The sequence below is a fragment of the Parabacteroides sp. AF27-14 genome (genome assembly GCF_003635425.1).
In the GTDB taxonomy this organism is placed as follows: domain Bacteria; phylum Bacteroidota; class Bacteroidia; order Bacteroidales; family Tannerellaceae; genus Parabacteroides; species Parabacteroides distasonis.
Window position 1 is genome coordinate 57,672 of sequence record NZ_QTLZ01000014.1, and the last position, 47,879, is coordinate 105,550.

At 45.0% G+C, this 47,879-nt stretch carries 36 protein-coding genes, 3 tRNA genes and 1 riboswitch (1 of these 40 only partly in view); of the genes, 24 read left to right on the forward strand and 15 right to left on the reverse strand.

Annotated features, from left to right (window positions below):
- From DWY79_RS14440 to DWY79_RS14465, 6 genes are all read left to right on the forward strand, one after another.
- Nucleotides 1-591, forward strand: partial view of a sulfatase gene (locus DWY79_RS14440; RefSeq protein ID WP_048927510.1) — the final stretch only. The gene continues 768 nt to the left of window position 1, outside the view; the window shows 591 of its 1,359 coding nt (coding positions 769-1,359); its start codon lies off the left edge, out of view; it ends in the stop codon at nt 589-591.
- Nucleotides 592-732: 141 nt separating this feature from the next.
- Nucleotides 733-1,281: an RNA polymerase sigma factor gene (locus DWY79_RS14445; RefSeq protein WP_122369567.1), complete on the forward strand. Its 549-nt coding sequence runs from the start codon at nt 733-735 to the stop codon at nt 1,279-1,281.
- Nucleotides 1,282-1,546: 265 nt separating this feature from the next.
- The gene (locus tag DWY79_RS14450) at nt 1,547-2,626 is read left to right on the forward strand and encodes a FecR family protein (protein WP_199705239.1); all 1,080 of its coding nucleotides are present in this window, start codon (nt 1,547-1,549) and stop codon (nt 2,624-2,626) included.
- A gap of 134 nt (nt 2,627-2,760) precedes the next feature.
- Nucleotides 2,761-6,138 carry a SusC/RagA family TonB-linked outer membrane protein gene (locus tag DWY79_RS14455; RefSeq protein ID WP_122369584.1) on the forward strand — a complete coding sequence of 1,126 codons (3,378 nt, stop codon included), beginning with the start codon at nt 2,761-2,763 and terminating at the stop codon, nt 6,136-6,138.
- 11 nt (nt 6,139-6,149) lie between these two features.
- Complete coding sequence (locus tag DWY79_RS14460; protein ID WP_122369569.1) at nt 6,150-7,682, forward strand: SusD/RagB family nutrient-binding outer membrane lipoprotein; 1,533 nt, start codon at nt 6,150-6,152, stop codon at nt 7,680-7,682.
- A gap of 90 nt (nt 7,683-7,772) precedes the next feature.
- Complete coding sequence (locus DWY79_RS14465) at nt 7,773-8,816, forward strand: SPOR domain-containing protein (protein WP_005867201.1); 1,044 nt, start codon at nt 7,773-7,775, stop codon at nt 8,814-8,816.
- Nucleotides 8,817-8,847: 31 nt separating this feature from the next.
- On the opposite strand, the gene DWY79_RS14470 is transcribed toward DWY79_RS14465, so the two are convergent.
- Together DWY79_RS14470 and DWY79_RS14475 are read right to left on the reverse strand one after the other, a co-directional pair.
- The gene (locus DWY79_RS14470; protein WP_122369570.1) at nt 8,848-9,048 is read right to left on the reverse strand and encodes an Arc family DNA-binding protein; all 201 of its coding nucleotides are present in this window, start codon (nt 9,046-9,048) and stop codon (nt 8,848-8,850) included.
- 28 nt (nt 9,049-9,076) lie between these two features.
- Complete coding sequence (locus tag DWY79_RS14475) at nt 9,077-10,027, reverse strand: SPFH domain-containing protein (protein WP_122369571.1); 951 nt, start codon at nt 10,025-10,027, stop codon at nt 9,077-9,079.
- Nucleotides 10,028-10,162: 135 nt separating this feature from the next.
- On the opposite strand from DWY79_RS14475, the gene DWY79_RS14480 reads away from it, so the two are divergent.
- Nucleotides 10,163-12,166 carry a tetratricopeptide repeat protein gene (locus tag DWY79_RS14480; RefSeq protein ID WP_122369572.1) on the forward strand — a complete coding sequence of 668 codons (2,004 nt, stop codon included), beginning with the start codon at nt 10,163-10,165 and terminating at the stop codon, nt 12,164-12,166.
- A 60-nt stretch (nt 12,167-12,226) separates the two neighbouring features.
- Here DWY79_RS14480 and DWY79_RS14485 read toward each other — a convergent pair whose 3' ends face one another.
- Nucleotides 12,227-12,577, reverse strand: coding sequence for a hypothetical protein (locus tag DWY79_RS14485; protein WP_233563989.1), 351 nt, complete (start codon nt 12,575-12,577; stop codon nt 12,227-12,229).
- 509 nt (nt 12,578-13,086) lie between these two features.
- Between DWY79_RS14485 and DWY79_RS14490 the strand changes: the two genes are divergently transcribed.
- Nucleotides 13,087-14,283: a M12 family metallopeptidase gene (locus DWY79_RS14490; RefSeq protein WP_158593851.1), complete on the forward strand. Its 1,197-nt coding sequence runs from the start codon at nt 13,087-13,089 to the stop codon at nt 14,281-14,283.
- A gap of 201 nt (nt 14,284-14,484) precedes the next feature.
- On the opposite strand, the gene DWY79_RS14495 is transcribed toward DWY79_RS14490, so the two are convergent.
- The gene (locus DWY79_RS14495) at nt 14,485-17,748 is read right to left on the reverse strand and encodes a TonB-dependent siderophore receptor (protein WP_122369574.1); all 3,264 of its coding nucleotides are present in this window, start codon (nt 17,746-17,748) and stop codon (nt 14,485-14,487) included.
- Nucleotides 17,749-17,914: 166 nt separating this feature from the next.
- Here DWY79_RS14495 and DWY79_RS14500 point away from each other — a divergent pair, with 166 nt between their 5' ends.
- A complete protein-coding gene (locus DWY79_RS14500; protein ID WP_233563990.1) occupies nt 17,915-19,111 on the forward strand; it encodes an ectonucleotide pyrophosphatase/phosphodiesterase in 1,197 nt (398 codons plus the stop codon).
- An 87-nt stretch (nt 19,112-19,198) separates the two neighbouring features.
- Here the strand turns inward: DWY79_RS14500 and DWY79_RS14505 are convergent, their stop codons facing one another.
- The 4 genes from DWY79_RS14505 to DWY79_RS14520 all read right to left on the reverse strand — a co-directional run bounded on the left by DWY79_RS14505 (nt 19,199) and on the right by DWY79_RS14520 (nt 22,154).
- Nucleotides 19,199-20,047 (reverse strand): sugar phosphate isomerase/epimerase, encoded by an 849-nt coding sequence (locus DWY79_RS14505; RefSeq protein ID WP_122369575.1) that lies wholly within the window; start codon nt 20,045-20,047, stop codon nt 19,199-19,201.
- Nucleotides 20,048-20,152: 105 nt separating this feature from the next.
- Nucleotides 20,153-20,368 (reverse strand): winged helix-turn-helix domain-containing protein, encoded by a 216-nt coding sequence (locus tag DWY79_RS14510; protein WP_005854120.1) that lies wholly within the window; start codon nt 20,366-20,368, stop codon nt 20,153-20,155.
- A 126-nt stretch (nt 20,369-20,494) separates the two neighbouring features.
- Nucleotides 20,495-21,988 (reverse strand): NAD(P)-dependent oxidoreductase, encoded by a 1,494-nt coding sequence (locus tag DWY79_RS14515; protein ID WP_122369576.1) that lies wholly within the window; start codon nt 21,986-21,988, stop codon nt 20,495-20,497.
- Nucleotides 21,989-22,082: 94 nt separating this feature from the next.
- Nucleotides 22,083-22,154 (reverse strand) — tRNA-Glu (locus tag DWY79_RS14520).
- A gap of 271 nt (nt 22,155-22,425) precedes the next feature.
- Here DWY79_RS14520 and mutA point away from each other — a divergent pair.
- From mutA to DWY79_RS14550, 6 genes are all read left to right on the forward strand, one after another.
- Nucleotides 22,426-24,285, forward strand: coding sequence for a methylmalonyl-CoA mutase small subunit (mutA, locus tag DWY79_RS14525; RefSeq protein ID WP_048927514.1), 1,860 nt, complete (start codon nt 22,426-22,428; stop codon nt 24,283-24,285).
- A 12-nt stretch (nt 24,286-24,297) separates the two neighbouring features.
- Nucleotides 24,298-26,445 carry a methylmalonyl-CoA mutase gene (gene scpA, locus DWY79_RS14530; protein WP_048927515.1) on the forward strand — a complete coding sequence of 716 codons (2,148 nt, stop codon included), beginning with the start codon at nt 24,298-24,300 and terminating at the stop codon, nt 26,443-26,445.
- A gap of 129 nt (nt 26,446-26,574) precedes the next feature.
- On the forward strand, nt 26,575-27,429 hold the full coding sequence (gene coaW, locus DWY79_RS14535) for a type II pantothenate kinase (protein ID WP_008773692.1): 855 nt from the start codon (nt 26,575-26,577) through the stop codon (nt 27,427-27,429).
- Nucleotides 27,430-27,448: 19 nt separating this feature from the next.
- Nucleotides 27,449-27,652: riboswitch (cobalamin riboswitch) on the forward strand.
- 291 nt (nt 27,653-27,943) lie between these two features.
- Entirely contained in the window at nt 27,944-28,552 is a 609-nt protein-coding gene (locus DWY79_RS14540) for a porin family protein (RefSeq protein ID WP_005867222.1), read from the forward strand.
- Nucleotides 28,553-28,639: 87 nt separating this feature from the next.
- Nucleotides 28,640-31,102: a primosomal protein N' gene (gene priA, locus DWY79_RS14545; RefSeq protein WP_005867224.1), complete on the forward strand. Its 2,463-nt coding sequence runs from the start codon at nt 28,640-28,642 to the stop codon at nt 31,100-31,102.
- 59 nt (nt 31,103-31,161) lie between these two features.
- On the forward strand, nt 31,162-31,653 hold the full coding sequence (locus tag DWY79_RS14550; protein ID WP_122369577.1) for a low molecular weight protein-tyrosine-phosphatase: 492 nt from the start codon (nt 31,162-31,164) through the stop codon (nt 31,651-31,653).
- A 106-nt stretch (nt 31,654-31,759) separates the two neighbouring features.
- Here DWY79_RS14550 and DWY79_RS14555 read toward each other — a convergent pair whose 3' ends face one another.
- Nucleotides 31,760-33,799 carry an HD family phosphohydrolase gene (locus DWY79_RS14555; protein ID WP_122369578.1) on the reverse strand — a complete coding sequence of 680 codons (2,040 nt, stop codon included), beginning with the start codon at nt 33,797-33,799 and terminating at the stop codon, nt 31,760-31,762.
- A 95-nt stretch (nt 33,800-33,894) separates the two neighbouring features.
- Here DWY79_RS14555 and gltX point away from each other — a divergent pair, with 95 nt between their 5' ends.
- The gene (gene gltX / locus DWY79_RS14560) at nt 33,895-35,412 is read left to right on the forward strand and encodes a glutamate--tRNA ligase (RefSeq protein ID WP_005867230.1); all 1,518 of its coding nucleotides are present in this window, start codon (nt 33,895-33,897) and stop codon (nt 35,410-35,412) included.
- Nucleotides 35,413-35,414: 2 nt separating this feature from the next.
- Nucleotides 35,415-36,650 carry a 3-deoxy-D-manno-octulosonic acid transferase gene (locus tag DWY79_RS14565; protein WP_008778706.1) on the forward strand — a complete coding sequence of 412 codons (1,236 nt, stop codon included), beginning with the start codon at nt 35,415-35,417 and terminating at the stop codon, nt 36,648-36,650.
- 134 nt (nt 36,651-36,784) lie between these two features.
- Here the strand turns inward: DWY79_RS14565 and DWY79_RS14570 are convergent, their stop codons facing one another.
- The 6 genes from DWY79_RS14570 to DWY79_RS14595 all read right to left on the reverse strand — a co-directional run bounded on the left by DWY79_RS14570 (nt 36,785) and on the right by DWY79_RS14595 (nt 43,715).
- Entirely contained in the window at nt 36,785-38,188 is a 1,404-nt protein-coding gene (locus tag DWY79_RS14570) for a C1 family peptidase (protein ID WP_005867233.1), read from the reverse strand.
- Nucleotides 38,189-38,215: 27 nt separating this feature from the next.
- Nucleotides 38,216-39,334, reverse strand: coding sequence for a carbohydrate-binding family 9-like protein (locus DWY79_RS14575; RefSeq protein WP_005867234.1), 1,119 nt, complete (start codon nt 39,332-39,334; stop codon nt 38,216-38,218).
- A 36-nt stretch (nt 39,335-39,370) separates the two neighbouring features.
- Complete coding sequence (locus DWY79_RS14580) at nt 39,371-40,564, reverse strand: serine hydrolase (protein WP_005867235.1); 1,194 nt, start codon at nt 40,562-40,564, stop codon at nt 39,371-39,373.
- Between the two features lie 157 nt (nt 40,565-40,721).
- Nucleotides 40,722-41,237: a gamma carbonic anhydrase family protein gene (locus tag DWY79_RS14585; protein ID WP_005854163.1), complete on the reverse strand. Its 516-nt coding sequence runs from the start codon at nt 41,235-41,237 to the stop codon at nt 40,722-40,724.
- Nucleotides 41,238-41,247: 10 nt separating this feature from the next.
- Complete coding sequence (locus DWY79_RS14590) at nt 41,248-43,035, reverse strand: aminopeptidase P family protein (protein ID WP_005867236.1); 1,788 nt, start codon at nt 43,033-43,035, stop codon at nt 41,248-41,250.
- 44 nt (nt 43,036-43,079) lie between these two features.
- On the reverse strand, nt 43,080-43,715 hold the full coding sequence (locus DWY79_RS14595; protein WP_005867237.1) for an HU family DNA-binding protein: 636 nt from the start codon (nt 43,713-43,715) through the stop codon (nt 43,080-43,082).
- A gap of 401 nt (nt 43,716-44,116) precedes the next feature.
- On the opposite strand from DWY79_RS14595, the gene DWY79_RS14600 reads away from it, so the two are divergent.
- From DWY79_RS14600 to DWY79_RS14630, 7 genes are all read left to right on the forward strand, one after another.
- Nucleotides 44,117-44,974, forward strand: coding sequence for a hypothetical protein (locus DWY79_RS14600; RefSeq protein ID WP_122369579.1), 858 nt, complete (start codon nt 44,117-44,119; stop codon nt 44,972-44,974).
- A 14-nt stretch (nt 44,975-44,988) separates the two neighbouring features.
- A complete protein-coding gene (gene mtnA, locus DWY79_RS14605) occupies nt 44,989-46,026 on the forward strand; it encodes an S-methyl-5-thioribose-1-phosphate isomerase (RefSeq protein ID WP_122369580.1) in 1,038 nt (345 codons plus the stop codon).
- An 84-nt stretch (nt 46,027-46,110) separates the two neighbouring features.
- Nucleotides 46,111-46,302 (forward strand): 30S ribosomal protein S21, encoded by a 192-nt coding sequence (gene rpsU, locus DWY79_RS14610; RefSeq protein WP_005854174.1) that lies wholly within the window; start codon nt 46,111-46,113, stop codon nt 46,300-46,302.
- Between the two features lie 73 nt (nt 46,303-46,375).
- Complete coding sequence (locus DWY79_RS14615; protein ID WP_005854176.1) at nt 46,376-47,284, forward strand: tyrosine-type recombinase/integrase; 909 nt, start codon at nt 46,376-46,378, stop codon at nt 47,282-47,284.
- Complete coding sequence (hpf, locus tag DWY79_RS14620) at nt 47,274-47,573, forward strand: ribosome hibernation-promoting factor, HPF/YfiA family (RefSeq protein ID WP_008778704.1); 300 nt, start codon at nt 47,274-47,276, stop codon at nt 47,571-47,573. Before DWY79_RS14615 ends, hpf begins: the two co-directional genes overlap by 11 nt.
- 93 nt (nt 47,574-47,666) lie before the next feature.
- A tRNA-Thr gene (locus tag DWY79_RS14625) sits at nt 47,667-47,740 on the forward strand.
- 19 nt (nt 47,741-47,759) lie between these two features.
- Nucleotides 47,760-47,842 (forward strand) — tRNA-Tyr (locus DWY79_RS14630).
- The last annotated feature ends 37 nt before the right edge of the window (nt 47,843-47,879 follow it).

The following is a 47,879-nucleotide window of genomic DNA, read 5'->3' on the forward strand; positions in this document are numbered from 1 at the left end:
GTCGGACGTGTGTATGAGGCCTTGGAACAGAATGGCCAGTTGGAGAATACGATCATTATATTTACCTCTGATAATGGAGGGCAGGACGATGCGGGTGCGAATAACGGCCCGTTCAGAGGCGCGAAGCAGGATATGTATGAGGGAGGGATCCGGGTAGCCGGAGGTATTTATTGGAAGAACCAGATCCGTCCGGCGGTACGTGATAATTTCGTCATGCTTTCGGATATGTTTCCGACCTTATGCGATCTGACAGCCGTGCCTGTATCGCATGAGATCGACGGTATCAGTATCTTGCCTCTTTTGCGGGGTGAGGAACAAGATACCGGAGATCGAATGGTGCATTGGGTACGAAGGGAAGGTAATTCCCGATATGGAGGTCAGGCATATTACGCATCTCAATACCGGGATTTCAAGATTTTACAAAATACTCCTTGGGAGCCTATCCAATTCTTTAATATAAAGGAAGATCCGAAGGAACAAAGTCCGATCGGGGAACGATCTTCGGATACGTATAAAAACTTGTTCAATGGCTTGATGGAGCATATCCGTCAGACGGGTATGATACCGTGGCAAGGCAAACGGTATAAGTGATTTTCCCATGTGATTTTTTAGAAGCACGTACATCGTTATTCATGGTGGTGTACGTGCTTTTTTGTATTTTTTTATTGCTCTTAACTGAAATTGAATGTTTTTTGTGTATGTTTGCGGGAAATCTTCGGGAGTTTTATTTATATGGAAATATCCGATGAGAAGCTATGGGAATCGTGTCTGAAGGGAGATAAGGAAGCCTTCCGTGAGCTTTATTGCCGATTTTACGCATTGCTGCGCAATTATGGAATCAAGTTATTTCCCGACAAGAACTTGGTGGAAGATTGCGTACAGGATATTTTTATCAATTTGATTCAAAACCATACCTCCCTCTCTCCGACGGCGAATGTCAGAGGATATCTGCTTAAGGCTTTAAGACATAAGCTGTATGATACGATCGAGAAAAACAGGAAAATGGAGGATGTCTCCTTATATGAGGACGTGTTTCAAGTGGATGAGTTATTCTCCCGTATCGCATTGGATACGACAGATGCGGACGACCGGGTTAAACTTTTGATGAAAGCCTTGACAAAACTTTCTCCCCATCAGCGAGAGATCATTTATCTTTATTATGTAAATGAATTGGGGCATAATGAGATAGCTGGTATTTTAGGCATAAATTACCAATCCAGTAAAAATTTATTGTCTAGAACACTCCGTAAGTTAAGGCGGTGGTTCTCGTTGGAGCTTTAATGTATTCTTGGACTCTCTTTATGTCGCAGTATATCAAAGATATATTGTGCCAATAATTTTCACCTTGATGGCACAGTCGTGCCATCCAAGTGGCACAGCTGTGCCATCGGTGTGGCATAGTTGTGCCATCAAGGTGGCACAGCCGTGCCCTAGGGATGGCAAAAGAGGTTGTAAGAATGAAAAAAATGGCGGATTCGCTATTTTTCCCGGTAAAAAGTGAGTACCAAAACGAATTCCATCCGTAATAAGAGTAAACAGGTATCTCGTGAATAAGAAACAGGACATGGTTGAGAAGGATTCATTTCGGCAAGCCGGAGAAGATTTGTTGCGTAAAGTTCGTGAAGAGGAGCGAGTGGATTCGCGACTGGCACTTTCTTCTTGGCAGAAGCTGGAGGAACGTTTGAATGCTCCCCGTAAGACCTCTGTTTTACGTATACGCTATCTTGTTTCTTCCGTAGCGGCCGCCGTCATGTTGCTTCTTGCCGTGGGATGTTATTTTTGGATGATGGGACATGATAAATCTTCATTGCCTTTGGCCTTGTTGGAGGAAAAGAATGTTGGCGCCTTGCCGGGGGATGAGATTGTCTTGGTGAAGGATCAAGGTTGGGTTCAACTGAAAGATGAAGCTACGGTAATTTATGATACGGTAGGCAAATCAAATGTAGAGGAACACCAAATAGAAAAGAATGAGCAAGAAACTAAAATTGATGAGCCGGATCAAATAATAGTACCGAAAGGACGGCGTGCGAATATCGTATTTTCAGATGGAACTAAAATGTATATTAATGCAGAGACCCGGGTGATTTTTCCTACGGTTTTTGCTAAAGATAAGCGGGAGATATTAGTGGATGGAGAGGTCTATTTGGAAGTTGCTGCGGACCCTTCTCGCCCTTTTATTGTTAAAACGAGTACGATCGAGGTAAAAGTGCTTGGCACTCGATTCAATGTGTGTGCTTATCGGGATGAACCTGCGGCTTCCGTTGTATTAGTGGAAGGACAGGTCGAGGTGAAAAATGGCGATAATGGTAAGAATGTGCTGAGCCCTGATGATATGCTTGAGTTAAAGGGTAAAGAGATATCGATCAAAAAGGTAGATGTCTTTGAACATATTTGTTGGAAAGATAACTTGATGCTGTTAAATGATCGTAAGGTTGGAGAGGTCTTAAATCGGTTGTCTCGTTATTATGGCCGGACTATTTTATTTGGCAAAGAGATAGGTGAAATACCTATTTCAGGAAAATTGGACCTGAGAGAGAACTTGGAGGAAGTTGTTGAGATTATTTGTCAATCTCTTTTTCTACGCCAAGAGAGAGATGGGGAGAATAATATAATTTTATTAAAATAATTTGCCTATGGGAAAGGAATGATCTGTAAGCGTGTTTGCATTTACAAGAGAGCCAGAAGATACTGCCATATCTTCCGGCTCAAGAGCTTTGTTTAATCAATAATTACGTACTAAAGAAAAAACATTACAAAGGTATGAAGAAAAAAGAAGATTTCTGCCGAGGATCAAATCATTTTCTCAAAAGTCTTGGTTTAGCCTTATGTCTGGTAAGTTTTGGAGGATCTGCGATATATGCGTCTTCCCTATATGCGCAACGGACTATGCTAAGCATTCAAATGAATGATCGTACGGTAGAAGATGTATTTGAATACATTGAGAAAAACAGTGAGTTTATTTTTGTGTATCATGGTTCTAACATTGATTTGCATAGGAAAGTTAATCTGGATGTTCGGGATCAGTCTGTAGAGATAATATTAGATAAATTATTCAGCGGAACGGATATTGAGTATATTATTAATAATCGTCAAATAATCGTACGTCGAGACACGAAAAAAGAGGATTTACCGATTGCTAATCAACAGACGAAAAAGGTAAAAATAACAGGTGTCGTGAAAGATGCTCACGGGGATCCAGTGATTGGTGCGAATGTAGTAGAAAAAGGAACGACTAACGGCACTATTAGTGATCTGGACGGAAACTTTTCCTTGGATGTTTCCGCTGGGAATGTGCTAATGGTATCTTATGTCGGTTTTCAAGAAAAAGAGGTTCCTGTTGGGGATAAAAAAGTTCTCCAGATAGTGCTTGATGAAGATTCAAAAGCCTTGGAGGAAGTTGTCGTTACCGCTTTGGGTATTACTCGTTCAGAGAAAGCGTTAGGTTATGCTACACAAAAGTTCAAGGGAGATGAATTGGAGAAAGTTAAGGGCGTGAATATCGCGACGAGTTTAAGTGGTAGGATCTCGGGCATGCGAGTGTATAATTCTACGGAATTTGGGGTCGCTCCTAAGATAAAATTACGTGGAGAGGAGCCTTTGGTCGTCGTGGATGGCGTTCCTACAAATCAAGCGTTTAGTGATTTCAACCAGGATGTGATTGAGAATATTACTGTGTTGAAAGGGGCTACGGCCTCTGCGTTGTATGGTTCCCGAGGAGGTAATGGAGCGATCATGATTACCACTAAGAAAGGGGGTGATAAGGGCTTTTCTATAGAGGTAAATACCAGTAATATGTTTAATGCCGGACAGTTAAAAATACCGGAGGTGCAGACGGCTTATAGCGCCGGGTCTGGAGGTAAATTTGATAATATAGATTATGTCTGGGGCGATAAGTTGGATATTGGTCGTGTTTATACGCAATGGGATCCTATTAAGAAAGAGTATCGGGAAATGGAGTTGACTTCGAGGGGTAAGAATAATTTTAAGAATTTCTTGGAGTTTAGTATGATCAGTAATACTACGGTCAGTGTATCCTCTTCTGGTAAGAATGGAAGCATCCGCACTTCTTTGTCTTATTTGTATGATAAGAATCAATATCCGAATTCACGTAAGAATAAATTCTGGTATAATATTGGTGGAGAGCTGAAACTAGGCAATAAGGCGAGCGTGGAAGGTAGTATGAACTTTACGCAGGAATCTGCGCCGAATACGGCTGGGTATGGATATGGTACCGGATATATGTACAATATTTTATTATGGACTGGTCCGGAGTATGATCTGCGGGATTACAAGGATTATTGGCTTGTCCCAAATGAAAAGCAAAATTGGCATTATACGGATTGGTATGATAATCCTTATTTTGAGGCTTATGAGAAGATTAAGTCGATAAATAATTTTACGACGAATGGTTCATTGTCTTTTAAGTACGAGATACTCCCTTGGATGAAATTGCAATTGCGTGCGGGAGGAGTCGCTTATGCGAATAATAATGTGACTCGTTCTTCGGTGGGAACGATCTCTAAAGGCCGTGGTGGCTGGGAAGACGGAGCGCTGGGTTATTATAAAGAGGGCAAGAAGACTGGTTTTACCATGAATTATGATTTCTTCTTGCTGTTTAATAAGAAGCTGAGTGATTTTAGTGTTGACGGTTTATTGGGAGGTTCTCTTTATTATACGAAAACAAAGAATCTGGAAGCTTCCACGAAGAATGGCTTGTCTGTTCCCGGTTTTTATTCGATAAAAGCTTCCGTAGAAAGTCCGATCGTGGATGCGGAGACTAAGACGAAAAAAGTGAATAGTCTGTTCGGCACGTTGACATTGGGGTATAAGGATACTTATTATCTGGAGGCTACTGGGCGTAATGACTGGTCTTCTACTTTGCCTTCAAATGATAAATCATATTTTTATCCTTCCGTGGGAGTGAGTATTATTCCTTCTAATATAATAAGCTTGCCGGATTGGATACCCTTCTGGAAATTGAGAGGATCGTGGACTGTCTCTAAAACCGATTTAGCTATTTATGATTTAGATCGGGCCTATACGATTAAACAGAATGTTTGGGATGGCTTGAATACGGCTAGTTATCCGGATTATTTGCGTGGCGACGTAAAGCCTATCACGAATCGTACATGGGAAATAGGTACGGGCATTCATTTCTTGCAAGGACATCGCTTGAAATTAGATGTGAGTTATTTCAATAAGTTGACTTATAATAATACGATCAGCCAAAGGATATCTTCCGCTACGGGATATAAATCGAGATTGATGAATATTGACGAAGAATATGTTCGTCGGGGGGTGGAGATTTCTATTGACGCTACTCCGGTGCAAGTCCGTGATTTCTCATGGGATGTGTCGTTGAATCTTTCGACGAGCAAGAGGTATTACGCTAAATTGGATGAGAGCTTCAGCCCGGATAATTTGTGGACATACGTGGGCGCTCGTACGGATTCTTATTCATATAAAGGCTATGACAAAGATCCGGATGGTAATTATATTATTAATACGAATGGCTTGATGTCTAGGAGCCAATATAGCTCTTTGATAGGTTATACGGATCCGGATTTAGAGTATGGTCTAGCAAATGTATTCAAGTATAAGAACTTTACGCTGACACTCAATTTTGATGGCCGTATTGGTGGAAAATCATGGTCGAATACGGAATTCCACATGTTGGAAACCGGCGCTCATCCGGATACGGACAATCAATGGAGATATGATGAGGTGGTGAATGGCAAGAAAAATTATGTGGGTGAAGGTGTCAAGATTGTATCAGGCGAGGTCAAATATGATCAATATGGCAGGATTACATCAGATACGCGGGTATTCGCTCCGAATGATATCGAGACTTCTTATGAGGATTTTGTAAGAAGCAGCCATAATAATCCAGATAAATTAGTTCAGAAAAAGACGTTCTTGAAATTGAGGGAAATGTCAATCGGATATAATTTGCCGAAGAAGTTTATTAGTAAGTTAAGTATGAATAGCTGTTATGTAGGCTTTATCGGACAGAACTTATTTGTGTTGACCAAAGATTTTAGATTCTCGGATCCGGATGGCTTTGAGGATATTGAGGGCGAGGATATATCTTCTCCATCTATAAGGTATGTAGGTGTAAACTTAAAAGTTGAATTTTAAAAGCTAAACGTATGAAAATTAAAAATATATTGATATGCGGACTGGTTTTGTTGGGTATGGTTGGATGTGATGATTTCGAAAGCGTAAATACAAATCCCGACTCAACTAACAAAGTAACATCTGCGATGTTGGCAACAGAACTGTTACGTGATATTACCACCTATAAAAATGGGAATGGAAAGGATTTTATCCGGGATGAATTGTTAGCTAAGTATTTGTCGTGGACAGAGGCTAATGATATAGATCTGGCATTCAATTTGTTGGGTGGAGCGAATTATGATGCTTTGAGAGATTTGCGGAATGCCTCGAAGATGATTGATTTTGCGACGAATGATGAGTTGAAAAACTCCTATACGGCATTGTCTCATTTCGTACGGGTTTTCTTTTTCTTCAATTTGACAATGCAAGTGGGGGACATACCTTATTCTGAAGCTTTAAGAGCTGAGGATGAAGAGGTGTATTTCCCGAAATATGACTCTCAAAAAGATGTTTTTCTCGGGTTATTGAATGAATTGGATGAGGCGGACCGTCTCTTTAGTGCTGGCACTAATTTTGAGGGTGATTATATTTATGGAGGGGATGTGACGAAATGGCGTAAGGCTGTGAATGTTATGCAATTGAAGTTGCTTCTTAATTTGTATAAAAAGGTCGATGATCCGGATTTAAAGGTTCGGGAAAGAATCAATGAGATTATCAATAACAGACCTGTTTTTGAGTCGAGTGCGGATAATTTCCAAGTTGTGTACTCTAATAAGGCTGGACAGAAATATCCTTATTTTAAGGAAATTAATAGTTTTGTGAATAATGACAGGATGACTAATCTTTTTGTTGATAAATTGAAAGCCTTGAAAGATTATCGTTTATTTTATTATGCGAAACCGACACCGAGCTCAGAAGAGGCCAAGTTGGATCCCTCGGAATGGGATGCTTATGGTGGAGTTGACCCGACCTTACCGGAGTCTGAGATCTTGACTTTTGTGAGTGGGGGAACTGTTTCTCAAATAAATGATCGCTACGAGGAACTGCCGGAGGGCGAGCCTGTATTTTTCTTGAGTTATCAAGAACAAAATTTTATACTGGCTGAGATGGCTCTGAGAGGTTTTATCTCAAAAAGTCCCAAAGAGTATTATGAGGAAGGCGTTCGTTCTTCAATGCGGTTTGTGGCGGATAATACCCCCGATGATGTTATGTTCCATCATAATCGAAAAATAACAGATGCCTATATTCAAGAATATCTCGGAAACCAAGGCGTTAAGTTCGCTAGTGCTTTTCAAGAACAGTTGAGTCAGATTATTTGGCAAAAGTACATATTGACGTTTCTTCAAACACCTTACAATGCTTTCTTTGAATATCGTAGGACAGGTGTACCGAATATTCCGATAAATCCGAAATCGAATAGGAATATACCTTCTGATAAAATGCCGTTAAGATGGATGTATCCATCGGAAGAGTTGGATTACAATATGGATAATGTCTCAAAATCAATTAGCGACCAGTATGGAGGGTCGGATGACTATATGGGTGTCATGTGGATTTTGAAATGAGAATGTCATGCATATAATTTTCCGGGTCATTTCAAAGGAAAAAAGTGCTCTTTTTTTGTTATTTCTATAAAGATATTTACCTTTGTCTCTATGTTAAGGATAATAACACATATTGAACGCTTGTTGCTGACGCACGATTGTGTGATCTTGCCGAAGTTTGGTGGTTTCGTGCTGCAAACTTTGCCGGCGACGTATCAGGAAGAGGAACATTTGTTCCGGCCGATGCGTAAAGAGGTTATGTTTAATGTCACGCTACAGCATACAGACGGCTTGCTCTCCGAGTCATATATGCAGACGTATGGCGTTGATTACCGGAAAGCTCAGTTGATGCTGGAAGAGGATATCGAGGCTTTGAATGTTTCTTTGGAACAAGACAAGCGGATAACATTGGGGCGAATCGGGACTTTCTCTATAGGAGAGGAAGGGCAGACCATTTTTACGCCGGGCGATTCTGGGGTATTCAATGCGGATTCGTATGGTTTACCATCGTTTCATTTTCCGGTTTTGCGATCATTGGAGGAGGAGCGGGAAGAGGTTGCTTTACTTGCGGGTAAGAAAAAGAAAGATGTGTTCTATATCCCGGTTAGTCGTAAGTTGATCCGGGTTGTCGCGGCATCAGCTGCTGCTGTCGCATTATTCTTTGTGGTTTCAACTCCGGTGAAAGAAGTAAACCTGTCCGCTTATACAGCTAGTTTTGTTCCTACGGAGATGATAAATTATAGGTTCGAGGAACCTATTTCTCAGCCGGAGGAAATTCAAATATCTCAAGTGGACGAGATGGTAGCGGAGGTAACTCCCAAAATAGAAGCGACTAAGGAGACTGAGATTGCCAAAGCGCCTTCTGCCCCTGAGGTAAGGAAAGAAGTCGCTGTCCCCGCTCCGAAAGCGGAACTCGTGGCGACGAAAAAGATGTATCATATCGTAATAGCGAGTTTCCCGACAGAGGAGCAGGCGAATGAGTATATATCCGGTGTAGACCGCACGCAATGTAAGAATGTAAGCAAGGTGGTTCGTGATGGTAAATATCGTATTTATGCGGATAAGTTTAATAACCGAGCGGATGCCGAGAGCTACATGGCGACACTTCGAAAAATAGAAAAGTATAAAGATGCTTGGCTGTTTATTAGCCGTTAATAAAAAAGCCTGATCGAAAGATCAGGCTTTTTTATGACTTGTCGTCGTTTTGTGGCCGGGGCAGTCTTTTCTTCTTCAACCGTCCTGCCTTTCGTAAGGCTTGGTCCAGAATGTACTGGATTTGGCCATTGGTGCTGCGAAATTCGTCCGCAGCCCAAGCTTCGATAGCTTCCATCATATCAGCGTCCACCCGAAGGATGAAGCTTTTGATAGTATTATCTTTTTTGGCCATATACTAGTATTAATATTAAATTCTTACATTAATGATGTAGGGTCCCGGTATTTACGACAGGTTGCGCTGCCTCGTCAGCGCAAAGGACCACCAACAGGTTGCTAACCATCGCAGCCTTTCGTTCCTCATCCAATTCCACAACATTGTCTTGATCCAGTTTGTTCAAGGCGAGTCGAACCATGCTGACCGCTCCCTCCACGATCCGTTCTCTTGCGGCGATAATGGCTTCCGCTTGCTGGCGGCGTAACATGACTCCGGCGATCTCGGAAGCATACGCTAAGTAATTGATACGAGCTTCCAATACCTCAATGCCTGCTATCGCCAAACGACTGTTTAATTCCTCCTCCAGTTTTTGGGCGACCTCCCCGTCATCGGATCGTAAGGTGACGGGATCTTTGCTCTCGTTATAATCATAGGCATACATGCCAGCTATCTTACGGATGGCGGCGTCACTTTGTATCTGCACGAAATTCTCATAATTCTGCATTCGTTGGGATAATTCAGAGGATTCTCCCATTGATATGAATGATTTATTCGAGGAGATACTAATGGACGAAGAATCGATGTCGAACATCGCTTTATAAGTATCCTTGACTTTCCATACCATCACGGCCCCGATCATAACCGGATTACCGACCTTATCGTTAACCTTGATAGGAGGGACATCTAAGTTACGGGCACGTAACGTGATTTTCTTTTTGCTGTAAAGTGGATTGACCCAGAAAAATCCGTTATCAGTAGTTGTCCCTTTATATTTTCCGAAAAAGAGCATTACTCGGGCATTGTTGGGCTCGATTTCCATGAATCCCAATAAACAAACCACTAACAGGCAGAGTCCGACGATGCCGGTGATTACGCTCCAAGTCTCGTTGGTGCCTGCGATTAAATAGCAGCAGAGACCCGATAGAGCCAATAGGAGAAAAAGGGCAATAAACCCCGAGATTCTCAGTCCGTTGAATGTCTTTTCGGTTGCTTTCATAATAATTTGTTTTTGATATTAATTTGATATCACAAAATAAGTGATTTTTATGGAGACTGCCAAATATTTTGAGGGATATTATTAGAGTGATCTGTAAATATTTTCATAGCTTTGTCTCATCTAAAAATTATATACTTGGACTTTCAGTTAGACACGAACAATAAGGAGTTTCAGGATGCCTTGCAACTGATCACCCACACTCGCCAGTCTGTTTTCCTGACAGGGAAAGCAGGGACCGGCAAGTCTACTTTTTTGAAGTATATTTGCAATCATACGAAGAAAAAGTATGTGGTGCTGGCTCCTACCGGAATAGCGGCCATAAATGCGGGCGGCGTTACCTTGCATTCCTTTTTCAAGCTCCCTTTTCGGCCGATGTTGCCGGATGATCCGGATTTAAGTTTGTCGCATGGTCGTATCTTTGAGTTTTTCAAGTATCCGAAGGAGAAACGGAAAATTATTGCGGAGGTCGATTTGATCATCATTGACGAGATATCGATGGTGAGGGCGGATATTATTGATTGTGTAGATCGTATCTTGAGGGTCTATTCCGGTAATATGCGATTGCCTTTTGGCGGAAAGCAGCTATTGTTCGTGGGAGATGTCTTCCAGTTGGAACCGGTTGTTCCGTCGGATCAAAAAGAGATATTGAGTTTGTTCTATGCGAGCCCTTTCTTTTTCTCGGCTCGTGTGTTCAAGGACATTAATTTAGTGCCGATCGAGTTGCAAAAAGTGTATCGCCAGACCGATTCTGTTTTTATCAATATATTGGATCGGATTCGTAATAATGCCGCTAGAAAACAGGAGTTGGATACGTTGAACGGTCGTTATTTTCCGTCTTTCGAGCCTCAGAATGAGGATATGTATATCACGTTGGCCACTCGCCGGGATCAGGTTGATTTTATCAATGAGAAGAAGTTGGCCGAGCTTCCCGGAGAAGAGTACGTCTCCGTGGGAAAGATCGAGGGGGATTTTCCGGAATCCTCACTACCTACCCAGCTGAATTTATCCATCAAGGAACAGGCGCAGGTTATTTTTATCGATAATGATTATGAGCGTCGTTGGGTGAACGGGACGATCGGTATGGTATCGGGTATCGATGAGAATGGAAATGTTTATGTCTTGCTGGAGAGCGGTGTAGAGCATTTGGTCGAACCTACCTCATGGCGAAATTATAAATACAAATATAACGAGAAAGAGAAACGGATCGAGGAAGAGATTGTCGGTACGTTCGAACAATTGCCGATTCGTTTGGCTTGGGCGATCACGGTGCATAAGAGTCAAGGCTTGACTTTTAGCCGGGTGGTAGTTGATTTGACCGGAGGGGTATTCGCCGGGGGACAAACCTATGTGGCGTTGAGTCGTTGTACTTCATTGGAAGGATTGGTGCTAAAAAGCAAGATCTCTTCCCGGGATATCTTTATCCGGAAAGAGATCGTAGAATTCAGCCAAATATTCAATAACCAAGCATTAATAGAGAAAAGTATCAAAGAGAGCGAGGCGGAATTGCAATATGGTCGGGCGGCTCAGGGTTTTCGGCAGGGTAATATGAAAGAGGCGGTCGAGGCTTTTGCCGCCGCCGTATCTAAACGGAATGAATTGGATAATCCGATGGTACAACGGCTGCTTCGTTTGAAATTGCAAGCCTTGAATAGTCAAAAGGCACAGATTAAGGCTTTGAGGGAAGAATTGCATTCGCTTCGTGAGACCCAGAAAGAGTATGCGCATGAATATTACTTGATGGGTAACGAGTGCATAACGAAGGCCCATGACGCGAATGCCGCTATTCGTTGTTTTGATAAAGCCTTGAATTTGAATCCGAATTATGTGGAAGCTTGGGTACGCAAAGGGGTTACTTTATTGGATATAGGTGAGGACTACGACGCTCTGGTTTGTTTAAACAAAGCGGTAAAATTAAGTCCGAAATCTTTTAAGGCCCGCTATAACCGTGGAAAATGCCTATTGAAGCTCAAATATTACGATGAAGCTATTCTGGATTTCCAGCAGGCGGTAAGTATCAAACCTAAACATGCGGCTTCCCACGAATATCTGGCGGAGGGTTTCCGGGCGATCGGAGAGGACGAATTAGCCCAGCGGCATCAAGATATAGCGGATGCCTTGCGAGGAGGAGAGGATATATGATGAAATAGAAAAGGCGGGAAAATTTGTTCCCCGCCTTTTTTATGGAGTTATATCTCTTGATTAATTAAAGATGTAACGGATACCAACCTGCATTTTCCAGCATTCAGTATAGATACGGTTATAAGAATAAGTCTCGGTCGGATATTCACCATTGATCTTATACATGGAGAAAATTGGAGTCTTGTTATCATCCATACCTTCATATTTCAAGATACGGCAACCGTTGGAAGAAGATGCGTTCTTTATTACACCCCATTTCGAGTTGATCATATTACCGATATTCATGAAATCAAGGCTCAATTGGAAATGATGTTCGGTTTTACCTGCAGGGTAATGTTGGACTGAACGGTAGATCGATAACCTACGCCAGAAATCATAACTTTGTATGGACTTCTTGTGCGCATACCTCATAGAGACAAACGTTCGTGATCGTACTATAATCTGTTCCTGAAGGTTCATGAACCGCCAGAAAGATCACATCAATAACTTGAAACATGACTTCTACTCATACTGACTATTGTTACCTGCACTTGTGTCGGGATGACAAACAAGAAATTCAGTACAGCTAAAAAGAATAGTGTCTGTAAATGTCTGCTCGCAATTTAAAATGGTAAGGTAAGTGACTTGCTCTTAGTATTTATAATTCTTTAATTTCCACAGTAATATGTTTTTTATGATATGAGGTATAATTTATGTTAAATATTAGACGTATTTTTTTTATTTGTAAATATTATGCAAAAATAAACTATACTTTTATAGAAAAACTATTTATACTGTTCTGCTTCGCTTAATTTTGGATTGGATCGTTTTTAGATTTGGATAAGGATGTTATTTGGAAATTAAGTCGTTTTTCTCTTATTCTTGTTGATTTGATGATGAATAGGAAGTGTGACAATTTTATTAACTAAATAATGAATGTTATGAAACAATTTGATTTTTTAGTATTGCTAATAGGCTCTATTGCTTGTTTTTCTTGTAGTGATGATATTTCTACTTGTGAAAATTCTTTTAAAAATAATTCTTGTCAAGATCAAGGAGAGATAGAGATAGCTTTGCCTAATAAGCCAAAAGACATTATTACGTTATCTAATGGTGTGCAGCTCGCAAAATGTGATAGTATTTATATTTTAGATGGAGATATAATTTTGTCTAAAGAGCAACTAGCTTCATTAAATTCAGTTCCTCAAACTAAATCGGCATATATAACGGCATTATCAAAACGGTGGCCGGGTAATGTCATTTTTTATACGATGTCTTCTGGATTTTATGATACTAATACTGTTCAGCGTGCTATAAACCATATAGAGACGAATACTAGCATTCGTTTTTGGACAAAGGTTGATGGCATTTCTGACTATGTTAGTTTTGTAAATGGCGATGGTAATTTTTCTTATGTGGGAAAGATGGGAGGAATGCAGTTAATAACAATATATAAAAATAGTGGTATGGGGACAGTGGTTCATGAAATAGGGCATGCTTTAGGTTTGTTTCATGAGCATAATAGAGCTGATAGAGATAGTTATGTGACAATAAATTGGGGAAATATCAAGAAAGAGTGGCAGTATGCTTATAAAAAATATACAGATGAAGGCTATCAAGGTTCTGATCTAGGTTCGTTTGATTTTAATTCGATAATGCTTTATTCTTCTATAAATTCGTTTGCAGTGGATATTAGCAAACCGACTATGACAAGAAAAAATGGAACCACTTTTTCAGGCCAAAGAGATGGATTATCTAATGGAGATATTGCTGGTGTCAATCGTATGTATGGTACAACAGCACCGAATGATATAATATATTTTACAAGAGAATGGGATGAAAATTCTAGTAATATGGGGAGAGCTTATCTGAAAAAATATGTGGAATATACATTTGTGACACGTCTACCAGTTCAGAAGGATGAAATTATTTATATTTCTTTATATGAGGAAGGTAATGGTAGTGGGCAAGAGTATTATCCACCATATGAACATACAGAGCAAGTTAAAATGCTTAAAGGATCTAGAGTTATAAAATATACTGTTATGACAGAAAGTGGATGGCAGAATTCTTCGGATTGGTATAAAGATATTAAGACTGTTACAGGAATCAGATTACCATTTACCCGTCAGAGTTAATCGACATGTTTTTATCTAAATTGATGATTTTACTTAAACGAGTTTAATAACTAAGTGTTTTATAATGTATTTACATAGTGGATGCTATTCTTTCTGCCTAAGTTTTTGAAGGATAGAATATAAGAGAAGATGAACCCCGGACGTTTTTTTAAAACTTTTGAGGTTCACCTTCGTTTTTCTGATTTGGAAATATTTATTTGTCTAGTTAAAGATATAACGAATGCCTACCTGTAATTGCCAGCAATTGGAAGAATCATTGTAATTAGCGAATGATTCGGTTGGAAGAGCGTTTTCAGCTTTATTATAGTATAAGGAGTATGTTGGGACCATTTGGTCATTGACTCCTTCGTAATTTAGGATTCTACCATTATTAGCTGGTGCTGCATTTTTTGTTACTCCCCAAGAGTGATTTAATAAATTGCCTACATTTAAAATATCAAAGCTAATTTGTAAGATGTTTGTAGATTTTCCTGCCTTTATCTTAAAATCTTCAGAAATCTTGATATCGAAACGATTTATCCATGGCATTTTTGCAGCATATGCTTCTGCATATTCACCTTTATGTTTTTTCAAATATGGATCTTGATTAATAAAATTCCAGAAAGCATCAGCCTGCTGAGAGGCAGTAAAGCCATTTTTGTCAACGAATGTTAACTCGTCTTTCGATTTCGGGATATAGATAAGGTCATTAGTCTGACCATCTTGATTCATGTCATTATTATAAGTATAGCTATATAATCCTGAATTATATCCGGAATAGTATAATCCGAAGTTTAACGCTGCAGATTTACATAAATCTAAACTGTAGGTTATAGAGGCAATAACTCTATTAGGGGTTAAATACTGTGAGTTATGCAAACCTAGCAAATTCGGGCCATCTACAGACGGAAGATTCTGCCATGCTGAATAAGCTTGTGATCCAGGGTTACCGGAGATTTCTTTTGCGATAGTGTGTGTATAAGAGGCCATCAAGAATAAGTTCTTAACAGGCTCTGAATTAGCAGTAAAGTTCAAGGTCGCTCCATAGCCTTTATGTGTGTTGGTTAATACCATGGCACCTCCGGTTACATTGGACGCAACAGCTGCATTTTTGCTACTTTCGTAATAATAACGATTGTCTGGCCCATTAAATCGACCTAGCAAAGAAGGGTCTTTTACATTGTAATTCTCTTGGCATACGGCATTTATGTCTTTATTGTACATAGCTTCTACTGTTAATGCCAATGGGAATGATACCGGTAATTGGTAATCTACGGCCAAAGCGGTTTTCCATACTTGTGGTAATTTGAAATTGGGATCAATGCCGACAATAGCAGCTCCTTTTATATCTTCTTTTGTTTGATAATTCGGGGTATTGGGTAAACCTAATGTATTGATCATTTGATTTACATCTGTGATGACACCACCTTTTAAAGCTTCGAGCTGTTTGCTATCTGTTATTTGTACGGTATTCTGTAGCATTCCTGCATTAGTAGGCATGTTTGTGAAGAACACCAAAGGAATGCGTCCCGTGAAAATACCTGTACCTCCACGAAGTTTCAAACTCTGATCGCCTTTGATATCCCAATTAAATCCGATACGCGGAGAGAACAATACATTTGCTTTTGGCCATTTACCGGTATCAATATGGCGTCCATTGAAATCGATATCCAGATAACCTTTATTCGTCTCTAGACTATTGAGGTAATTCAACATATCTAAACGGATTCCGTAAGTTAATTTGAAGCGATCTGAAATGTTCCATTCGTCTTGACCATAAATCCCTGATTGTGCGAAAGAAACCGATGCCTCTGGATTGGCTTCTCCATTATAACCGTATGTCAATCCAAATGCAATGGGGGCGGATCCGTTTTTGAAATCGTCAAAGGATGCGTATTTATAATAACCTGTACCAAAGCGCATGAAATTATTAAGAGCTTTTTGATATTCGAAAGATATACCTGCTGTGATCCTGTGATCTCCCAATATGATATTTAAATTGTCGTTAACATTGAATATCTTGTTTTGTACTTTATTATTCCAAGAGAACAACTCATATCCTGCGCTCATAAATGCTTGTCCATCCCCATCCCAAATGTCAATATGGGGAAACGGACTGGAATTTGAACTACGGACATCTTCTATATTAGAGTAAGTTAATAATAGCTTGTTTGAGATCTTATCGTTGAATCTACTATTTAAATCAGCCGTAAAGGACATCACATTATTGTCCATCATGTAGCAATTATTTTTAAAAGCCATTGCATACTCTGAGATACGGCCAGCGGTTGTTCTTGTTCCTACTGTAGAAGAAGCATTAGTTCCTAAATCTTGTGAGTTTGTTGTGTAATTATAGCGAAGACTTAATTTATGGGCATCGTTTATATTCCAATCTATACGTGCTAAGACTTTATAATTCTTTGTTCCCCCATCATAGTTTGTATATGAACCCGGTTCATATCCATATTTATCTCTTAAAATGGAGGCGAAGTTTTCCATGTCTTGTGCAGTGACACGGGATATATTTTCTTCTTTGTTTCCAACACCATCATCAGAAAGTCTGAATTTTGTAATGGGTGATGGGGAATTCTCGTATTCGCCATTAACGAAGAAAAATAATTTATCTTTAATAATTGGACCTCCAAGTGTCACACCGTAAGTCGTTGTGGATTCTGGTGCACGAAGTCCTAAATCATAATCTCCAACTTTATTCCCTCGCATGTTTTGATTACGAAGAAAAGCGTAAGCAGATCCTCGAAACGAATTTGTTCCACTTTTAGTAATAGCGTTGATACCACCGCCAATAAAGTTCGATTGGCGAACATCAAATGGGGCAACTACTACTTGTACTTCTTCAATTGCATCTAATGAAACAGGGTTACCTCCACCGGGAAGATTGGAAGATAAACCGAAATTGTTGTTTAGATTGGCTCCGTCAATCGTAAAAGAGCTCATACGACCATCACGGCCGCTAAAAGCGTTTCCACTACCTGCATATGGCGAAAGGCGGGTGAAATCTGTAAGACTACGGTTAATTGAAGGTAACATTTTTAGTTGGGTATTGTTGATGTTTGTCACAGCCCCGGTTTTCTCTCCTGAAAATTTAGATTTGGATGCAACCACTACTACTTCGTCTAAAGCCGCAGATGACTCTTGCATTGTTACATCTAGTATATAATTTTCCCCAAGTTTTAGTGTGATATCTCTGTAAATAGCCGTTTGATAACCGACATATGAGATAGTCACATTATAGGGACCTCCAGTGCGCATACCTTCGAGCGAGTAACGCCCGTCAATATTGGTAATGGTTCCATACTTCGTACCGGAAGGTTCATGGACTGCCAAGATGGTTGCTCCAATGACTGGTTCATCTTGAAATACGACTTTTCCGCTCATACTGGCTGTTGTCATTTGAGCATTGACCGAAAGAGTGAATAGGAAACTCAATACAGCCAAAAAGAATAGCGTCTGTAAATGTCTGTTCATAATTAAAATAGTTTAATGTAATAAAAACTTTTGCAAAGTTATGGTTTGTTTTTCAATAATATGTTACATACTTGTTGCTTTTTGCATCCTACATCGAATTTTAACAGGTTCTTAAATAAAAAGTGTTTTTTAGTTTATATCTTTGTAGTCGTTAAAAAGATCCTAAATGAAGAATATCTATATTAGCTATCTAGCAAGTCTGTTGTGTTTTTTGTTGGTGAGTTGTAGGGCTTCTGTTGATTCTAGAGATCGTTATGTCGTAGTTTTATCAATGGACGGTTTCCGCTCTGATTATCCGTCACGTGCTCATACTCCGACGTTGGATTCTTTGGCGAATGTGGGGGTTCGCTCCACGTTTCGCCCGTGTTATCCCAGCGTGACTTTCCCGAATCATTATAGCATGGCTACCGGATTGCATCCGGATCACCATGGTTTGGTAAATAATTTCTTTTATGACGCGGAGCTTGACAGCTCATACCGGATGGGAAATCTTGATCCGCAATTTTATGGTGGAGAACCTATTTGGAATACGGCGGAACGCCAAGGGGTTCGTACCGCCTCGTTCTATTGGGTAGGTAGTGAGGTGCCTTTAGAGAGTGGCCAGCCTTCAATATGGAAGCCGTTTGATAAATCGGTTCCTTTTTCAGATCGTGCTGATTCCGTGATCTCTTGGCTGAAGTTGCCGGAAGATGTGCGTCCTCATTTGATTATGTGGTATATGGAAGAACCGGATGCGATAGGTCATTCCGCTACCCCGGATTCGTCGGCGACCTTGGATGTGGTGGAGAACTTGGATAAAGTCTTGAATCATTTTTTCACGGAAGCCCGTCAGTTGGATATTTTCGATAAGATCGATTTTATCGTTCTTTCGGATCATGGAATGGCCACCTATTATCCCGAGAAATATGTGAACTTGAATGATTATCTACCCCGGGATAGTTTCGATTGTGTTTTTGATGGCGTTCCTACATTATTATATCCCAAGAAAACCTATGTGGATACTGCCTATGCGATTTTACAGAAAGTGCCGAATATAACCGTATGGAAGAAAAACGAGATTCCTGAGAAATTTGTTTACGGAAAGAATCCTCGAGTTAGTGACTTAGTTGTTTCTCCACATATTGGAACGTATGTAGAATTCCGAGAGAAATCATCTCCCCGTTATGCGGCGACACATGGTTACGATAATTTTACGCCGGAGATGGAGGCCATATTCTATGCGGCAGGTCCCTCGTTCAAGAGACATGCGGAGGTCCCGCAAATGGCGAACGTGAACCTTTACTTGATGATTGCCCGTTTATTGAATATACAACCTGCTCCGAATGACGGGGATAGCGCTGTCGTTCAGCAGCTATTTAAATGATAAGATTGATGCTACCATCTCATTTGACATGACATTACTGCAACCGCCGTGCGGTAATACTGCGGCGGTCTTGCGGTAATTGATGCTTTATTGATATTTGCGTGCCATCTTACGCATGAAGGCGAGACTGCCTTTGGCTAAGGCATCGGCATTGTATTTAGACGGACGCCACAAAGATACGGCTTCCGCCATACCGGGAACAGAATTGGAGAAATTCTCCAAAACTAAATTCCCATTGAAATCGATTTCCTGTAGTCCCCGGAACAAATCATCCCAGCGTACGTTTCCCTCACCCAGCATTCCCCGGTCACTTTCAGTCATGTGAATATGGCGAAGCCGGCTGCCAGCCGCAATAACCGGTTCATAAAAACTCGTCTCTTCTATATTCATATGGAAAGTATCCAGATGCAAAGACAAATTCGGTGCGTTTACGCATTTGATAAAGCGCAAGACTTCCTCCGCAGAGGTACACATATAACTTTCATAGCGATTGATCGGCTCGATACCGATCGTGATTCCAGATCGGGCGGCGTATTCGGCAACCTCTGCCCATACCTCACAAAGTGTATTTTCTTCTTCTTGTGTTCGCTGTTTGCCGGAAAAGACCCCGATACCGGAATGTAAGACACCTCCCAAGTAATCAACCTCCAGTTCGCTCGCTTTATCCAGTGCCTCCTTGATCAGACAAGTCGCTTTCTTGGGATAAAAAGGAATATGCGCTTCTTTGGGAAGATTGAGAGAACAAGTCGCCTTCAATCCGTGTTGTTTCAATTGTCGCTTTACGGTTGGAGCATCGAACTCCATGGAAGGAGGCAATAAAATTTCCAGTAAATCAAAACCGGCGGCAGATGCTTGCTGGATAGCGAAAAGACCGGCTTCTGGTGTCCACATAGGTGGTATCCAAGAAAGAATGGAAGCTCCGAAAGTAGGATTCATAATCGTATTGTTTTTATTTCGTTAGGGTTACAAAGTAAGTGTTTTTTTGAAGATTTCATTGCGAAGAAAGTGAAATCCTTCGCAATGAAATATCATAAATGTCATTTAAAAATAAAAGTTGGTACCCGGACAGAAGATAGGGTGGCTGCTGGTATTATCAATTTCAATCTTATTTTCTCTAGCGAGCCAACCGATAGCGGACCATAGATCCGCATCTGTTAGAGCGGATTTTGCTCTCAACGCCTCAAAACTCCAATGTTGGCCATCTGAAAGCAAATTCCAGATAGCTCCTGCATTTAATCCGATCGATCCTTTTGTCATGATAAAATCTGTTTTTATGTTTATGGTATATAGTGCTTATATTGTTATAACAGATAATATCCGGTAAAAGTATGTTGCGTTGAGATAAATAATCTAAAAAACAAAAATCTCTTGATGCGTTGAATTTTATTCCTTGAAGTCAGTGAATATGGATTCATCATATACATTGTGTTCCTTTTTATCGTGGAATGGATACCATACTTGGGCAAAGAATGGATTTCCTTTAGCGATCTCGTCGTAATTCCAAGGGAGAGGTAAACATTCCGGGCACCAATGGCCTCCTAATAATACTAATGTGGGAGAGGCCTTAAAACGGTGACCGAATTGGCATTCCCAATCGAGTGGAGTCGATAAATCTCCTTTTGTCATGGCCGGTGACAAGCATTTTCCTCCCCTGAATTCCGCGGCTTTACGCATATCCTCGATATCCCATTCCGATTTAGGCTTACTTTCATCATAACCATGATCCAGAAAGACGGGTGTTTCGGAGGGGCGTTCTGTCCGGATCTTATCCCAACCCGGGATTGCTAGCCAATCCTCATACGAGCCAAAATATGCGGATATACGATCTTGGTGTTTGTTCTTGATCCAGTTACGAGTACCCAGTCCCGGCTTTTTAGCGATGGCTCCCATACCCAGTTTTATGAAGATAGGGGGGACGATCTTTGCTAGGTGGAAATACCAAGGGACTTGGCTGGCCATCCATTTAAAATAATCGTCGCAAGTTTGGTTACTGCGGAAATGCAGATATCCTTCCAATAGATCTGAATCGGTATACCATTGTCCGTGGAAATTACGGATAGCGAACCAGTTCGGTTCGAATATTTTCTCTGGGGCGGGACAGCCAATCGCTTTTAACAATTTACTCTCAAACTCATAATTCGTCAGGCGGAAAGACGGGCCGCTACTAATATTATAGAAACGGTTCCAAAACTCATCCGGCACCTCCTTCTCGCATACATTCGCTAGTAAGCGACCGGAATCCTCGGCGGTAGCCCATTCCAGCACGCCGTCTAGCGGTACGTGGAATGTGATTGGGTCCGAACCCTTGAATAATAATTCGGGGCATAAGATACCGGTTTGGCGAAGGCACGCCCAATGTTTAATACCCGACTCCACGAAAATACGTTCGGCTATTGTCTTTGAGATGGCATAATGATCATAGACACTTATATTGATCGGATCTCCCGTACGTCCCCAATGAACAGGTGCGTTACGGTGGCCGGTTTGCGCCACGGAGCCGATATAGACTACCTTGATCCGGTCTGAGTTCGGTTGTGCTTTTACGGCATCCACGATATATTGGGCGGCGGTCGTGTTTACTTTCAAGGTTTTTTTAGGGAAATAATCCGCTGCCGGGGAAACCATTCCACCTACATGCAATACGTAGTCTGCCCCCATTACTCCATTTAAGACATCTTGATAATTTGTCAAGTCTCCCCAAACGATACGGATCCCTGCCATGGCCTCATATGCGGCTAATTTCTCTTTATTGATTTTGCTTGGGCGAGCCAAAAGTGTTATATTAAAACGATCTAGCCGCTTGGACAACTCGACCAATCCGGCATGCCCCATCGTCCCGGTGGCTCCGGTCAGAAAGACGGTCTTTTTACTTTTCATGATATAATTTAGTGTATAATAAAAGACTTAGGATACTATCGGGTAGCGAAGGTATATAAAAAAAAACTCCCAACCAATAGATTGAGAGCTTTTGTAGTGGATACGAGAATCGAACTCGTATTACATGCGTGAGAGGCATGTGTCCTAACCGTTAGACGAATCCACCATTTAGGTGTCATTGTTTTTGTTTGACGATGCAAAGGTAGATATATTTTTTAATTCTGCAATAGTTGAACCGAGTTTTTTTGAAGAAAAAGTGTGTTTTTTATCAAAATGCCAAGAAAACGGGGAGAATACCACTAAAAGGCGTTAAAAGTAGTTGCGATTTCATTGTTTTTTCATTGTCGGTACTGTTTATTTATTCTACCTTTGCCATCTGTAATTGAACAAAATAGTATTGAACATTACTAATACCAGTTTAATAAACAACTAATATTATGGCAGAACTTAAAGAAAAACTTTTCTCAGAATTCGCTCCTGTGTCTACTGAAGAGTGGATGGCGAAGATAACGGCCGACCTGAAAGGGGTACCGTTTGAGAAAAAGCTTGTTTGGAAGACAGGCGAAGGATTTAATGTAAATCCTTTCTATCGTGCAGAAGACATCGAGGGTTTAAAGACTACAGAGTCTCTTCCCGGTGAATTCCCTTATGTTCGTGGAACGAAGAAAGACAACGATTGGAAGGTACGCCAGAACATTGAAGTTTGCTGCTTCAAGGGTGCTAACGAGAAAGCACTTGACCTTTTGACGAAAGGTGTTACTTCTCTTGGGTTCATCATCAAAGGTGATGAGGTGAACGAGGAGAATATAGCTACTTTATTAGAAGGTATTTGTCCGGCTTCCGTAGAATTGAACTTCAACACTTGCAACTGCAAAGCGGAGAAGTTGATCGGTATCTTGGCTGACTACTTCAAAGGCAAGGGTGTCGACGCAGAGAAGTGCTACGGTTCTGTAAACTATGACGCTTTCAAGAAACCTTTAGTAAAAGGTAAAGAAAACAGTGAGTGGGTAGAAGGTGCCGCAGCTGTGCTCAAAGCTGGACAGGCTTTGCCTAACTACCGTGTATTGGCTGTAAATGCGTTCCTTTTCAACAATGCTGGCGCTTACATTTCTCAGGAATTAGGTTACGCCTTGGCTTGGGGTAACGAATTGATGGCAAAACTTACCGAGGCTGGTTTCACCGCTGACGAGGTTGCCAAGAAAATCAAATTCAATTTTGGTATCAGCTCTAACTACTTCATGGAAATCGCTAAGCTCCGTGCGGCTCGTTGGTTGTGGGCCGAGATCGTAGCCGCTTATAAGCCGGCCTGCGAATGCGCTTGCAAGATGGTTGCTCACGCACAGACTTCAGAGTGGAACATGACGGTTTACGATGCTCACGTAAACTTGCTTCGTTCTCAAACTGAGGCTATGTCTGCCGCTCTTGCCGGCGTAGACTCTATCACGGTTCGCCCGTTTGATAAGATTTACCAGACTCCAGACGATTTCTCTGAGCGTATCGCACGTAACCAACAATTATTATTGAAGGAAGAGTGCCACTTGGATAAGGTCGTTGACCCGTCTGCCGGTTCTTATTATGTAGAGGTATTGACGAATTCCTTGGCTGATGTCGCTTGGAAGTTGTTCTTGGAGGTTGAGGAAAAAGGAGGATTCTCCGTTGCCGTGAACGCAGGTGAGATCCAAAATGCCGTTAACGCTTCGAATGTAGCTCGTAAGAAAGCGGTTGCTACCCGTCGTGAGATATTGTTGGGTTCTAACCAGTATCCTAACTTCACGGAAGTAGCTGCCGATAAGATTCAAGAAAAAGGTTCTTGCTGTTGTGGCGGTGGTCATTGCGGTGAGGCAACGATCCCGGCTCTAGATTTCTCTCGCGGCGCTTCTGAATTCGAGGCTTTGCGTATGACGACAGAGAAGAGTGGCAAGACTCCGAAGGTATTTATGTTGACGATAGGTAACTTGGCGATGCGTTTGGCTCGTTCACAGTTCTCCGCTAACTTCTTCGCTTGTGCCGGATATAAGATAATTGATAACTTAGGCTTCGATACGGTTGAGGCTGGTGTTGAGGCTGCTGTCAAGGCGGGTGCCGAGATCGTGGTTCTTTGCTCTAGTGATGACGAGTATGCAGAATTCGCTCCTGCCGCTTACAAGGCTTTGGCCGGACGTGCCGAATTCGTTGTAGCCGGAGCTCCTGCTTGCGCGGACGACTTGAAGGCTCAAGGTATCGACCAGTTCGTAAATGTAAAGAGCAATGTGCTTGAGACATTGAAAGCATTCAACGCTAAATTAGGAATCGCTTAAGTATAAACAATTATGAGACCAGATTTTAAAAACATAGATATAAAGAATGCCGGATTCGCAGCTACAAACGCTGCCGAATGGGCAAAAGCCAATGGCATCGAGCCCAATTGGAAAACACCCGAGCATATCGAGGTGAAACCTGTATATACAAAAGAAGACTTGGAGGGTATGGAGCACTTGAACTATGCTTCCGGTTTGCCTCCTTATCTACGTGGCCCGTACAGCGGTATGTACGCTATGCGTCCTTGGACAATCCGTCAGTACGCAGGTTTCTCTACCGCTGAGGAGTCTAACGCTTTCTATCGCCGTAACTTGGCTTCCGGTCAGAAAGGTTTGTCCGTTGCGTTCGACCTTCCGACTCACCGTGGTTACGATGCCGACAACGAACGTGTGGTTGGTGATGTAGGTAAAGCGGGTGTATCTATCTGTTCCTTGGAGAACATGAAAGTGTTGTTCGATGGTATTCCTTTGAACAAGATGTCTGTTTCCATGACCATGAATGGTGGTGTGCTTCCGGTATTGGCATTCTATATCAACGCAGGTTTGGAGCAAGGAGCTAAGTTGGAGGAAATGGCCGGTACGATCCAGAACGATATCTTGAAAGAGTTCATGGTACGTAATACCTATATCTATCCGCCTGAGTTCTCCATGAAGATTATCGCTGATATCTTCGAGTACACCTCTCAGAAGATGCCGAAGTTCAACTCTATCTCTATCTCCGGTTATCATATGCAGGAGGCTGGTGCTACGGCTGATATCGAGATGGCTTATACGTTGTGCGACGGTATGGAATATCTTCGTGCCGGTATCAACGCCGGTATCGATGTGGATGCGTTCGCTCCCCGTTTGTCATTCTTCTGGGCTATCGGTGTAAATCACTTCATGGAGATCGCCAAGATGCGTGCGGCTCGTATGTTGTGGGCGAAGATCGTGAAGAGCTTCGGCGCTAAGAACCCGAAATCATTGGCATTGCGTACACATAGCCAGACTTCCGGTTGGTCATTGACCGAGCAAGATCCGTTCAATAACGTAGGACGTACTTGTATCGAGGCTATGGCCGCTACATTAGGACATACACAATCTTTGCATACGAACGCATTGGATGAGGCGATCGCTTTGCCGACCGACTTCTCTGCTCGTATCGCTCGTAATACACAGATTTACATTCAGGAAGAGACTAAGATCTGTAAGGAGATCGACCCGTGGGCTGGTTCTTACTATGTAGAGTCTTTGACGAATGAGTTGGTACATAAAGGTTGGGCATTGATCCAAGAGATCGAGAGCATGGGTGGTATGGCGAAAGCCATCGAGACAGGTCTTCCTAAGATGCGTATCGAGGAAGCTGCCGCTCGTACACAGGCTCGTATCGACTCTGGTGTTCAGACCATCGTTGGTGTTAACAAATATCGTTTGCCGAAGGAAGATCCGATCGATATCCTTGAGATCGATAATACAGCCGTACGTAACGAGCAGATCGCCGCTTTGAAGGAGTTGCGTGCTAACCGTGACGAAGCCGCTGTTCAAAAAGCTTTGGCTGATATCACGGAGTGCGTGAAGACGAAGAAGGGCAACTTATTAGAGTTGGCTGTTAAGGCTGCCGGCTTGCGTGCGTCATTGGGAGAGATCTCCGATGCTTGCGAGGTGGTTGTAGGTCGTTATAAAGCAATCATTAGAACTATTTCAGGCGTGTATTCATCAGAAACTAAGAAAGACGCAGACTTCCAGAAAGCTTGCGAGCTTTGCGAGCAATTCGCTAAGAAAGAAGGCCGTCAGCCTCGTATCATGATCGCTAAGATGGGTCAGGACGGACACGACCGTGGCGCTAAGGTTGTCGCTACTGGTTATGCGGACTGTGGTTTCGACGTAGATATGGGACCGTTGTTCCAGACTCCGGCCGAGGCTGCCCGTCAAGCTGTGGAGAACGACGTTCACGTAATGGGCGTTTCTTCTTTGGCCGCTGGTCATAAGACGTTGGTTCCGCAGGTTATCGAGGAGTTGAAGAAACTAGGTCGTGAGGACATCATCGTTATTGCTGGAGGTGTAATCCCGGCTCAAGACTATGATTTCTTGTATAAGGCTGGCGTTGCCGCTATCTTTGGCCCGGGTACTTCCGTATCGAAGGCAGCTTGCCAGATCCTTGAGATCTTGTTAGGCGAATAAATGGAGTTTAGACCTTACGGTTTTTAAATAAAGAGAGGCTGGACAATTGATTTTGTCCGGCCTTTTTTAGTATTGTATGCGGGTTTATGTACTTTTGTAGCGATTATTCAATTAAAAAGGGAAAGAATCATGGGAATCGTTATAGGTATAGATGTGGGAGGTAGCACGACCAAGATCGTCGGCGTGGAGGATAAGAAGATCAAGAACCCGATGTTCGTGAAAGCTACCGATCCGGTAACCTCTTTATTCGGGGCCTTCGGTAAATATATTTATGATAATAACATCTCGCTCTCGAATATAGAGAAAGTGATCTTGACAGGTGTAGGTAGTGCTTATATCGATCAACCTTTATATGGCTTACCAACTGCGAAGACGGATGAGTTCCTTGCGAATGGGCTAGGGGCGCAATATAATACGGGACTGGACAGTCTATTGGTGGTCAGCATGGGAACGGGTACCTCCTTTGTCAAGGTACAAGGCTCCACGATCGAGCATATCGGGGGATTGGGTATCGGTGGCGGAACAATCCTCGGCTTGTCTAAGCTATTATTGAAAACGCATGACTTTCACCAAATAGCGTCTTTGGCCGAGCACGGTTCCTTGAATGATATCGACTTGCATATCCGGGATATTACGCCGCATCCGCTACCCGGCCTGCCGCTGGACGTGACAGCCTCTATTTTCGGAAAAGCGGACGCGAACGCTAAGGTTGAGGATATCGCTCTCGGTATCGTTCATATGGTCTTGCAGACCATCGGACAAGGAGCTGTTTTCGCCTCGTTAAATGGCGATATCAAGAATATCGTATTGATCGGTAACCTGACTCGCTTGCCACAATGCCCGGATATTTTCCCCCGTCTGGAGGAGATGTGCGATGTCCATTTCAAGATACCGGAGTATGCCGAGTATCGCACGGCTATCGGGGCGGCTTTATGCTATATCAGGAACCGGGAATATAAGGATATTTTTTGTGGAAAGTGTTAGGCTACATCAAAACTTTATGTATCTTTGCTACATGCTTTGTTCCCTTTCGGCAATCGCCGGATAGGGATTAAAAGGGAATCGGGTGAGAATCCCGGACAGTCCCGCTGCTGTAAGCTTCATAAACGGGTTGAGCAATACTGTTGCCACTGTTCATTCAAGTGAATGGGAAGGCGCTTAAGACCGGAAGTAAGTCAGAAGACCTGCAAGGCGTGTATATTTTCGACGGCTTCGAGGAAAGGCCGGAAGAGAACGCAAGAACCGTATCCGGTTTTTACTATTCTTTATCCAAGGTTTTCTTATCAAGTCGTCTCATGGTTTCGGATAATTATTTTGCCATAATAATTAGGGAAAGAAGCATGAATCTGACCGACGGGATGAGCTCCGTGTGTAAGATGCATGCTTTCTTTGCGTTTAAAGGACTGGGGTATTCCGTGAACACTCTATAGAGAATATTTGTTTATTATTAGAAAAGTGCGTTTATTTGCAACGAGTAATTAACAAAAGAAGTATGAATATGAAGAAAATTGTGGGACTTGTTATGGTTGCCTTGCTAGCGTTGATGGCGCTTCCGGCGAACGCTCAGCTTAAATTCGGTATCAAGGGAGGTGTGAATATATCGTCTGTTCATTTCAACTCGGACGTGTTGAAAGCGGATAACGTAACCGGCTTTCAAGTGGGTCCGATGATCGAGACGACCTTACCGTTGGTCGGTGTCGGGATCGATGCGGCGGTGTTGTATTCGCAAAAAGGTTTGGAGACGACCTCGGCTGGCGGGGTTAAGACTTCGATGAAGACGGATTATATCGATGTTCCGGTCAACTTGAAATGGAAATTCGGTTTACCGATCGTCAAGGCGTATTTGGCAGCCGGTCCGTATATCGGTTTCCGTGTAGGCGGTGATAAGTTTTGGGATATCCCGGGTTCCGTAGCGGATCAGGTGAAGGCGAAGAATTTCAGCGCAGGTCTTAACTTCGGTGCCGGCGTGGAACTGATCAGCCACTTGCAGGTGGGTTTCAATTATGGTCTGGGACTGACTGATAACTATAGTATTGAGAAGGTGAACCTCTCCGACGGTGCCGGAAAGAACCGTGGATGGTCTATCACGGCAGCGATCTTGTTCTAAATAGGTGAAAATAAAATGAGAGAGGCTGGGCTTTAGAAGTCCGGCCTTTTTTGTTATTTTTGGGCTCGTAATGAAACACCTGTTTGAATGAAATACGCGGACGTCATACTTCCCCTTCCTTTGGAGAATAGCTATACCTATCGGATACCCGAAGATCTGGAGAGAGCCGTGACTCCCGGTTGCCGGGTGATCGTGCATTTCGGGAAGAAACGATATTATACGGCTATCGTCATGGAGGTACACGACCGGGAACCGGTATCCGATTTTGAGACGAAGGAGATCTACGCTTTGCTGGATGCCACGCCGGTGCTCCGCCGTCCGCAACTCCGTTTCTGGAAATGGATATCTTCTTATTATATATGTAAGCTGGGCGACGTGTATAAGGCGGCCTTGCCTTCCGGCTTAAAGTTGGAAAGCGAGACGGCGGTTACTTATAATGAGGATTTCGAGGCCACCGCCCCCTTGCGCCCGAACGAGCAAGCGGTACTGGATGCTTTTAGCGGGGTTTTGAAATTGACGATCTCGGAGTTGGAGAAGAAGACCGGTCTTCGAAATGTTGTCCCGATCGTCTCTTCCTTGATGGTGAAAGGGGCGGTCGAGGTGAGCGAGGAGCTAAAGCGAGGATTCGTTCCCAAGACACAGGCGTTTATCCGTTTGGCCGAGGCTTACCGGGATGAGACGAAATTACAGGCGGTGTTCGAGGATTTGAAACGAGCGAAGAAGCAAGAGCTTCTGCTGGTCAGCTTCTTGGATTTAAGCCATACCTTGAATCCCGCTTTATCGAAGGAGCTTTCCAAGAAAGAGCTATTGGAACGCAGTGGTTATACCTCTGCGGTATTGGAGGGGCTGCTGAAACGGGGTATCTTGGAGAGTTACGAGAAAGAGGTGGGTCGTTTGCAAGTATCTGTCTGCCGCTTGCAAGAGCCGAATCCGCTCAGTCCGGCGCAAGAGAAAGCCTATGGAGAGATCCATGAGGCTTTCAAGACGAAAGAGGTCTGCTTGCTTCATGGCGTGACTTCCAGTGGTAAGACCGAGATATACGTCCGTTTGATCCATGAGGTCTTGCGGCTGGGGCGGCAGGTTTTATATATGTTGCCGGAGATCGCTATCACGACCCAGATCACGGAACGGCTGGCGAAATTATTCGGGGATAAGCTATTGGTCTACCACTCTAAGTTCTCGGATAACGAGCGGGTGGAAGTTTGGAATAAGCTATTGCATAACGACGAGCCTATGCTGGTATTGGGGGTCCGTTCGTCCCTCTTCCTTCCGTTTAAGGACTTGGGCTTGATTATCGTGGACGAGGAGCATGAGAATACGTATAAGCAGCAGGACCCGGCACCCCGTTACCATGCCCGTAACGCTGCCATCGTCTTGGCGGGTATGCACGGCGGTAAGACCTTATTGGGTTCCGCCACTCCCTCCATCGATTCTTATTTCAACGCTACGGCGGGGAAATACGGTCTGGTTGAGTTATCTACCCGCTACGGTGATTGCTTGATGCCGGAGATTATTACGGTGGACGTGAAGGAGCTAAAGCGCAAGAAGATCATGAAAGATACCCTTTTCTCCCCTCTGTTGGTGGAGAAGGTGCGGGAGGCCCTATCCCGGGGCGAGCAGGCGATCCTATTCCAGAACCGCCGGGGATTCGCCCCGATGATCGAGTGCCGAGGGTGCGGGTGGGTGCCTCGTTGCGTGAATTGCGACGTTAGCCTTACCTACCACAAGGCGCATAATCAGCTGGTTTGCCATTATTGCGGTTATACCTACCGCTTGCCGCAGGTATGTCCCGAGTGTAAGGGGACGGAGTTCAAGATGCAAGGCTTCGGTACGGAGAAGGTAGAGGAGGAGATCGCTGGGCAATTCCCAGCGGCGAAGGTGGAGCGGCTGGATTTCGATACGGCCCGTACCCGCACGGCTTACGAGCGGATCATCTCGGATTTCGAGAAGGGGAAGACACAAATCTTGATTGGTACCCAGATGTTGTCGAAGGGATTGGATTTCGGGAATGTCAGCGTGGTCGGAATCCTGAGTGCCGATAGCCTGATGAATTTCCCTGACTTCCGGGCGCACGAGCGGGCTTATCAATTGATGGTACAGGTTAGCGGACGTGCCGGACGACGGGATAAGCGGGGTACGGTGATCTTGCAGACTACTCAGCCGGAGCATCCTTTGATCCGTATGGTGCAGCATTTTGCTTATAAGGAAATGGTGAGCTTGCAATTGAGCGAGCGTAGTATGTTCCGTTACCCGCCTTACTACCGTTTGATCGTCTTGATCCTTCGAAGTCGGAATGAGGAGGCTTTGCAGGAAATGTCTGCTTTATACGCCGAGAAACTTCGTGCTCGTTTGGGTGAGCGGGTGTTGGGGCCGGTTACGCCGCCTATCACTCGGGTACAGACGCTTCATATCAAGAAGATCGTCTTGAAGATCGAGATATCCGCCGGGATCGCTCCGCTTCGTGAGATATTGGAGGGGATTCATGCGGAGATGCAGGGATATGCGCTATTTAAGCAGTTGTTGGTTCATTATGATGTGGACCCGGCTTGAGAATTGAAAATGGAGAATTGAGAATTGAAAATTGAAAATTAAAGGAAAGGAGCTTAGGGATGAAGGAGGAAAAGATACGGTTGTTGTTTGTGTGTTTGGGAAATATATGCCGTTCCCCTTCGGCGGAGGCGGTAATGAAGAAGTTGGTGAAGGATGCGGGGCTGGAAGCTCGGATCGAGATCGATTCCGCCGGGATCACCGGCTATCATGAGGGAGACTGGGCAGATTCAAGGATGCGGGCGCATGCGGCTCGCAGGGGATATTCGTTGGATTCGATCTCCCGTCCGGTACGTCAGTGGGACTTCCATGACTTCGATTTGATTATCGGCATGGACGACCAAAATATAACGGATTTGAAACGGATGGCTCCCGATCTGGAATCCGTAGCTAAGATACATCGGATGACCGAGTTCTCCCGGAATAAGTTGTACGATCACGTCCCGGATCCTTATTATAGCGGTGCCGAGGGCTTTGAGCTGGTCTTGGATCTATTGGAAGACGCTTGCGCCGGGTTGTTGGAATATTGCCGATTATTACGATGCCCATCGTAAGGTTGCTAGAATGCCCATTGTAAGATGCTTATAACTGCGATTATAAGAACCTTACAATAGGCATTATGGTTCTGTGCCGATGGCTGTATGCCTATCTGCTTGATAATTATTGTTTTTTCAAGTCCGGATAGCTGATTCGGGTATGGAACATGGTTTTCAGTTTGTCTACGAATACGCTCTTTATGGTCTCCACGTCCTTGAAGGTCAGCGGAGCGCTCTTTAGCAAGCCGTCGGCGATCTGCCCGTCGATGATCTTGTTCACCAAGGCGCTGATACTCTCTTCGGTATGTTCCTTCAAGCTGCGGGAGGCGGCTTCCACGGAATCGGCCATCATCAGTACGGCGGTCTCCTTCGAGAAGGGATTCGGGCCGGGGTAGGTGAATAGCTCGTCGTTAATCGGCTTGTCCGGGTATTGGTTCTTGAAAGAGTTGTAAAAATACTTCGCCTTGCCACGCCCGTGGTGCGTACGGATGAAGCTGATAACCGCCTTGGGTAACAGGGCCTTCTCGGCGATCTTCACGCCCTCGGTGACGTGGCTGATGATGATCTGCGCGCTTTGGTCGAATGCCAGCTGGTTATGCGGGTTCACGCTTGTCTGGTTCTCGGTGAAGAAGACTGGGTTGCTCATCTTTCCGATGTCATGGTAAAGGGCGCCGGTACGGACCAATTGCGAGTTCGCACCGATCTTGGCAGCCGCCTCGGAGGCTAGGATGGATACCTGTAAGGAGTGCTGGAACGTACCCGGGCAAGTCTCGCTAAGCTTCTTCAAGATCGGGTTGTTGATGTTGGACAGTTCCACCAGCGTGATGCTGGACACGTATCCGAACGTCTTCTCCAACATATATACCAATACGTAGGTGAACATCAGCAGGATGAAGTTGATACCGAAATAAAGCATCATCATCCAGTTGATCTTGTTTAAGTTCGCCTCTTGATACAACGTGAGACTGAGGTAGCAGGCGGCGTAGGAGAGGAAGATGAAGACGGCGCAACGGATCAGTTGCGAACGTTCGCTCAACTCCTTCAAGCTGAACGTCACTACCATACCCGCCACGATTTGCAACAACAGGAACTCATGCGGGAAAGGTACCATCAACGAGCAGATCAGCACGATGATAAGGTGCGTGAAAAGCGCCGTCCGGGAATCGAAGAAGGTACGTACTACGATCGGTACGATGGCGAACGGCAATATATATACGTTGAATAATGCGTAGGTAACACATAGTTCCGTAAGGATGCAACTCACGAATATGCAGAGGATCAAGAATAGTACGTTCTTCCGGTTGTGGAATATCTTCAAGCGGAAAGACCATAGGTAGAGCCAGAAACAGAACATTAGCCCGAAGACGAGCACGAATTGTCCGGCCAATATGATGCCTTGCGTCTGCGTGCCCCCGGTCTTAGCCTCGTGTATGGCCTTTAGGGAACGGAGCACGTTGTAGGTATGGTTGTCAATGATCTCGCCCCGGTCTACGATACGTTCTCCGGCTTGTACCATGCCGTTGGCGATCGATACGCCCTGTAGCATATCCTCCTTGATCTTGTCGGACATGTCAGCGGCATAGGATATGTTCTCGGTGAGGTAGTTATTGATGTCACACGATTGCAGGATGGATTTGTCCAGCCGTGACGGGCAGTTGTTGATAATGAACTCGTAGGCGGTGCGCACGGTGAAGAAGTCGCTCACGTAGTGGGGCTGTGCGACGGCGTTCTCCAAGAGGTTGACACGTGAGTATTCCTCTTTCCGTAGCTCGTCCAGATCCTGCGATGAGATGATACCGTTCTTGTATAAGTTAATTAGACTGCTCTCGATGTACTGCATGTAAGCGGGGGATACTTTGCTTCGCAGGCTATTGTCGTTATTGTAGTTGGCGCGCAGTTTCTCGATCTCTTCCTTTTGGATGCCGGGGTTTATGCGGTAATAAGGCTCGAACTTACGGAGTACGCTGTCTTTCTCCGCTTTTACCTCGTCGTCGGTCTTGTAGATCGGGAAATCGCTCGGGGCGGTGAGCAATCCGTACCTCCAAGGCTTGCCTTCATAGAACTGATAACGGAATTTTCCCTCCCGGGGGAAGAAGTAGGCGATAAGTAATGCGGTCACCACGAAGTAGACCACGGTCGGTATATTGTAATTCTTTTGTTTCATATAGATTCCTTTTAGCGTCCGAAATATACGTAAAAAACTTCACTAAGCGGAAAAAAAGGCGTACTTTTGCCGCATTATTATAGAATGTAAGTATTATGACTCAAAGAAAAGTAAGAGTACGCTTTGCGCCTAGTCCTACGGGGGCGCTGCATATCGGAGGTGTCCGCACGGCTTTATACAACTATTTATTCGCTAAACAGAATGGCGGTGATATGATTCTCCGTATCGAGGATACGGATTCTCAACGCTTCGTTCCCGGGGCGGAAGACTATATCATCGAGGCCTTGACTTGGCTAGGTATCAAGTTCGACGAGGGCGTGAGCTTCGGCGGCAACTACGGCCCGTATCGCCAGAGCGAGCGTCGTGAGATCTACAAGAAGTATGTCGATCAATTGCTGAACGATGGCCATGCTTATATAGCGTTCGATACGCCTGCCGAGTTGGAGGAGAAACGGAAGGAGATCGCCAATTTCCAATACGACGCCTCTACCCGTTCGCTAATGCGCAACTCGTTGACACTTTCCCCTGAAGAGGTTCAGAACCTAATCGAGTCCGGTCATCAGTATGTGGTTCGTGCTAAGATCGAGCCGAATGAGGATATCCATGTGAATGACTTGATCCGTGGCGAGGTCGTTATCAACTCCTCTATCTTGGATGATAAAGTATTATATAAATCGGCTGACCAATTGCCTACTTACCACTTGGCGAATATCGTTGACGACCATTTAATGGAGGTTACCCATGTGATCCGTGGTGAGGAGTGGTTGCCGAGCGCGCCGCTTCACGTATTATTATATCGTTTCTTCGGTTGGGAAGATACGATGCCTAGTTTCGCCCACCTGTCGTTGCTGTTGAAACCGGAAGGTAATGGTAAGTTGAGCAAGCGTGACGGCGATCGTCTGGGCTTCCCTGTATTCCCCTTGGAATGGCACGATCCGAAGACGGGTGATGTTTCATCGGGCTATCGTGAGAGTGGCTACTTCCCCGAGGCTGTCGTAAACTTCCTTGCTTTGCTGGGTTGGAATCCGGGTAATGATCAAGAGGTGATGAGCATGGATGATTTGATCCGTTTGTTCGACCTGTCTCGTTGCAGCAAGAGCGGTGCTAAGTTCGATTATGAGAAAGGCAGATGGTTTAACCATCACTATTTGCTGGAGAAGAGTAATACGGAGATCGCTGACCTATTCTTGCCGATCGTGGAAAGCCACGGTATCCAGACTACCCATGCTTATGTAGAGAAAGTAGTCGGTATGATGAAAGGCCGTGTCAATTTCGTGAGTGAGTTATGGGATCTTTGCTCTTTCTTCTTTATCGCCCCGACGGAGTACGATGAGAAGACTCGCAAGAAACGCTGGAAGGAAGATTCGGCTGTTCAATTGGGTGAGTTTATCGAGCAATTGCGTGCCCGTGAGCCGTTCGACGTAGAAGGTACCGAGAACGAGTGCAAGGCTTGGATCGAGAGCAAGGGATATCATTTGGGGAATATCATGAACGCCGCCCGTCTGGCCTTGGTTGGCGAGGGCAAGGGCCCCGGCATCTTTGATATCACCGAGGCTTTAGGTAAAGAGGAGTCTATCCGCCGTATCCAACGGGCTATCGAGATATTAAAATAATCATGTACAGTTTAGCAATACATCTCTACGCTTTTGTAGTCGCTTTGATCTCGCCTTTCCATAAAAAGGCGAGACTGATGCGATTCGGGCAATGGAAAACAAATTCCATACTTCGTGAGAAGATCGACCGGAACGCTAAATACATCTGGTTCCATGCCTCCTCGCTGGGCGAGTTCGAGCAAGGGCGCCCTATGATCGAGAAGATCAAGGCGGAACATCCGGAGTATAAGGTGTTGCTGACTTTCTTTTCTCCCTCTGGCTATGAGGTACGGAAGAATTACAAGGGAGCGGACGTGATCTGCTACCTTCCTTTCGATACGCCTTTCCGGGTGAAGAAGTTCCTGAATTTGGCGAACCCGGCGATCGCCATATTTATCAAGTACGAGTTTTGGGGGAACTATTTGCGTGAGTTGCGGAAGCGGGGAATACCGGTTTATATCATTTCCGCTATATTCCGCCCCGACCAGCTATTTTTCCAATGGTTCGGAAAGCCGTACCGGAAGATGCTATCTTATTTTAATCATCTTTTTGTTCAGGACGAGCGTTCGATGAAACTCTTGAACGAGTTCGGTATCACGAATGTGACGGTGACCGGCGATACCCGTTTTGATCGGGTGTTGGATGTCCGTAAGCAAGCTCGTGAGCTTCCGTTTATCAAACGTTTCTTGGAAAGCAAGGAGGGTAAGAGGCCGATCGTGATGGTGGCCGGCAGTTCATGGCCTCAAGACGAGGCGATCTTTATCCCTTATTTCCATGAGCATCCGGAGATGAAGTTGATTATCGCCCCGCATGAGATTCACCGGGAACATCTCCTTTCTATCGAGGCGATGCTAAAACGTCCGTCCGTCCGTCTATCGGAGGCGCATGAGGATGATCTGGCCGATAAGGATTGCTTGATCATCGACAGTTTCGGACTCTTATCTTCCATTTATCGCTATGGACAGATCGCTTATATCGGTGGTGGTTTCGGAGCGGGTATCCACAACACGTTGGAAGCCGCCGTTTATGGGATGCCGGTCTTATTCGGCCCGAGATACCATAAGTTTAAGGAGGCGAAGGATCTGATCGCCGTAGGTGGTGGTTTCTCCATCACAGACGATTCCTCTTTCCGAACGAAGATGGACGAGTTATTGACCGACCCGACAGCCTTGGAAACCTCCGGGCAAGCTGCCGGTGATTTTGTGAAAAACAGTGTAGGAGCGACGGATCAAATCTTGCGGCAAATCCATATCCGTTAATAGATAAAGCCGGGTTTGCTATTCGAGTGATTGTATGCCCAGACTCTTTTGATATAGCAATGGAATACGGATGAGATAGATGTACGGATTGGTAATTGAACGATTCGCGTTGTCTATCTCATCCGTATTTTATTTTAATCCTCTTCAGCGAACATCGGGTCCCAAGCGGGAAGGCGAGTCGGTGTTTGTTTCAAGATCTCTTTTACTTGATCCGTGATGTACTTCTTGTTGACTACCAGACGGAACATATACTCATTAAACCATTGGTCTGTCATGATGAGGTGGCCGGCGTTCGCTCCGGGGCCCCAACTATTCTCAACCATCCATTTCTTCGGCTTTCCATTTGCGTCGAGGTCAACAGCCATCAAGGTCATGGCGTGTGAGGAACCGCTGGCGAATGTTTGGATACGTTGTTTCTTATCCATGCCGAAAGTCGTACCCATCAGTGAACCGTAATCGTAGAAGTTTACATCCAGAATACCTCTGTCACGATCGAAGAACTTGCCCACGTCGCAAGAGAAATACATCATGGTGCTGTCCTTGATGGAAGCGATAGCCATTTGTTTGATATCCTCGATCGGAAGGTTTACGTACGTCCAGTTCTTGCCATCGTAAGCGTGGCGGTCGTAATCGATCTCATACAGCTTATAATAATCGCGGCTCGGATCGTTCATCAACATGACATAGTTGTTTTTCAAATCGTCCCCGATATATTCTTGGAAGAAGGACTGAGGCGTATATTCCTTCGTCTCTACCGGATTCCCTTTAGCGTCTTTGCGAGTCCACGTGAATTTCGTAGGCGGCTCTCCCAAGTTCAATACGAGCATACGGTAAATCGTACCTAGCATCTCTGTTTTCTTTTTCTCCAGATCCGCTACGGTCGTGCCTTTGGTCGTAGACAGGTCGCGAAGTTGCAAGCCGTATTCTTTCAGCTTTAATCCGATCAGGTTGCTCATGCGTCCGGTACTGTTGCTACTGTTGGTCTCTACCATGACCTCGGCGGGAACCACGCCATACTTGGTCAAGATATCGGAGACACCCGTGAACTGCCCTCCGTCTCCGATCGGGTTCTTGAATAACCATTCCACCATCTTGTCGTCCATCGGTTTCAGACGAGTATCGATGATGCCCTGTAAGAAAAGGTTCGCTTTCTCCAATTGATCCCAGAAGAAAGAATAATTCTGGGAGAATTGGAATTCACCCATGTCGTATTTATGGATCGCCTGCGCACGGAATACGTTCAATCCCGTGAAAAGCCAGCAACGGCCCGAGGAACGTTGGTTGGAGATCCCTTTGCTCTCTACCTTATTGGAGAAGTAAGTATCCAAATTGTTCTTGCTCTCCCCATTAACGGCAAGCTTGTTGATGTCGTTATTGGTGATTGCGTTACGGATCGCCTTATCGGCCGGCGTTCCCTGATAAGACTGTTTGATTTGCTGCAACATCGTGGGTGAGATGCCTCCACCGCTTTGTTGTCCGTGAGCCGATAGCGTGATGCCTAAAGCCAAGGCCGCTATCCATAAATTCTTTTGCTTCATGATATTTTAGTTGATTAATAAATTGTGTTATTTCTTTTTAGGCCATACCAGACCGTCTTGCCGGATCTTCCATACCGTACCGTCTGGTGCGGGTAGCGATATCTCATACATGGAAGGTGTCGTATGTATTTCCAGTTGATTGGCGATCTCTTGCGGGCATAACTCGTTTGCCTTCAAGTCGTTGATGTTATCGGCATAATGCCCGAAGGTCGCGGCGAACTCATTCTGACGGTAATATAAATTACGCAAGATCCATTTCGTCTCCTCCGAAGGATGTTTTACGAAAGGAGTCTCACCTTCTCCCGCAATCTTATCCGATATTTGAACATAACCCCAGTATTCGGGCATATGGATATTGATTACCCCGGTAGGCGCCCATACCCAGTTGTACTCGCGAATCTTATCCTCTCCTTGGATAGGGACTTTCACGTATTTACCGTCTTTCACGTCCGTTGTCCATTCCACACGGGAGAAGTTCACACGGATCTGCTCGCCGATTTCCGGCTTTTCTTTTCCTCTGTCCATTTGGAATACGGAAGTCCAAGGAATGAATACCTCTACGCTCCATGATTTATCCGTGTCTTTCGGGTTATTCAGCGTACCGTCCACATAAACAGCGGATTTCATTCCAGCGAACTCCCAGTTATTCAATACTTGCGGATTATCCCGGTAGGGGCGGGTTAAGAACAAGTCCCATTCCGTACCTAAGGCGTTCACCTCGTACTCCAGATAATTATGGGTGTCGTTCGTAGGATTCAGGAAGATCTCGAAGTCGTTGTCATGGAAGATCACGGCGTCGTGTTCCGTGATGGTCGCCCATACGTGCGGCTCCTCCATAAGGACGGCGAAGTACATTCCGTTATCATCGTAAGTCATCTTGGCCCGGGTCTGGAAGTGAGGGGCCGGGCGTTTGTCTCCTTCGATATCCACGAAGTCGCTGGTCCAAGGTATCGCGTCCCATTCCCCGGGAGAAAGCTTTCCGTCGATCTTGATAGGAGCGGGGGCCTTGTAGCAAACATACGTCGGCGGATTGAACGGTGGTTGCGGCATATACGTGATGTCCGGCTTTTGCGTACTGGGTTTCTGTGCGCAAGAAAGCAATAGGAGTGCCGCCAATGGCGCTGTCGTTAAAATCGTTTTTCTCATGTGCGTTTATTTTTAGATCGTTTGATAAATAGATTCTTATTGAAGTAAGTCCATCGCCGCGTCCAACCATGTATTTATATCGTCCGGATAATGTTGGTCGGCGGTATAAGTATCGCTGCGTTTGTGCCCGAGTCTTACGATCACGGCGTTCTTTTCCGGGAGCGTGAAGACATATTGCCCCAAGATTCCTCTCATATAAGGGATCTTCATCCCTTTGTAATCGAGAATCCAGTATTGGAATCCGTAACAATGGTTGGGTTTGCCGAGATCCTTATAGACAAGACGGGTATCGGGGCTTGTCGCTTCCGCCAGATAAGCGGGAGAGATCAATTGCTGGCCATCCCATTGACCGTTGTTGAGTAATAATTGTCCGAAGCGGGCGAAATCACGGGCGTTACTGTTGAAACAGCAATAGGCTTTTTCCATGCCGTCCTTCCGGTCGAGGCTCCAAAGGGCGCTTTCCTCAGCGTGCATCGGAGTCCATAGTTTGCGGGATACATAATCGCTGAGTTTCTCCCCGGTAGCCTTCTCCACGATAAAGCCCAGCAGTTGTGTCACGCCGCTTTGGTAGATAAAGTTTACGCCGGGCTCGTCGATCTCTTTCATCCCGAAGGCGATTTCCTGTAGGTCATCGCCATAATACAACTGGGTGGTAGGAGAGAAAGGAGAGCTGTAAGCCTCGTCGAAATCCACGCCGGCGCTCATGGTCAGCAAATGGCGAAGCGTTAGGGCCTTTCCGTCGTATCCCTTGAATTCCGGGAAAAAGTCGCTTACCGGTTGATCGACATCGCGGATAAATCCATCGTCGATAGCGCAGCCGATCGCTAACGAGACGATGCTTTTCGCCATCGAGAAGGAGTTGCTATGCGATTCCGGGGAATAATCTTCCCAATATTGCTCGAATAGCAGTCGATTGTCTTGGATGATTACATAGGCAACCGTACCCAGCTCCTCAAACCGGGGAAGATAACGCTCTGGAATACTTTTCGTATTGTAAGCTTCCGATAGTTCCCAAGGGCGGGGCGAACCTGCTTTTACGACCCGGTTCTCGAAAATCGGATATTGATCGATCTTGGGTAATAAATGAGTAAGCGCTCTGCGCAAATAATAATTGGAGGGTAACGTTAGATACCCTCCGATTCCTACTATAAAAATAAACACTATCCATCTCACGCTTCGAGACAAATAGTGTTTATTGTTTTGAATTCCTTTATTTGAATTATTTTTCATGTAACCACTTTTTGCCTGAAGGGGTATACGTGTAAATTAAGCCTATTAGGCAAATAATCCCGACAACTCCAAGAAAGATTACTAACTCCATATTATTGTCCTTTTTTTCATAGATACAAATATATGGTTTATAATTCAAATAATCAAATACATGTCCTTATTCTTTATACCAAGAAGAATACATATGGTAGTTTTTGGCTATTTTCTGGTTGATCTCCTTCGCTTGCTCGGGATCAACCTTCTTGACGAACTTAGCGGGAACTCCGGCGTAGATACTGCCCGGCTCGACGATCGTCTTGCTTAGTACTACGGAACCTGCGGCGATGATCGCTCCCTCGCCTACTACGGCGTGATCCAATACCACGGAGCCCATTCCGATCAAGGCGCCATTGCAAATCTTCGCCCCGTGGATCGTTACGTTATGGCCGATGGATACATCATCGCCGATCTCGATCGTCGATTTCTCATATAAGGTGTGAAGGACGGAACCATCCTGTACGTTTACGCCGTTGCCGATGCGAATCGAGTTCACGTCGCCGCGAAGCACGGTGCCAAACCAGATACTGCAACCTTCACCGATCTCTACGTCACCTATAATCGTGGCGTTGTCTGCTAAAAAAGTGTCTTTACCGATCTTCGGGGTAAAGCCACGAACGGATTTAATTAATGCCATTTTTAGTTGTTTAAATTTCTGTTGTTTTCTCTTTCAGCCAAGCTTTCTCCTCCTCGTTCAAGAACGGGCTGATCTTGTCGTATACCATTTGGTGGTACTTGTTCAGCCAAGCGTGCTCACGGACAGAGAGCATGGGGATGATAATCAAGCTCGTGTCGATGAAACAAAGCGTCAGCGTATCGAATCCTAGGAATTTCCCGAATTCCGTTTCGCTGTCCTCACGTACCAAGATCATGTTCTCCGTACGGATACCGTATTCGCCGGTACGATACATGGCCGGCTCGTCGCTGATCACCATTCCGGGCTTCAAGGTCACCGGGTTCTCCTCCATGCGGATGCTTTGGGGGCCTTCGTGTACGTTCAGGCAATGGCCGATACCGTGACCGGTTCCGTGCAAGTAATTAATGCCGGAATCCCATAGCGCTTTACGGGCAAGGATATCGATCTGGGAACCTCGTGTACCGGCGGGAAACTTGCTTTTCGCCAAGCTGATCGTACCTTTCAACACACGGGTGAAATCCTTTTTCATCTGCTCCGTCGGCTCTCCAAGGGCGATCGTGCGGGTGATATCCGTCGTACCGTCCAGATATTGCGCGCCGGAATCGATCAAAAGCAATCCTTCCGGCTTCAAGGTCGCGTCCGTCTCCGGCGTAGCGGAATAATGAACGATCGCTCCATGCTCGGCGTAGCCGCAGATCGTGCCGAAGCTATCCATGATGTATTGCGGTTGTTCCGCACGTAAGGCTGTCAGCTTCTCGGCGGCGCTGATCTCTGTAACTTGGGCTCCTTCCGCCATTTGTTTCTCCAGCCAGATATAGAATTTTGTCAAGGCGACACCATCTTTTACCACGGCGTTTTGGAATCCCTTGATCTCGGTCTCGTTCTTGATGCTCTTCAAGTGGTTGGCGGGGGAGATCCCTTCCACGATCGTACAGCTTCCCGGGATCGCGTCGTATAAGGAGACGTTCGTCTTGTTCATATCCACGAATACCCGGCTATTTTCCGGTAGGCGGGACAGATACCTCTGGATCATGGAGTATTCGGCCAGCGTAACCCCTTCTTTCTTCAAATGCTCGGTGATCTCGGCGGTCAGCTTCTCCGGCTTGATGAAAAGCACGCTCTCATCCTCCGATACGAAGGCGTAGCTGACTACGACCGGGTTATAGGTCACGTCCGTACCCCGGATATTGAATGTCCACGCGATCTCGTCTAAGGCGGCGAGGATCAAGCAGTCGGCGCCCTCGCTCCGCAACTGGTTATTGATTAGGTCTAGTTTCTCGTGCACGGAGGCTCCGCTTAATGCTTCCGGCATCTCGAATATCGGGTTTCCGGGAACGGCGGGACGGTCCTTCCAGATACCCTCGATCAGGTCGGCTGAGGTATCCAGCTTGATTTCTTTACGGCTTAGTTTATTTGCCAAGGCACTCGCTTCGGCGGCGCTATAGGTTTGCCCGTCCAGCCCTACGGCCTGTCCGGCGTGTAACTCATGCAAGAGGAATTCCGTGATAGACGGTGTCTCCGGAAGCGCCAACTTATAGAGTTCGATACCGGAACCTTCCAGCTGGCTGGCCGCTTGCAGGAAATACCGGGAATCAGTCCATAAGCCCGCCTTGTCCGCGGTGACCACGATCGTTCCCGCCGAGCCGGTGAAGCCGGATATCCATTCTCTCGATTTCCAGCGATCGGCCGGATACTCGCTTAGGTGCGGGTCGGAACTGGGTATGATGTAAGCGTCAACCTTCTGTTGCCTCATAGCCTCCCGTAGGGCGGCGATACGTTCAGGAATGTTTGTTTTCATCGCATTTTATTTTAGTCAACATTAATACTCGCAAAGTTAATGAATTATTTTGGATTTGTCTCGCCGGAAACCGGCTCTTCTACCTTATAATATAGATGGGAAGTACCCAGCTTTTCCCACCGCAGTTTCCCTTCCTCTACCAGCCGCCGCAAGTCGAGGGAAGCCTTACTTCTGGAGCATCCGCAGAGCGACATATACTTCTTCTGGTGGATAAAAGGGTTCGTCTCCAGATAACGGAATACCTCTTGCTCGCATTCCTTGGCGGAGGGATATGCGGGATCGCTAACCGTGTACTCGTCACGAAACACCGGCATGGTCTTCAGCCGGTCTCTTAGTTCCTTGGACGATCTGAACTTCACGTCCTTGAAATGGATGGATTCCGCCCGGATCTCATTCTTTTCCATCACGGGCCGGCTTTTCAGTGAGACGCTGAAAGTACCGATCCCCTCTAGCTCCACGTTATAACCGAACATGAGGAAGTCCACCATCATGTCTTGGAAAAGCTGCAAGATCCCTTTCATATCCGCGGGAGAGAAAGAAGACCGGGACTTCGCTCTGCTGATGAACTCATCCGTATGTATCGTCCCGCAAGAGACCAAACGAGGATGTAGGGGTAATGACTTCCCGGATTCCTCTGGATTCGGGTTGGGATTTCTGACTAACTTGTAATTTGCTGACATCTGTGCTGTGTTTAAATGGTTATAGATCTTTTGTCCGATTTTTCTAGATCGCTTACTCGTTTTTATAGGCGAGCTTAGCGGTTTCTTCAAGAAGAATTCATCTTTCAACAGCCGTTGCATGATCATGCACCAACTGTTGGAAGATCATCCACCATTAGTTAGATGATCGTCTAACGGATGGTGGATAATGAATACTTCAGCTTCAAAGGTACAATATATAAAAGAGAAAAGGGTAAGGATTCCGGATAAAAGAGCTAAAGGTTATGATAAACGTGTATGGGCTCACAGCCTTGTGGTCCACAACCTTGTGAACCGATCCCTTTAAATCAAGTTAAAGATAAGGCACCCAATAGATATCAAGGAATAATTTGCTAACTTTGTAGAAACAAATAAGAAGTGCCATGAGGAATCTGCTTTATCTTTTTGTCTTTGCGGCTCTGCTTCTCGGCTTGAGCGCATGTTCTTCTTATTATTATTCGATGTTGAACTCGAATGACCCCGTTGGGGAGAAGAATGAGAGAGGTGATTTTGTGCAGGAAAACGATACGGTACGTATCTCTTATCGTTTCTGGGGAGAGAACGCCCCGGTTACTATTACCATTTATAATAAATTGGATGAACCCTTGTATGTGGATTGGGGGCGGTCGGCGCTGATTATCGATGACGTGGCTACCACCTACGATCCGAAAGTGGCCTCGGTGAGAGGCGAGAGCTCTAGCGTGGCATCCGGTAGCTCCTTTCATTGGAGCGATAGGAGCAGCAGCGGGTGGAGCTACTCGGAAGGTTCCTTCTCCGGTGATGTGAGTTTGCCGAAGGGCGTTGAGTTTATCCCGCCGCATTCCAAATTAGTCAATACGCCTTTGCAATTAGCCAACTTCCCGTTTAGCGAGATCCCGAAGGAAGAGTATGTAAAGGAGCAAATGACAACGAAAGCAAACACCACCGTAAATATCCGAGTGAAGGATTTTACGGAAGAAGATTCTCCGCTGAGATTCCGTAGCTACCTGACGTTGTTCGCCGGAGGGACCAATGGGAAGCCCTTGAAGCATTCCTCTTTTGAGCGGAACTTCTATCTGGCGAAATTGATCAAGGTCGGCGACGTGGCTCCCCGGTATTTCGATGAGGGACAGCAGCAATCCGGCGATTTCTTTTACGTGAAAGAGACTCATGGAGCTACGGCAGGCCTTGTCGTAGGAGCGATAGCGGTTACCGCCGCAGGGGTGGCGATAGAAGCTACGCTGGGCCCCGTGAACTATTAATATATTCATATCGAATGATACAAACTCTATCTGATTTAAAGACCGTGCGTTTCAACGAGCAAGCGGACGGTGTGATCATTTTGGACCAAACTCTGCTGCCGGGTAAGGAAGCGTATCTGACCCTTACCACTGCCGAGGAGATATGGGATGCCATCTATAAATTAAAGGTACGTGGAGCACCTGCTATCGGGATAGCGGCCGCTTATGGTATCTATGTCTGCGCCCGTCGGATCGATACGGCGGAGAAATCCGTTTTCGTGAATGAGTTTCGGAAGATCAAGGAGTATCTGGCTGGTTCCCGTCCGACGGCGGTGAATCTGGTGGCGGCGCTGAACCGGATGGAGCGGGTATTGGTCGCTCATCCAACCTTGTCTGTCCCGGAATGGAAAGAGCTATTATATAAGGAAGCGATCGCGATCCGGGAGGAAGACGCCGCCGCTTGCCGGCAGATCGGCGAGAACTGTCTGGAGCTACTCCGTCCCGGGATGGGAATCCTTACGCATTGCAACGCCGGACATCTGGCGGTCTCGGAGTATGGCACCGCCTTGGCGCCGATTTATCTGGGGCAGGAGAGAGGCTATGGTTTCAAGGTCTTCGCCGACGAGACCCGTCCTTTGTTGCAAGGCGCCCGGCTCACGGCCTATGAGCTAAGCAGGGCCGGCGTGGACGTGACGCTGATTTGCGATAATATGGCCTCTATCGTCATGCGGAAAGGCTGGGTGCAAGCCGTGGTCGTAGGTTGCGACCGTGTAGCCGCCAATGGTGACGTGGCGAATAAGATCGGCACGTCCGGGGTGGCTATCTTGGCCCGGCATTACAAGATCCCCTTCTATGTATTAGGCCCGACATTCACCATCGATAGCTCGTGCCCGGACGGCGATTCCATTGTAATAGAGGAACGTAACCCCGATGAGGTCACCGAGATGTGGTATTCAAGGCGTATGGCCCCGAAAGACGTAAAAGTCTACAACCCCGCCTTCGACATTACTCCCCACGAGCTAATCACGGCTATAATTACGGAGAAAGGCATCTTTTATAAAAATAATCGCTGAAAGTTTTGCTAATCCCGAAACAATCAGTAATTTTGCCGCTCAATTTGAGGATATAAATAATTAAACAATATAACAATTTAAATTATGATCGTAGTTCCATTAAAAGAAGGCGAAAACATCGAGAAGGCGCTTAAGAAATTCAAGAGAAAGTTCGAGAAAACAGGTGTAGTCAAGGAATTGAGAGGCCGTCAGGCTTTCGAGAAACCGTCTGTTACGAAGAGAAAGCAGACTATGCGTGCTATCTACGTACAGCATTTGCAACAAGTAGAAGAATAATTATAGCTTCCGGGCTTGTTTTATTGAATTCTTATTCCTATTTTCGTTGCATGAATGTTGATGCAACGAGAATATGCTGATCGATGACTTTCTAAACTATCTCAGGTATGAGCGGAACTATTCCAATTATACGATTGGTGCCTATTCGAAAGATTTGGACCAATTTCAGAGGTATGTAAGAGAGCATCGAGAAGGTGTATTCAACCCCGGGGAAATCGACTCGGATTTCGTGAGAAGCTGGATCGTCAGTTTGATGGACGAGAAGCTTTCTCCCGTATCGGTAAACCGGAAATTAAGTTCTTTGAAATCTTTTTTTAAGTTTCTCATGAAACGGGGGATTGTCTCCGCGAATCCGTTGAGATTGGTGAGCGGTCCGAAAACGAAGAAACCCTTACCTTATTTTATTAAGGATAGCGAGTTGGAGGCGTTGTTGGACGGGGACGGATTTGATGAGGATTTTGAAGGTGTGAGGAATCGGTTGGTCATTGAGATGCTATACGATACCGGGATGCGCCGCTCAGAGTTAATCGGCATACGAAACGTGGATGTGGATTATGAGGCGATGCAGGTCAAGGTAACCGGAAAGCGGAACAAGCAGCGGTTGATTCCTTTTGCGGAGGGTTTAAAAAACTTAATGCTTGCATACACGGAAGTCCGTGATCGTGAGGTTGAGGCAGCCGGTGAATGGTTTTTCGTTCGAAAGAACGGGAACCAGTTGTCGACGGGGATTGTTTATAATATAGTAAAAAAGCAATTGTCGGAGATACCCATGCTGGCGAAACGAAGTCCACACGTGTTACGACATTCATTTGCAACGAGTATGTTAAACAACGGAGCCGAGCTGAACGCTGTGAAAGATTTATTAGGTCATAGCAGTTTAGCGTCTACCAGTGTTTACACGCATACAACCTTTGAGGAATTAAAAAAAGTGTATCATGCTCATCCAAGAGCAAAAAAAGAAGGAGGTTATTATGGACGTTAGAATTCAAGCAATTCATTTCGACGCAACTGCACAGTTGGAGGCGTTTATTCAGAAGAAAGTTTCTAAATTGGAGCAATACTTCGATGGTATTATATTGGCAGAGGTTACATTGAAGGTGGTTAAGCCTGAGACGGTGAAGAACAAGCAAGCCAGTATAATGTTGTCCGTGAAGAACGGGGAATGTTTCGCTGATAAAATAAACGATACTTTCGAAGGGGCGATAGACGATTGTGTTGAGGCTTTGGAGAAGCAACTGGTTAAATTCAAAGAAAAAATCAGAGCCAAATAAAAAAAACGGTAGATAAATTTGGTATGTAAGAAATAATATCTAAATTTGCAGCCGTTTCGCCGTGGTGACGAAACGGCTGCTTTTAGAAGTATCGCCTCTTTAGCTCAGTTGGCCAGAGCACGTGATTTGTAATCTCGGGGTCGTTGGTTCGAATCCGACAAGAGGCTCAAAAGAATGTATTGGAATGGGCAGTTACCAGAGTGGCCAAATGGGGCTGACTGTAACTCAGCTGGCTTTCGCCTTCGGTGGTTCGAATCCATCACTGCCCACACGAATGAAACAAAGGAGAGAATCGGTTGGTTCATT

Coding starts and splice junctions, on each gene's coding strand:
- DWY79_RS14495 (WP_122369574.1), bottom strand. CDS start 17,748: ATGAACAGACATTTACAGACGCTATTCTTTTTGGCTGTATTGAGTTTC.
- DWY79_RS14500 (WP_233563990.1), top strand. CDS start 17,915: ATGAAGAATATCTATATTAGCTATCTAGCAAGTCTGTTGTGTTTTTTG.
- DWY79_RS14515 (WP_122369576.1), bottom strand. CDS start 21,988: ATGAAAAGTAAAAAGACCGTCTTTCTGACCGGAGCCACCGGGACGATG.
- rpsU (WP_005854174.1), top strand. CDS start 46,111: ATGATCGTAGTTCCATTAAAAGAAGGCGAAAACATCGAGAAGGCGCTT.
- DWY79_RS14590 (WP_005867236.1), bottom strand. CDS start 43,035: ATGAAAACAAACATTCCTGAACGTATCGCCGCCCTACGGGAGGCTATG.
- DWY79_RS14470 (WP_122369570.1), bottom strand. CDS start 9,048: ATGGCCAAAAAAGATAATACTATCAAAAGCTTCATCCTTCGGGTGGAC.
- DWY79_RS14465 (WP_005867201.1), top strand. CDS start 7,773: ATGTTAAGGATAATAACACATATTGAACGCTTGTTGCTGACGCACGAT.
- DWY79_RS14555 (WP_122369578.1), bottom strand. CDS start 33,799: ATGAAACAAAAGAATTACAATATACCGACCGTGGTCTACTTCGTGGTG.
- DWY79_RS14510 (WP_005854120.1), bottom strand. CDS start 20,368: ATGACAAAAGGATCGATCGGATTAAATGCAGGAGCTATCTGGAATTTG.
- DWY79_RS14490 (WP_158593851.1), top strand. CDS start 13,087: ATGAAACAATTTGATTTTTTAGTATTGCTAATAGGCTCTATTGCTTGT.
- priA (WP_005867224.1), top strand. CDS start 28,640: ATGAAATACGCGGACGTCATACTTCCCCTTCCTTTGGAGAATAGCTAT.
- DWY79_RS14540 (WP_005867222.1), top strand. CDS start 27,944: ATGAAGAAAATTGTGGGACTTGTTATGGTTGCCTTGCTAGCGTTGATG.
- DWY79_RS14585 (WP_005854163.1), bottom strand. CDS start 41,237: ATGGCATTAATTAAATCCGTTCGTGGCTTTACCCCGAAGATCGGTAAA.
- DWY79_RS14575 (WP_005867234.1), bottom strand. CDS start 39,334: ATGAGAAAAACGATTTTAACGACAGCGCCATTGGCGGCACTCCTATTG.
- hpf (WP_008778704.1), top strand. CDS start 47,274: ATGGACGTTAGAATTCAAGCAATTCATTTCGACGCAACTGCACAGTTG.
- DWY79_RS14505 (WP_122369575.1), bottom strand. CDS start 20,047: ATGAATCCTACTTTCGGAGCTTCCATTCTTTCTTGGATACCACCTATG.
- DWY79_RS14615 (WP_005854176.1), top strand. CDS start 46,376: ATGCTGATCGATGACTTTCTAAACTATCTCAGGTATGAGCGGAACTAT.
- DWY79_RS14570 (WP_005867233.1), bottom strand. CDS start 38,188: ATGAAGCAAAAGAATTTATGGATAGCGGCCTTGGCTTTAGGCATCACG.
- mutA (WP_048927514.1), top strand. CDS start 22,426: ATGGCAGAACTTAAAGAAAAACTTTTCTCAGAATTCGCTCCTGTGTCT.
- DWY79_RS14455 (WP_122369584.1), top strand. CDS start 2,761: ATGAAGAAAAAAGAAGATTTCTGCCGAGGATCAAATCATTTTCTCAAA.
- DWY79_RS14580 (WP_005867235.1), bottom strand. CDS start 40,564: ATGAAAAATAATTCAAATAAAGGAATTCAAAACAATAAACACTATTTG.
- DWY79_RS14600 (WP_122369579.1), top strand. CDS start 44,117: ATGAGGAATCTGCTTTATCTTTTTGTCTTTGCGGCTCTGCTTCTCGGC.
- DWY79_RS14565 (WP_008778706.1), top strand. CDS start 35,415: ATGTACAGTTTAGCAATACATCTCTACGCTTTTGTAGTCGCTTTGATC.
- DWY79_RS14475 (WP_122369571.1), bottom strand. CDS start 10,027: ATGAAAGCAACCGAAAAGACATTCAACGGACTGAGAATCTCGGGGTTT.
- gltX (WP_005867230.1), top strand. CDS start 33,895: ATGACTCAAAGAAAAGTAAGAGTACGCTTTGCGCCTAGTCCTACGGGG.
- mtnA (WP_122369580.1), top strand. CDS start 44,989: ATGATACAAACTCTATCTGATTTAAAGACCGTGCGTTTCAACGAGCAA.
- DWY79_RS14445 (WP_122369567.1), top strand. CDS start 733: ATGGAAATATCCGATGAGAAGCTATGGGAATCGTGTCTGAAGGGAGAT.
- scpA (WP_048927515.1), top strand. CDS start 24,298: ATGAGACCAGATTTTAAAAACATAGATATAAAGAATGCCGGATTCGCA.
- coaW (WP_008773692.1), top strand. CDS start 26,575: ATGGGAATCGTTATAGGTATAGATGTGGGAGGTAGCACGACCAAGATC.
- DWY79_RS14595 (WP_005867237.1), bottom strand. CDS start 43,715: ATGTCAGCAAATTACAAGTTAGTCAGAAATCCCAACCCGAATCCAGAG.
- DWY79_RS14485 (WP_233563989.1), bottom strand. CDS start 12,577: ATGAGGTATGCGCACAAGAAGTCCATACAAAGTTATGATTTCTGGCGT.
- DWY79_RS14460 (WP_122369569.1), top strand. CDS start 6,150: ATGAAAATTAAAAATATATTGATATGCGGACTGGTTTTGTTGGGTATG.
- DWY79_RS14550 (WP_122369577.1), top strand. CDS start 31,162: ATGAAGGAGGAAAAGATACGGTTGTTGTTTGTGTGTTTGGGAAATATA.